The sequence below is a fragment of the Paenibacillus phoenicis genome, assembly GCF_034718895.1.
GTDB classification, from domain to species: Bacteria; Bacillota; Bacilli; order Paenibacillales; family Paenibacillaceae; genus Fontibacillus; species Fontibacillus phoenicis.
The window spans coordinates 3,855,001-3,910,000 of the sequence record NZ_JAYERP010000001.1; the positions used below are offsets into that span (position 1 = coordinate 3,855,001).

Here is a 55,000-nt window from a genome sequence, read left to right on the forward strand (position 1 = left end):
CGAGGTTAAGGTGAAAAGCCGGAGCCGCAGCGAAAGCGAGTCTGAATAGGGCGAAGTAGTTTGCAGGCGTAGACCCGAAACCGTGTGATCTACCCCTGTCCAGGGTGAAGGTGCGGTAACACGCACTGGAGGCCCGAACCCACGTACGTTGAAAAGTGCGGGGATGAGGTGGGGGTAGCGGAGAAATTCCAATCGAACTCGGAGATAGCTGGTTCTCCCCGAAATAGCTTTAGGGCTAGCCTCGGTGGGACAGTCGTGGAGGTAGAGCACTGATTGGGTGCGGGGCCCGCCAAGGGTTACCAAGCTCAGTCAAACTCCGAATGCCATAGACTGAATAACCGGGAGTCAGACAGTGAGTGCTAAGATCCATTGTCAAAAGGGAAACAGCCCAGACCATCAGCTAAGGTCCCCAAGTGTGTGTTAAGTGGGAAAGGATGTGGAGTTGCACAGACAACCAGGATGTTGGCTTAGAAGCAGCCACCATTTAAAGAGTGCGTAATAGCTCACTGGTCGAGTGACTCTGCGCCGAAAATGTAACGGGGCTAAACACACCACCGAAGCTATGGCTTGAATCGACTTCACTGCTTCTTTGAGGCGGTGTGAGACCGGAGACATTTTTGCCGAAAGCTACCGATGAAGAAATTCAAAGGTTTCGGCCAAATGGTTCTCGGGGCGAAACACCAGACTTCGAAGCTGGAGTGAAGTCGATTCAGGGGTAGGGGAGCGTTGTATGCGGGTTGAAGGTTGACCGGAAGGACAGCTGGACTTCATACAAGTGAGAATGCCGGTATGAGTAACGAAAAGATCAGTGAGAATCTGATCCGCCGAAAGCCTAAGGGTTCCTGAGGAAGGTTCGTCCGCTCAGGGTAAGTCGGGACCTAAGGCGAGGCCGAAAGGCGTAGTCGAAGGACAACAGGTAGAAATTCCTGTACCACCGTAATCCGCTATGAGCGATGGGGTGACGCAGTAGGGTAGTGACGCGAGCTGATGGATGCTCGTCCAAGCAGTGAGGCTGGTGTGTAGGCAAATCCGCACACCGATAAGGCTAGGCTGTGATGGGGAGGGAAAATTGACAGTACCGAAGGTCATGATCTCACACTGCCAAGAAAAGCCTCTAGCCAGGAGAAGGTGCCCGTACCGCAAACCGACACAGGTAGGCGAGAAGAGAATTCTAAGGCGCGCGGAAGAACTCTCGTTAAGGAACTCGGCAAAATGACCCCGTAACTTCGGGAGAAGGGGTGCCTCGGTAGGGTGAATAGCCCGAGGGGGCCGCAGTGAAAAGGCCCAAGCGACTGTTTAGCAAAAACACAGGTCTGTGCGAAGCCGCAAGGCGAAGTATACGGGCTGACGCCTGCCCGGTGCTGGAAGGTTAAGGGGAGCGGTTAGGGTTTAGCCCGAAGCTGTGAACCGAAGCCCCAGTAAACGGCGGCCGTAACTATAACGGTCCTAAGGTAGCGAAATTCCTTGTCAGGTAAATTCTGACCCGCACGAATGGCGTAACGACTTGGGCGCTGTCTCAACGAGAGATCCGGTGAAATTTTAATACCTGTGAAGATGCAGGTTACCCGCGACAAGACGGAAAGACCCCATGGAGCTTTACTGCAGCTTGATATTGGACTTGGATACGATTTGTACAGGATAGGTGGGAGCCTAGGAAGCCGGAGCGCCAGCTTCGGTGGAGGCGCCGTTGGGATACCACCCTGATCGTATCTAGGTTCTAACCTGGTGCCGTGATCCGGTACGGGGACAGTGTCAGGTGGGCAGTTTGACTGGGGCGGTCGCCTCCTAAAGAGTAACGGAGGCGCCCCAAGGTTCCCTCAGAATGGTTGGAAATCATTCGAAGAGTGCAAAGGCAGAAGGGAGCTTGACTGCGAGACTGACAAGTCGAGCAGGGACGAAAGTCGGGCTTAGTGATCCGGTGGTACCGCATGGAAGGGCCATCGCTCAACGGATAAAAGCTACCCTGGGGATAACAGGCTTATCTCCCCCAAGAGTCCACATCGACGGGGAGGTTTGGCACCTCGATGTCGGCTCATCGCATCCTGGGGCTGAAGTAGGTCCCAAGGGTTGGGCTGTTCGCCCATTAAAGCGGTACGCGAGCTGGGTTCAGAACGTCGTGAGACAGTTCGGTCCCTATCTGTCGTGGGCGTAGGAAATTTGAGAGGAGCTGTCCTTAGTACGAGAGGACCGGGATGGACGCACCGCTGGTGTACCAGTTGTTCCGCCAGGAGCACAGCTGGGTAGCTAAGTGCGGACGGGATAAGCGCTGAAAGCATCTAAGCGTGAAGCCCCCCTCAAGATGAGATTTCCCCGTATGTAAGACCCCTTGAAGACGACAAGGTTGATAGGCCTGAGGTGGAAGTGCCGTAAGGCATGGAGCTGACAGGTACTAATCGGTCGAGGGCTTATCCAAAATTCACCCCAAAAAGTGAAGCGGAGGCTTCGGAGAGTACACCGAGTACTTTTCGGGGACCCCGGGAACTGAACAGGGGCTAAAATGCAAATCTAGTTTCGTATCCAGTTTTCAAGGATTCAACCTTGAACCGATTTTTAGCTGCACGCCTTTTATAAGGTTTGATCTTTTGCTGAAGCGGAAAGCGCGGAAGTAAAAGCAGCGCAAAAATCATGTTTGGTGGCAATGGCGGAGGGGTTCCACTCGTTCCCATCCCGAACACGACCGTTAAGCCCTCCAGCGCCGATGGTACTTGGACCGAAGGGTCCTGGGAGAGTAGGACGCTGCCAAGCAAAGAAGAAAGAGCACTACCGATGATCCGGTGGTGCTCTTTTTGTGTTTGACTTGTGCTTGCCCGAGCTGGAAACCTGCAAAAGTACAGTTTTTTTCGGAGAAATCCCGATTTTTGAGCCGAAGCCTGCAAAAGTGCAGTTATTTTTTCGTGATTTGGGGCAATGGAGCAAATCGGCCCCAAAAGCCTGCACTTTTGCAGGGATTTTGGGCAAAATGGCAATTTCTCCTCACAAAAACTGCATTTTTGCAGGAATCGCGTGGAGGGGCAGACGGTACAATACTGCAGCTGAGATACCGCTCTTGAGATACCGCTCTTGAGATACTGCTCATGAGTTATACTATGCCATACTTAAACTTTACCCCAATCGAGCCAATCCGGGATCACTGTGGGGAGCTGCAAATGCGGCTAAAGCTGCTAGTGTGTAGTGTGAACGAAAGGTGTTATGATATAAAAAATTTGATGATCCCGCGTATCGTTCCTTCCGAAAAATACGTTTATACCGGTGAGTAAGTCTTCAGCTTACTCCTGGTTGGTCGAAGACTGGTGTGAGGGCATGACACAAGATGGATCATTGGAGATCGCGAGATCTTACACTACAGATGGAGGTGTGTTCCGGTGCCTATAGCAGCTAAGGAGCGTGATCTGCAGAGATCCGTGTCTGCACGGTCCCGTTCAGAAAGGGGCAACTTTCAAACATGGGTCCAATTGTACGGTACCGCACTGCGCAATTACTGCCGATCTATCACCGGATCCGTTTGGGAAGGCGACGATTTGGCGCAGGATACATGGCTTAAGATATGGTCGGCGACGCAAGGGAAAGGTGATGACGTTCAACTCACACGAGCCTATCTTTACCGTGCCGCCCAGCATGCTTGGATCGACCGTAATCGCAAACGGAAGCTTCCGGTTGAATCGCTCCCCCTGGACGAACATCTGCAAGCGCCGGAACCGACCGATCCTGCTGCAGTGTGGGCCGCAATGGAGACGCTGGTTGACGAGCTTTCGCCTCTACAACGCACCGCGCTGCTGCTGATTGATACTTTAAAATATACAGCTGGCGAAGCAGCGCAGTTGATTGGGTCGACGGAAGGGGCGGTGAAAGCCGCCTTGCACAGAGCTCGGGTCAGACTGCGGAATACAGTGAAGGGTTCCAGACGAGGAGTTGCAGCGCCACCGGAGGGTGAGGTTCAATCCATGAAGGAGGACACCTTACCCGAGGCTTTCACCGACGATGTACTCGTTCTTGCCTACATGGATGCGATTCGCCGAGAAGACGCGGCTGCGCTGGCGATGCTGTATAACGACGCCCGGCCTCAGGATGTGGTTCCGGTGGTAACTCTCCAGTCGTACCGTCGCAGCTCTTTACGAAGCAAGGTAGACACTCTTGTTGCCGATCCGGTGCAGAACCATCTGATGTTGATGTCCTACGGTCTTGCCGCCTGATTTGAAGGAGGGTAAGCCATGAGTTCAGTCATTCCTTACGTCATTGAGCAAACCGGCCGGGGAGAGCGGTCGTATGACATTTATTCACGTTTGCTGAAGGATCGGATCGTGTTTCTCGGTTCCGCGATTGATGATCAGGTTGCGAATAGCATTATGGCGCAAATGCTATTTTTGGCGGCGGAGGATCCGGAGAAGGATATTTACTTTTATATCAACAGTCCGGGCGGCTCGACGTCAGCTGGCTTTGCGATCTACGATACGATGCAGTATGTGAAACCCGACGTGCAGACGATCTGCTCTGGAATGGCGGCGTCTTTTGCCGCGATCCTGTTAATGGCCGGGGCAAAGGGCAAACGATTTGCTCTTCCCAACAGCGAGATCATGATTCACCAACCGCATGGAGGTGCCCAAGGGCAGGCCAGCGACATTGCGATCAGTGCTAACCGGATATTGCGAACCCGAGCCGTGCTGAACACCATTGCCGCGGAATGCACCGGTCAACCCCTAGAGCGGATTGAAAAAGACATGGACCGAGATTATTTCATGAGCGCAGACGAAGCGCGCGAGTATGGGATCATCGACCAGGTGATTACGCCCAATAAGCGTTAGCTGAGCGAAGTGTATACAAGGAAAATACAAGGACGGAAGAAGGCGCCCAAGGCTTCTCCGTCCTATTTCTTTTTGCAGAATCAAACGAAGGGGAATGGGGCAGGATTAGCATCAGAATACCTGCAAATTTTAGGTCAATGTACGCGACAAATAGACACTCGTATTCGCTGGGAGGCCGCCTGTTACTTTGCTTGCGCTTGTCCTTGACAGCCCAGAGGGGCTTTGCTAAGATGGGAACAATATATTTTCGTAAGCGGCTATACGGTCTTGATATATAAGGGTTGTGTCTTCATAGGGATTACACGGTAGTCGTTTTTTTTATACCCGAATTTCAGGAATAAAGCCCAGCAAATCATCAAAATTCGAAGGAGGATTCATCACGGTGTGGGAAAGTAAATTTGACAAGGAAGGCTTAACGTTTGACGATGTGCTTCTGATTCCCCGTAAATCGGAGGTATTGCCTAAAGAGGTGGACGTGTCCACTCGGCTTAGCGACAAGGTGAAGCTGAATATTCCGTTGATCAGTGCAGGCATGGACACGGTCACCGAAGCGGCGCTGGCAATCGCCATCGCACGGGAAGGCGGCATTGGGATCATCCATAAAAATATGCCGGTCGAACAACAAGCTGAAGAGGTCGATCGGGTGAAGCGCTCCGAGAGCGGCGTTATCACCAATCCTTTCTCGCTGACTCCAGATCATCTCGTATCCGATGCAGAGCAGGTTATGGCCAAGTTCCGCATTTCCGGCGTGCCGATTGTGAATGAAGAGCAGAAACTGGTGGGGATTTTGACCAACCGTGACCTGCGCTTTGTTCATGATTATAATATCAAAATCAGCGACGTCATGACGAGAGACAACCTGATTACCGCTCCGGTGGGAACATCGTTGCACGAAGCAGAAATTATTTTGCAAAAGCATAAAATCGAGAAGCTTCCGCTCGTTGACGAACAGAATATTCTGAAAGGCCTTATCACAATCAAAGATATTGAAAAAGCGATCCAATTCCCGAATGCGGCTAAGGATGCCCAAGGGCGCTTGCTTGTTGGCGCAGCGGTTGGCATCTCCAAGGATACTTTTGAACGGACGGAGGCCTTGGTGAAAGCCGGCGTTGACGTCATTACAGTCGATTCGGCGCATGGCCATCACATTAACATTATTGATGCTGTGGCCGAGCTTCGCAGACGGTATCCGGACTTGACGATCATCGCAGGGAACGTAGCGACAGGCGAGGGAACGAGAGCTTTGATCGAAGCCGGAGCTTCCGTTGTGAAGGTGGGGATCGGACCGGGTTCGATCTGTACCACCCGCGTCGTCGCTGGGATCGGCGTGCCGCAAATCACGGCAGTATACGATTGCGCGACAGTTGCCCGTGAATACGGAATTCCGATTATCGCGGACGGCGGCATCAAATACTCCGGCGAAATTACCAAAGCGATCGCGGCCGGTGCGCATGCGGTCATGCTGGGCAGCTTGTTTGCCGGGACCGAGGAAAGCCCTGGCGACTCGGAAATCTATCAAGGGCGTCGGTATAAGGTATACAGAGGCATGGGCTCGCTGGGTGCCATGAAGCAAGGCAGTAAGGACCGCTACTTCCAGGACGATGACAAGAAGCTCGTTCCGGAAGGGATTGAAGGACGCGTAGCGTATAAGGGACCGCTCTCGGATACGATCCACCAACTCATTGGCGGTCTGCGTTCCGGGATGGGGTATTGCGGCACGAAGACGCTCGAAGAGCTGCGGAACGATACGCAGTTTGTGCGCATCACGGGTGCCGGCCTGCGCGAAAGCCATCCGCATGACGTACAAATCACCAAAGAAGCGCCTAACTACTCGATTCAATAAACTCGTAAATTTCGATAGAAATGAGCTGACCATAATATTCCAACACTGGCAGGGCGTTTTCCGCCCTGCTTGTCTTTTTTTACAGGTACCCCTGTGATAGAATAGATAAAGCAAAATGAAAGAATATGAGGGGAGCTTTAAGGGCATTGAAACTCAAACAACCACAACGCAAATCGACAACTAAACGGCGTTTCCTGCGCAAAGGCGTTGCTTCTGTGCTGCTGCTGAATGCGCTAGTATTCTCTCTCGCGCCGGCGATGGCGCTGGCCGAAGGGGAACAGACAGAATCTACTACTGCCGAAACAACGACAACCGAAACGACGACAGTGCAAACGGCTACCTCAATTCCTTCCGTGGAGTCTTTAGGTTTGGAAGTCAGCGCTGCGATCTTGCTCGAGCCTGTCTCTGGACAAATCTTATTGAATGTTAATGGGGAACAACCGCTGCCTCCGGCCAGCATGACCAAGATGATGACCGAATATATCGTGGCGGAACTTGTGAAACAAGGAAAGTTCACCTGGGATGACGTAGTGACCGTAGGGAGAAATGCTGCCCAAACGATCGGTTCACGGATTTTTCTGGCCGAAGGGGATCAACATACTGTAGAAGAACTATATACGGCGATGGCGATTGCCTCCGCCAATGATGCGACGGTTGCTCTGGCAGAATATGTGGCCGGTTCCGAGCAGGCTTTTGTGAAAATGATGAACGATGAAGCCAAGCGGATGGGAATGAAGACCGCCCACTTTGCGAACTCGACCGGTTTGGATATCGCAGATATGCCGGCGGAATTCCGTCCGACCGATGGGAAAGAAACCGTAATGTCCGCGCTGGATGCTGCTATTTTGGCCAAATATATCGTAACGGACCATCCGGACTTTACCCGCTTTACAACGATTCAAAGCAAGAAGTTCCGCGACCGCGATACCGCGCCGATGGTGAACTTGAACTGGATGCTGGAAGCCAATAAGAACGTCACGAACTTTAAACAATTTGCTTACGAGGGTTTGGACGGTCTGAAGACGGGACACACCTCCAATGCCGGTAACTGCTTTACAGGTACAGCAGTGCGTAACGGAATGCGGCTAATTAGCGTGGTCATGGGTACCGCTTCGGACAAAGCCCGCTTTGTGGAAACGCGGAAAGTCCTGGACTACGGGTTCAATAACTTTGAAACGAAACAAATCGTGCCGCCGAAGACGACGGTGGCTGGAATTGAAACCGTTACGGTGAAGAAAGCCAAAAATACGGAAGTTCCGGTGGTAACCGATCAAGCGGTTAGCTTCGTTGTGCCGAAAGGCGCAGATACGAGTGCGGTTGAAGCCAAAGTAACGCTGGCCGACGAAAGCAACCTGACAGCTCCTTTGAAGCAAGGAACCAAGGTTGGGACGGTGACTTACACGTTTAAAGCGCCGGGCATGGACCAAACGCTTGAGAAGACGGTCAATCTGATCACGGCCGAGGATGCGGAGAAAGCCGGCTGGTTCACCCTGGTGATGCGGGCGATTGGTGATTTCTTCAGCGATCTGTTTAACGGGATCAAAAATCTTTTCTAACGGTCCATTCAAATCCGAGTAAACGGGTTGTGTATTTAAGGCGTATCTTGTAAAATATTTAGTTAGATTATTATCGGGAGGATTGGACATGGAAACAGGAACATCGCGTGTTAAAAGAGGTATGGCTGAGATGCAAAAAGGTGGCGTCATTATGGACGTCATGAATGCGGAACAAGCCAAAATTGCCGAAGCGGCCGGGGCTACCGCCGTTATGGCGCTGGAGCGTGTGCCTTCCGATATCCGGGCGGCTGGCGGCGTTGCCCGCATGGCGGATCCAACGATTATTGAGGAAGTCATGAAGGTTGTCTCCATCCCGGTTATGGCCAAAGCACGTATTGGTCATTACGTGGAAGCGAAAGTTCTGGAATCGCTTGGGGTAGACTATTTGGACGAGAGTGAAGTACTGACCCCGGCGGATGAAGTGTTCCATATCGATAAACGGGATTTCACGGTGCCGTTCGTGTGCGGCGCTAAGGACTTGGGTGAAGCGCTGCGCCGGATCAGCGAAGGCGCATCGATGATCCGGACGAAAGGCGAACCAGGAACGGGCAACATCGTTGAAGCGGTACGCCATATGCGTCTGATCAACAGTCAAATTCGCAAAGTACAAAACATGTCGAAGGACGAACTGTATGCGGAAGCGAAAAACCTCGGCGTTTCTTACGATCTGCTGCTCGAAGTTCATGAGAAAGGCAAGCTGCCAGTCGTTAACTTCGCTGCAGGCGGGGTAGCTACTCCGGCGGATGCGGCCTTGATGATGCACTTGGGTGCAGACGGGGTGTTCGTGGGATCCGGTATTTTCAAATCGGATAATCCAGAGAAATTTGCCCGGGCGATCGTTGAAGCGACGACGCATTACACGGATTACAAACTGATCGCTGAAGTATCCAAGAACTTGGGTACGCCGATGAAAGGCATTGAAATTTCCAAATTGGCCGCAGCAGAGCGGATGTCGGATCGCGGCTGGTAATCCTGAGAGCGGAAGTAACCGCTGGAATCAAAGGCAAGTCTTTCACCCCGGCTGTCCCTAGGGATGGTCGGGGTACATCTTAGTAAACTGCCGTTTTAATGAATGTTCAAAGAGGAATGGTAACGACGATTTGAACTACCTCTAGAGAAAGAAGGTTTATCATGAGAGTAGGGGTGTTGGCGCTGCAAGGCGCAGTTGCGGAGCATATCCGCAGCTTGGAGAAGACCGGAGTTGAAGGCGTAACCGTGAAGCAAGTCGAGCAGCTTGCTGACTTGGATGGATTGATTATTCCTGGCGGCGAAAGCACGACGATCGGCAAGCTGATGCGGAAATACGGCTTTATTGAAGCCATTCGGGATTTTTCTGGACAAGGGAAACCGATCTTTGGGACTTGTGCAGGATTGATCGTCATGGCGAAGGAGATCGAGGGCGGCGAGGAACCTCATCTCGGTCTGATGGATATTAAAGTATCGCGCAATGCGTTTGGACGTCAGCGTGAAAGCTTCGAGACCGACCTTGACGTGAAGGGACTTGAGGCGCCGCTGCGGGCCGTATTTATTCGTGCTCCGCTGATCACGGCGGTTGGAGACGGAGTCGAGGTGTTGTCGACCTATAAGGACGAGATCGTGACCGCACGACAAGGGCATTTGCTCGTATCGTCGTTTCACCCGGAACTGACCGACGACTTCTCGCTACATACGTATTTTGTGGAGATGATCAAGCAAGCCAAGCAGCCGTAAGCAGGCCTTGACTCCTTTGCGGGTTGAGGTTTTGTCTGTTTTACCGGCGTTTTGAACTTCCGTTAAGCAGCCTTTCCGTCCGCGGGTCTCCCCAGATGAAGGTCGGCAGGTCTGTGCGGGATCATTCTAGGAGGGACTACTCATGTTAGATGTGAAAATCTTACGAAATGAATATGCGCGCGTTGAGGAAGCGCTGAAAAATCGGGGGAAATCGTTGGAGCTGATCTCCGGTTTTGCCCCGCTGGATGAGAAACGCCGGGAGCTGCTTCAAGAGAGCGAAGCGCTCAAAAACCGTCGCAACACGGTATCTGCAGAAGTGGCCAAGCGTAAGAAAAACAAAGAGGACGCCGACGAGCTGATCGTGGAGATGCGCGAAGTCGGGGATCGCATCAAGGAGCTGGACGAAGAGGTACGAACGCTGGAGGCCCAAATTGATCAGCTGATGCTCTCGATTCCGAACATTCCTCATGAGAGTGTACCGGTGGGGGCTTCTGAAGAAGATAACGTTGAGGTGCGCCGTTGGAGCGAACCGCGGAAATTCGATTTTACTCCGAAGGCGCATTGGGATATTGCCGCTGACCTCGGCATCCTTGACTTTGAGGCTGCAGCTAAGGTAACCGGCTCGCGGTTTACGTTCTACAAAGGGCTGGGGGCCCGTCTTGAGCGTGCACTCATCAACTTTATGATGGATCTGCACAGCAACGAGCACGGGTATGAGGAAATGCTTCCGCCGTACATCGTGAATCAAGACAGCTTGTACGGGACAGGCCAGCTTCCGAAGTTCGAAGAGGACTTGTTCAAGCTCACCGGCAGCAACGACTACTATCTGATCCCAACGGCTGAGGTGCCGGTAACCAACTATCATCGTGACGAAATCTTGAATGCGGAAGACTTGCCGCGTTATTATGTGGCTTACAGCTCCTGTTTCCGTTCCGAGGCTGGCGCGGCGGGCCGCGATACGCGGGGTTTGATTCGTCAGCACCAGTTCAATAAGGTGGAAATGATCAAGATTGTCCATCCGGACACCTCCTATGACGAACTGGAGAAAATGACGGAGAACGCGGAACGCGTGCTGCAGCTATTGGGCCTGCCTTACCGTGTGCTTGCCTTGTGTACGGGCGATATGGGCTTTACGGCAGCTAAAACGTATGACCTAGAGGTATGGCTCCCGGAAAGCGGCGTCTACCGCGAAATCTCCTCTTGCTCTAACGTGGAGGACTTCCAAGCTCGCCGGGCGAACATCCGGTTCCGTCCGGAGCCGAAAGCGAAGCCGGAGTTTGTGCATACGCTGAATGGTTCAGGGCTGGCTGTCGGTCGTACCGTAGCGGCCATTCTTGAGAATTACCAACAAGAGGACGGCAGTGTTGTTATTCCTGAAGTTCTGCGTCCTTATATGGGGAATTTGCAGAAGATTACCAAGCGTAATTAACTTGCGCGCTTGCGGACGATATGGTAGAATCTGATTTGTTACGCGAATCGGATTTTTCCTTGGAGAGGTACCGAAGCGGTCATAACGGGGCGGTCTTGAAAACCGTTAGGGTGCAAGCCCACGTGGGTTCGAATCCCACCCTCTCCGCCATACATATCGTATACTCAGAGAGCAGAGATGCTCTTTTTTTCGTGTATAAGGGCTGCCGTTTCTTCGCAAATTAACCTTGTGGATTAAACCAAGGGAGGCTTTATTTGTTATGACGAAACCGCAGACCTATCAAACCTCAGGCTCCGACAACGTGCAAGACCAGGATCATCGGCGAGACAAGGGGAAAAGAGGCCCAGAACCGTTATCCGGGTCCAAAAAGGTAAAAATGCGTAAACAAGATGGCCATTACAATCCGGAAGGGTAAGCCCTCTTCATTGGAAACGATTCGCTGTCCCTCGGCCCCAGCTCTGCTGGGGCTTTTGTATTGAAACTGCCAGGGGACTTATGAATTAGAACAAGACAACAAGCCAAGAAAATGTCATAATAAAGATAGGGTGTGTCTTTACACGGGAGCATGAATACTTCAGAAAGAATGGTGAGAGGAAGAATTATGCAAATCAACTTGAAAGGATCGTGATGCCATTTGAACGCAGTTAATCCAACCCATCTGATTCCACCTAATGCAACCCAAGTACGCCAACATAAACAGCGGACGCTGAAAAGCACCTTGTTCAGATCGATGTTTATTGTCATTGGAGCGGTGATCGTCTCCGTTGCACTGGAACTGTTTTTGGTGCCTAACAAAATTACGGACGGCGGTATAACCGGTATTTCCGTAATGTCCTCTTATTTGTCGGGTCTCCCGCTTGGGGTATTCCTCTTCCTTTTCAACCTCCCTTTTCTTATTGTCGGTTATAAGCAAATTGGCAAAACTTTTGCGATATCCACCCTGTTGGGTATTTCCGTCATGTCGGCCGGCACAACACTGTTGCACCATGTTGAACCGTTTGTGACGGATACTTTGCTGGCCTTTGTGTTTGGCGGGATATTGCTGGGTATAGGTACCGGTTTAGTCATCCGCTTTGGTGGCTCCTTAGACGGTACCGAAATCGTTGCTATTCTGATTTCGCGCAGAACCCCATTTTCGGTTGGCGAAGTCATTATGTTTTTTAACTTTTTTATTTTGCTTAGCGCAGGCTTCGTGTTTGGCTGGGAGCGCGCATTATTTTCGCTGTTAGCTTATTATATTGCCTACAAATCGATTGATATCGTGGTGGAAGGTTTAAACGAGTCAAAATCGGTATGGATCATCAGCGATCAAATCGATGAGATCGGAGACGCCATTCTAAGCCGTTTGGGTCGTGGCGTTACGTACTTAACTGGGGAAGGCGGCTTTTCCGGGGATCCGAAGAAAGTGATCTTCTGTGTGATCACCCGCTTGGAAGAAGCCAAACTGAAGGAAATCGTCAATCATTACGATGAAAATGCATTTTTGGCCGTCGGAAATATTCATGACGTCAAGGGCGGACGTTTCAAGAAAAAGGCAATCCATTAATTTGGAGAAACGTGTTCCGTCATTTTGGCGAATGGTTTATGACATTTGAGATTTAAGAAAAAGTATTGCTTTATGATGAGGTTAGGGCAGGAGAGAGGAGACTGTAATGTCTAGGAACTGGTTCACGTCGTTTATGCTGGTGATACTGTCCGTCGTACTGGTATTGTCCGGCTGCAGCAGCAAGAAGGAACCGAAGGAAGCTTTGAGCAGCGCAGCGGTGAAGGCGCTGGAGATGGATTCCTACGTGGTGGAGAATCAAATTAAGATCTTGGATTTCTCCGTAGAAGGGACAGAGGACACCGAGTCGGCGCAAGTGGGCGCGGTGTTATCCATGCTCAAGAACGCTGAGATCAACATCAAGCAAATTTATCAGAAGGAACCGATGCAAACCGAAGCAACGCTGGAAGTCAAACTGACAGGGGATATGACGACGACAATTACAATCCCGTTGGTGATGACGTCCGAGAAGCTGTACGTCAAAATCCCAAGCATCCCATTCTTGCCAATGCCGGAGTCGGTGACTGGGAAATTCCTGGTACTGGACTTGAAAGAGTTGGCAGAGCAAGCTGGCGAGGAGTTCAATCCGGATCTATTCAACCCGGAGAAAACTCAGAAGCTGAGTACGGAATTGATGGGGGCTTTATTCGCCGAATATGAGTCGGGGGCTTACTTCAGCAACATCGATCCTAAGGAGGCTTCGCTGCCGGAAGGCTTCAAGGCCAAGCAAGTCGTGCAGTTTGCCATTACGAATGAGAAGGTAAAAGAAGCGGTGACGATTCTGGTTAATCAGGCGTTGCCGAAGATGCTGGATATCTTGGCGAAAGAAGAATACCGTTCGATGCTGCAGCTGACGCCGGAGGAAATTGAGCAAGCGAAGAAGGATCTGCAAGAAGGCAGCCAGGATGAACTGGGCAAGGCGTTGGACGAGATGAAGAACCATCTGCAAATCAACAAGTTCACCGTGGATACCGCAATCGACGAGAACAATTACCCAGCGTACTACAATGTTCAGGTGGACGTCGCCGTGAACGATCCGGATACGCAGACGAACGTTAAGGCAGCGGTGCAAATGACCAGCCACTTTACCCAAATCAACGAGAAGCCAGCCTTTGAAATTGGCATCCCGACAGACACGTTGACTTTGGAACAGCTGCAAGAGGAAATGAGCCAGTTTGGCTATTAGGCGTTAGGACTTATCCAACAGTTTATACTTACACTCGAAAAAAACCTCCAGTCCCATGTTTCTTAAGGGGCTGGAGGTTTTAATGTTTTATGAGAAGTTATTTCTTGCGAAGCCGGCGGAAGAACTCGGTTAACAGCGAGGCGCATTCCTCTTGAAGTATGCCAGAGGTAATATCGGTGCGGTGGTTAAACCGCGGTTCCTGCAGCAGGTTCATCAGGGTGCCGGCACACCCCGCCTTTGGATCCGGCGCCCCGTAGATCACATGGGGGACACGGCACTGCACGATCGCCCCGGCGCACATTGGGCAAGGCTCCAGAGTGACATAGAGACGACAGTGAAGGAGCCGCCAGGCGCCAAGCCGCTCGCTGGCTTCGCGGATGGCAATCATCTCGGCATGGGCGGTTCCATCGAGCGAGCTTTCCCGCAGGTTGTGGCCGCGTCCAACGATTTCGTCGCCTCGGACGATCACCGCACCGATGGGGACTTCGCCGATGGCTTCTGCTTTTCGAGCTTCCCGAATTGCCTCGGCCATCCAATATTCATGGGGATAAGTTGAGGCAGGAGGTTCGGGGATCAAAGGGGATGAAGAAGGCATAGATCAAATCAACTCCTTAATGAACGTAACCATTCGTTTTGTCCAACGAACAGGCATTCGTTGTTAACATGTTGTGAATAACATTGTGTATAACTGCAAGAATATCCCCATTTTTATACACATATTATCCAGAATATTGTGAGTATGTTGATAATTTGTGGATAACTCAACAGAACATCACGTCTCATAGATAAGACTCAAGAACTGGCTTTGTAGGCATTTCTACATATTGTAAGGATACGATCTGGGAAATTCAACGTCTTTGCAAAACATGTCGTAAAAGGTATGATGTATGTAGAAATTGTGAATCCCATAAATATCCATAAATTAGTTCCAGAGGTGGGATAAACACTTGACTATAAAAACCAAGCTCGCTTTGATTATATCTTGTTTTGCGCTGATTATCCTCTCTCTGAATATCGTTTTAAGTTATTTTACGGTACGGGACAATCTGCGCAGGGACAGCGAAGCGAACATGATGCTGACTGCGAATCAAATTGCTATTGCTGTCGAACAAAGTCGTTCGTTGTACACTTATGTCAAGCTTACGTTGGGCGGAAGAATGAGCAGCGACATGACCGATGCGATCCTGATCATGACCAGCCCGGATCGTATTTCGCAAAAATCGATGAGTACGAATCGCAGCTTGCTGGAGATTACAGGGATTGACCCGAATCATTTTGATGCCAACCATCGGCTGTTCGGGACCTATAACTATAAAAATGATGAAGGGCTGAGACGCTCCGTTGCGGAGGCCATTTCGCAAAATCGCAGCCTGCTGGTGGATACTCGGATTAACGGCGAACGCGTTCTGGAGTGCTATGTTCCCGTTACGAATAGCGGGGAGAAGCCTTACGTCATTCGTGTCGTGTCTAGTTATTCCCCGATTGCCGATGCGATCAACAAGCAGATGATCAGTCAGCTCATCGTTTCCCTCAGTCTGTTGGCATTGATGGTGGCGGGGAGCTATTGGATGGCTGGCGGGCTCATCCGACCAATTCGCCATATTTTAGACCAGGTGAATGTGCTGGCTTCAGGCCGGCTTGATACTCGCTTAAAAGTCAGCAGCTTTGACGAGCTTGGACTCCTCGCCCACAAAATCAACATCATGGCAGACAACTTGGGCCGTTATACGACCGAGCTGAGGCAAAAGAGCGAAGAGAACCGGTCCATGAAGGAGTATCTTGAATCGATTATAAGCCAGACGGCTGATGCGATTCATATCACGGATGTCAAAGGGCGGGTGCTGCAAGTCAATGCCGCCTTCGAAAGGCTGTACGGCTGGAGCAGCGAAGAAATTGTCGGGAAGTATCTCGATTTTCTCCCGGAGTCCGAGTTAGATGGGAGGACCATTTGGCGTCCGGAGAATGAAGTGATTGAAACCGCCGAATCGGTATTGGCGGAGACCGTCCGATTACGCAAGGACGGCAGCCAAGTCGAGGTGAGCATCAGCGTATCGCCTATCTTTGACCAAGCTGGCAAAATTACCGCATTGATCAGCATTTCCCGCGATATGACGGAGCACAATAAAATGGAAGACTTGCTGCGTCGGTCAGAGAAGCTGACCACCGTGGGTCAGCTCGCCGCCGGGGTTGCGCATGAAATTCGCAATCCGTTGACGACGCTCCGCGGGTTTCTGCAAATGCAGCAGCGCACCCGGGTGGTGAACGTGATGCATACCGATGTCATGCTGGCGGAGCTGGACCGGATTAATCTCATCGTCAGCGAATTTCTGATTTTAGCCAAGCCTCAGGCAGTGCAGTTTCAGATCAAGGACGTCCGCTTCACGATGGGGGACGTCGTCTCTTTGTTGGATAGCGAAGCCCATTTACATAATATTGAATTTGAAGTGCATTTCTCGCCGAGCCCGGTTCTGGTACACTGTGAAGAGAACCAACTGAAGCAGGTATTCATCAACTTATTGAAAAATGCAATGGAGGCCATGCCCAAAGGAGGGAAGATCCTGCTTCAAGTGGAGGAGGACGACAGTGGCTTTGCCGTGCTCCGCGTCATCGATGAAGGCGAGGGGATTTCCAAGGACCGGCTTCAGAAGCTGGGAGAGCCTTTTTACACGAACAAGGAGAAAGGGACCGGTCTCGGTCTGATGATCAGCCAGCGGATCATTGAAGGACACCGCGGGACGCTGAAGATCGAAAGCGAGCTTGGAAAAGGAACGGCTGTAACCATTACCCTCCCGCTTGTACAGGAGGAGGAAGAACATCACGAAGGGCAAGCGGATCTCGCGAATTAAAGCGAACTGCTAGGCCATGCGGAGGGACCAAAGACAGCATCATGAGGATTAATAAATTCATCAGTGAAACGGGATTCTGCTCCCGGCGGGAGGCGGACAAGCTGGTCGAGTCAGGCCAAGTGACCATTAACGGCGTCAAGGCGGTTCTAGGCAGCCAGGCGGAGCCTGGAGACGATGTCCGGGTCAATGGGAGACCGATTGCGGCGAAGCGCTCTAAGCATGTGTATATCGCTTTAAATAAGCCGGTGGGGATCACCTGTACAACGGAAACGCATGTGAAAGGCAATATTGTGGATTTCGTTGGGCATCCGGAGCGGATTTTTCCGATTGGACGACTGGATAAGGACTCGGAGGGATTAATCCTGCTCACCAGCGATGGTGATATCGTCAACAAAATTCTGCGGGCGGAAGGCAAGCATGAGAAGGAATATATCGTGACCGTGGATCGGCCGATTACACCTAGCTTTGTGAAGGCGATGAGCGAAGGCGTTAAAATTCTCGGGGAAATGACGTTGCCGTGCAAGGTGACGCGGGTTTCGGATCGGGTGTTCCGAATTATTCTGACCGAGGGGAAGAATCGGCAAATTCGCCGAATGTGCAGCGCTCTCGGGTATGAGGTGCGCAGGCTGCAGCGCATTCGGATTATGAACATCCATCTCGGCCAACAGAAAGTGGGCACCTGGCGCGACTTAACCGAACAAGAGAAGCGGGAGTTGGGCTTGGCCCTGAATTACGAGCTTTCCTAACGTGACACGGTCTACGAAAAATAAAGGACAGGCTTGCCTCGAAAGGCGCCTGTCCTTATTTCTTTATTCGTGGGCAGCCGTTACGCCAAGCTGCTCGGTGCTATCCACGTACTTGCGGATGATCGAGACTTCGACCCTGCGGTTCTGTGCGCGGCCCGCAGCCGTATCGTTGCTGGCAACAGGGTGATATTCCCCATATCCGATGGCACTAAACTTCTTCGGATCCAAGTTCGTGTTAAGCAGGAGTATCTTCATAAAATTCAACGCCCGCACCGAGCTTAAATCCCAGTTGGACGGGAATTCATAGGTTGAGATCGGTACGTTGTCGGTATGGCCGGATACGATAACCTCATAATCCGGAAATTGCTGAAGCATGTTGGAGATCGCCTTAGCTAACTGACGAGCTTCCGGTTTCACCACGGCTTCTCCTGAAGCGAAAAGCGCCTTGTCGCTAATCGTGATCATCAGCTGGGATTGATTGAGTTTCGTTTCCAGGTCATCCGTTAATCCATTTTCCTTGATATAGGTGTCTAGCTGCTTCTTCAAAGCTTCCAGGTTCTGCTGTTCTTGACGCTTCAGCTCGTTCTTCTTCGTCATTAAGCCATCCTGGGTGGATTTTGGCGTCTCGATTTCGCTGAGCGAAGTCTTGTTGTTGCTGATCATGGCGTTTTGATCGAGGACACTGGTGCCTCCGGTCAGCACGCTCTTAAATGCTTCGCTCATCTCTTGGAATTTCAGAGCATCAACCGTGCTCATCCCATAAAGGACGATAAACAACGCCAACATCAGCGTCATCAGGTCAGAATAAGGGAGCAGCCAGCTCTCGTCGGCATGTTCCTCGTGATCTTGGTGTTTTTTATTCTTTTTGCTCACCATCACCGGCCCCCTTTTCAAAGATTTCCGCACGTTCCGCAGGGGTTAAGAACACGGCAAGCTTCTGTTGAATAGCAATCGTAGACACACCCGATTGGATGGACAGCAGGCCTTCCACCATCATCAACCGGATCTCCATCTCTTTCTTCGAGAGACGCTTCAGTTTATTGGCGATTGGGTGCCAAAGAACATAACCGGTGAAAATACCGAATACCGTCGCGATAAATGCACCCGAAATCGCATGAGCCAGAATCTCCATATCGCTCATGTCGGACAATGCGGCGATCAAACCAACCACCGCACCGAGTACCCCGAGCGTTGGGGCGTACATCCCCGCCTGGGAGAACATCAAGGCGCCGGCTTTGTGCCGTTCTTCCGTAGCGGCGATATCCTCGGTCAGGACATCCTGAACGAATTCCTGATCGTTACCGTCGATGATCATCCGCATGCCGCCGCGCAGAAAATCGTCGTTGATCTCTTCGACCTTCGCTTCTAGCGCCAGCAAGCCTTCGCGGCGGGTAATGGTCGCCCATTCCGTAAACAGGGTGATCAACTCCGCTTTGCTGATCATTTTCGGTTTGACGATCGTCATTTTGATCAAGGTCGGAAACTTCTTCAACTCCGATAACGGGAAGCCCATAAACAGCGTTGCCGCCGTTCCGACAAAGATGATGACGAAGGCCGCAGGGTTCTGAACCAAGCTTTCTACGGGTGCGCCTTTCAGGAACATCCCTAAAATCAGGGCGATTAATCCGAGAATCAAACCAATAATTGTTGAAAATTCCATTGTACACCTCGTCCTTGAGAGAAATTGATACCAACTTGCCCTTCCGCGTCCTTGCGGAAGAGACTGACACACCAGTCTGAAACGATTAACTATTTTATCGACAGATTTCCCTTTTTTTTTAAGTGGTTTTTTCCGGTATAATAAGATTACGGTCAGAATGGAGAAGGCCGAAAGGGAGGATATCGCAGTGGGCGTAAAACACGGCAGGGATTATGAATTTATTTTGGCTGATTTGACGAACGCGGTTGGCCGGATTCAAGATAGCTATCTTTTCTTCGAAATGGAGCCCTCGGAATGGGAAGGGTTATCGGATACGGATCGAGGCGAGGTGCTTGAAGCTCTGGCGGAGGATTTATTCTTTGGGTTGGGCTCGGAGCCGATGATTGAGGTAGGCAGTGCGATCGTGATCTATGATCCCGAAGGACATCGCATCAATATCCTGATTGGGGATTCCGAATTGACCTCCGTATCCTTGATATGACCGGATACTGTTGCTGCCGCTGTACCGTCCAATGGCGATAAGCATGAAGGCAGGGGTTTGAGAATACAATAGTTGGAGACGAAGCTAGGACAAATCAAACTTCAGATCCTGGTGCGTGACGAGGAAACTTACATATACAGGAGTTCTTGAAGAGAACGGGAGGAAGAATAATGCCGTTTACACCGCAAGAAGTAGAAGCGCATTTGGAAAAACTGGAAGGATGGGAACTAGAGGAAGGACGATGGATTTTTCGTAAATATACGTTTTCCAACTTTATGAAGGGAATCGCATTTGTTGATGAGGTAGCAGCGATCTCGGAAGCATTTAACCACCATCCCTTTATCACGATCGACTATAAAACGGTAACGCTCCGTTTGACCTCTTGGGAGGAAGGCGGCATTACGGCCGTCGACATCAAGGAGGCGCAGCAATATAACGAGGCCTACGAAAAGATGCGGTCAGGGGATTAACCAAATCAGAGCATGATCGAAACTATAGGGGTAACAAAACGACCGCCGGGAACGTAAATTCCCGGCGGTCGTGCTTTTTCGTGCTTTTATTTTTTCTCCGCAAGCCACATGGCGACGTTCGCAATTTCCTCTTCCTTTAAGCGATCCTTAAAAGAAGGCATCATGCCGCCCTTCCCTTTAGTGATGATGGAATACAGTTGTTCTGCCGTCAATTCCGAGCCGATCTTCTGCAGATTTGGGCCCGCTCCGCCTTGCAATGTATCACCGTGGCAGGAGATGCAATTTGCTTTGACGATGGCTTCGGCTTGTTCTGCGTTCATGGTGATTTCAGGCATTTGCGGCTTGGCTTCTTGCTCAGCCTCTTCCCGGCTTGGCAAGGTGAACATCAATACTAGGGCTAAAGCGCCTGCGATGACGAACAAACCGCTCATGATCCACTTTTGCATTTCAATCGCCCCTCCTATGTATGCTACCTATCCATTATAACGGAACACGCGGGTTGATCATAGTCTTTGTGTCCAAATTAGGAACAAAAATGATCCGTTTTCATTAAATTGTGTGCCATAAGTCATAGTCTTAATCAAAACAGGACATAAAAAGGGGCGTGCCTTTATTCAGGCAGCCCCTTATGAACCATGCAATAAAACGGTTTGGACACCCCGCCAGGCGTCATCTTCTCGTACAGATCCGTGATGACAAACCCAGCCTTCTGGTAGGCCCGGATCGCCCGGGTGTTCCAGGTCAGCACTTCAAGGTCAATCTGGTTTTCCGGCTTACGGCGCCGGGCTTCCTCCACGATGGTCCTCACAAACTGCTTGCCCAGCCCATGGCCGCATAGCTCGGGCTTCATGCCGATGCCAAGCCGGGTGACTCCTTCCATCGGGAAGTACTGTGCGAAGCCGGCAAGCTCGCCCTTTGCATTCAACACGGAGACATACTGTTCGGCGCGGATCGCCGGGTTCCCAAACTCCACGTCGAGCGCTTTCATTTGCTCCCAAGGCAGCCAGCTGTAGATGTCGTAAGGAGAATCGTAACGCCAGGTGCAAATTTCCGCGCCATGGGCTTCTTCCATCGGCACGATACGAAACGGAGACATCGATTGGTCCATATTGCCCCTCCTTTGTTAAAGGAAAGTCCGTCGTAATTGTTCCATTATCCTCACAATAGCCGGAATTACGCAGCTTGTAAAGGTTTTTGCCCCCCCTTCGGGAAATTGTGAGATTTGCGCGGGATTTTTAGCTTTGTGGCAACCTTTTTCCGGGCTGTTTCGTTATATAGATAAGGGTGCAGATAAAAAAAGACCGCAAGGCGGTTCTAACAGGAACCCGGCCTGCGGCGAGTAAGTGATGATGAACAGGATGAAACCGATAGATCAATGGATTACGATTCCGCAGCGTAGACGGAATAACCGTATTTACTGAGAACTCGCTTCGCGCCAACGTAGCGGTTCTGGTAATAACTATTGCTTAACTTGTCGATCCGGATGCCCTTGGATGAGGACGCGTGAGCGAATTCACCGTTGCCGATGTAAACACCGACATGGGATACTTTGCCCGTCCCCGTCGTCTTGAAGAAGACGAGATCCCCAGCTTGAAGCTCGCTCTTGGGTACCGGTGTGCCTTGCTTATACTGGGCGGCGGACACACGCGCCAGCTTGATGCCCATCTTGCTGAAGACGTACCGGGTAAATCCGGAGCAATCAAATCCCGCTGTCGTGGTGCCTCCGAATTTATAAGGCGTCCCGTACACGGAATCGACGATACTGGATAGCGTCGTTGTCTCGGCTTTTGCGGAGTCGGCAAAGGCGCTACCTGCCCCCAAGGTAAATAGGAGGGCTAAACTCGTTACCGCTGCTGTCAAAGTCTTTCTCAAGATGTCTTACTCCTTCCAAGGCCTACGAGGTTAGCTTATGGATTCGGTTGAAGGTTCCCTATGATTTGCTATAGAGGTAAGTAACCTTGATTGAAATGGTAGTTATTAGTTTGGGAGCTGTTACCTTTATAGCGAAAATCAATTCACCCTATGGTGGGTCCCCCGCTTCCCGGGTGCGTGGGAATTCGGCAGTTTCATTGTAGATTGCACCCAAGATCTTGCACAGAAACAGTTACAACAATAATTACAAAGTTGTTACCATTTACGTTGTTCATTTTACCAAAGGCGTCCAGAGTTGACAAGTTTGTCGAAAAAAAACGCTTCTATTGGCCTGTTTTCGCGAGGCGATTCGTGGGTAATGGTTCCTAAGGGACTGGGGCTAGGGAGAAGGGAAGACAAGGAAAAAACCCGCAGAGACGTTGTTATCAACATCCCCACGGGCTTCGTAGCGAGTTCTTATTGAACATCATCGTGTTCAGCAATTTCACCGGTCACATCTTCATACTTGTCGTTGCTCATGATCCGTTTCGCTCCAACGTAACGCTCGACGTAATACTTCTCGCTTAATTTGCTGATGACTACACCTTTGGAGGAGGAGGCATGAGCAAATTTGCCGTCGCCGACGTAGATGCCGACATGAGAAACGCCTTTACCGGAAGTATTAAAGAAGACCAAATCGCCCTCGATCAATTCGCTCTTGTCAACCGCAGTTCCCATTTTGTATTGGGATGCGGATTGGTGAGGCAGCTTGATGCCGATCTTCGAGAAGACGTACATCGTAAATCCAGAACAGTCGAACCCGTCGGTTGTGGTTCCGCCCGCAACATAGCTGCTTCCGAGCGCGCCGCCGATGACGCTGTCCAGTTTGGAATCGGCGAAAACGCTGCCAGTTCCAATGGTGAAAAGCATGGCAAAACTTACTGCTGCTACCGTCAAACGCTTCTTCAAGAAGTTATGCTCCTTCCAATGCCTACGAGGTTAGCTTAAGGATTCGGTTGAAGGTTCCCTATGATCCCTCTAAAGCGAGATCAATTCACCCAAAGTGGTTCCCCCGTTTCCCTGGTGAAGGGAATTCGGCTTTGTTTTTCACACCTGACATTTCTTATTTGACATCCGGCACCAATCTCCTGCCAAAGATGACAAAAATAATTACAAAACTGTTACTGAAATTGCGTTGCTGTTATTGTAACAAAGTCAGGTATCTTTTGGCAATGCCTAATTCACAAGATTAAGAGGGGAAATAGGACTGAAGGCCTTCGCCAAACGGCGAAGGCCTTGTTGTTACGGGGTTTTTGAGGAGTTAAAAAATTTTAACTTTTTTGTGCCTTTGACTGCCAAAGATGAAATTGAGAGGCGATCTTCCAGACCTTAAACGTGCAGCGGAAGAGGGGATAAGCCTGCTGCAGGATCAGGGCCAGCATCCCCGTCCAAACCCAAGATGCGGTTCCGAACAGAAGGAAGAGGATCAGGCCAAAAGCCCCGAGAATCAACGAGATGGAGATGCCCTGCAAGAGGGTTCGGAAGCAAACCAGCAGGGAATTCCAAACCCCGGCCTTAAACAGGTAGCCGAACTGGACAAATAACAGGCACTGCCGGATGAACCAGCCGTAGATGAACCAGCCAAGAATCAGACCAAGCCCGGTGAGCCAGGTTGCCATCGGGATTTCCATCCCGGTGAGTCCCGGCCAGAGCGACAGCAGCCTCGGTACAATCCAGAAGGCGGGCAGCAAGGTAAGCACGAGCTCCATCGCGTAAAACAGAATCACCGGTTTGCCAAATTCCTTCATCCCTCGGAACAGGGGGAACCCCGGGCTGCGGTGATCGGCCGGTGTGAAGCCGTAGAAGATTCCGGCTTGGATCAACGGAGTCAAGATCATGCGCAGGACGACCATCCCTGCCAGCAGCCAGCAATACAGCCGAACCTCGGGATTGCTCCATAAATTCATTTGTCCCTCAAGCAAGAACAGTAGTTTCGACAGCGCAGTGGGCGGCGGGTCAGGATATCGTTGCAGCAGCGCCATTACCGCGGTATCGACCAACCGGTACAAGAACAATCCCCACAGCAGCTGGTACAGAAACAAGATGATGACCGAGGGAAATTGGCTTTTCAGGGCAGTCCACCCCAAACGAACGAAACTCATTTCTTTCCCTCCTTATAGAAGTATGGACCTAGGTTTACCACAGAAGTCCCCCAAGGATCGCTTCAAGCAGCTTGGTGACGCTCATATTGGAGCGGGACAGCGTGGTTTCAGGGACTTCCGCTTTCAGATAGTTGTTGATGTGAAGGTTCTCCACCGTTAAGGTGTAATCCGGATCGATCTGAACCCATGCCAGCGGTGCTTTATATTGCATCTTGATCTCGAGGCGAGTATCTTCCCCGTTCCATTGCTTGCGTACGGTGTGACCATCGGTGAAGGTAAACAGCAGCGGAACCTTCGGGTGGGTTGCCCCTTTGCGGGTAAAGACTACGTTCGACTCGTAAATCCGGCCGCCTTCTTGGCTGATCGGAGTGATCTGAATTTTTTCCACTGCAAAATCCGCCATTTTCCCGTCATAGACGTATTGCTGAAAATACTCTTTCCAGCTGCGGCTGGTCACTTGCTCAACCACCCGTTGGAAGTCGGCGGTCGTTGGGTGCTTAAACCGGTACTTCTGGCTGTACGTGCTCAGAATCCGCTTCATCGTCTTGCTGCCGACCTGCCGCTCGATGTCAAGCAGGATTAACTTGCCTCGGTAGTACGCATTCTTGGCATAACCGTCCCCGGAGCCGTATTTCCAGGCGTTCTGGGTCAAGGAAGCCGGCGAGGTAATCATGGCGGACTGGATCGGCAAATTCGGGGTGATTCCGAACTCCTGCTCCATGAGCTTATCCTCTGCATAAGAGGCAAAAGCTTCATCCAGCCAAGCTTCCTCGAATTCATTGTTGGCGATCATCCCGTAGAAGAACTGATGGGCGATTTCATGGATGACCGTGCGCTCCAGATCGTCGTATCCGGGGGAATCGCTGACGGCTCCAAACGCGGTGACCAAGGTTGGATATTCCATACCTCCCGCACCGTTTGCGTTCGCCGGTGGAACCACAACGGACAGCGTGGAATACGGGTATCGTCCATACCACTTACTGTAGTTCGCCAGAGCTACCTTGGCGGCATAGAAGTAACGTTCCTTCAGATCCTTATGTGCAGGATCGAGATACAGCTTGATCCGCACGCCGGGAACTTCGGCGGAGGAGAACGGCTCTTCTACATAGATGAAGTTCGGCGAAGCCGCCCAAGCGAAATCGTGGACGTCGTCGGCGTAGAATTGCAAGGTTTTCCGTCCGTCCTTCAAGACCGCCTTTTTGGTCTGAAAACCGGTGGCTGCCACGGTGTACGTTTCGGGCACGTTGATCCTTACGCTATAAATCCCAAAGTCGGAGTAAAATTCCGAGTTTCCGTGATACTGATGGAGGTTCCAGCCTTCGGACGTCCGCCCCCGGGTACCCACCGGCTCGTACACGCTAATCTTAGGAAACCATTGCCCTGCCATGACGAAATCGTCGGCCACGCCCATGCGGGCAAAAATCTTCGGCAGCTTGACGGTAAATTTCATCCGCAGCGTCAGGCTTTCGCCGCCCTGGACCGGCACGGGCAGCCGCACCTTGGCTAAAGTTTTATCCTTCGTATTGCCGTCGTCAGGCTGAACGTACTGAATCCGATGCAGCAAGGAGATGCCGTCGGTCGTTTTCAGCTCGGTGATCTCCATGGATCCCCAGCCGTCTTTGGGCATGACGTCGTTCCGCAGTTTTCCGCCCGATTCCTTCATAAAAGTCGTATCCTCGGAAGCAAACGCGTTAGGATATAAGTGCAAGTACACCTCGTTGATCGTTTTCTTGCCGGGATGGGTCCAAGTCAGCGTCTCCGAGCCGGTTAACGTACCTTCCTGCTCGTTCAGCGTGACGTCGATGTGGTATTCGGCGACCCGATTGCTGAGCACTTCGGCGGTCGGTTGCTGAATGGTTTCAGTTTGCGGCGGTGCAGGGGTTTGTCCGGTTTTTTGGACCGCTTTAGGCCCCGCCTTGGCCGGTACGAACGAAGCCAGCGAATCCCCACCTCCCCGCAGGGTCACCCAGGCGGCTCCGAGGGTGAGGCACAAGGCAAGGATGGAAATGCCGTAGACAATAGTACGTCGGGTCATACAATGGATACCTCCCGTTGACAAGCATCTACAGCATGTATATGTTTGCATTTGGAAGATTATTAGTTAAAATTGAGAGGTAGTTAAAAAGCCATTTTTTGAACTTGGATTGAAATGTAAGGATAACTATATAAGCCGCTTTTGTTTAATGGGAACGGAGGCGGCAGGCACGCAGGAATATGGAGGGAATTATGGATCAGACACCGAAATCGGGTAAAAAGATTTTTGCCCTCAACATTATCAGTAATGATGAGAAGAGCAAACATAAAGGCTTTGGCGCGGGTTCCATCGATTTGAACAGCATGTCCCCGGTCATCATCGACGGCGATGAGGTGTACATTGACATCGGAGCCATGCACGCCAAAAGCAAGGTGGAGAAAGGCATCAAATTTTCGACCAACCGTGAGGACGTTCCGAATGGCCGCCAGGTCTGGATCGTTTGGGTCGCGGTAGACCGCGGGCCGGAAGGCCAGTTCTACGGTGGAATGACGGCTTGCGAGATGTTGATTGATACTGAAGCGCGCCGCGGCTGGAAAATTCTTGCTGACCATGTCAACAAAATGGATTATGCGTTAAAACGCAGAGTGATTTTGGACGGGTTGAGCAAAGAGCAGAAGGCCGGGTTGAAGCAGCTGCTGATCGAGACCAACGCGGAATGGTGGGACCGCTCGCCGGAAGAGCTGAAGGCGGCATTGGACGCGTAAACTGAATAGACGAGGCAAAAGAGAAGCGCCCCTATCCGGTTGGATCCCGGAGGGGCGCTTTGATTTGCAAATGGATGCTAGCGATGGGGGATGACCTGAACCTTCGGCGAATCCGCTGTTTGCGGGTCCTTGCCCAGTAAAATCGTCAGTCCAAACAGCGTCACGAGGATGGTCGCCCCCATATCGGACATGACGGCCACCCACAGCGTGAGCCAGCCGGGGATCGTCAGCAGCAGGGCCATCAGCTTAAGCGCAAGGGAGAGGCCGATATTCCAGGCGACGATCCGGCCGGCCCGCCGGGCGATGCGGATGGCGCGGGGGAGATGGCCAAGATGATCCTGCATCAGCACGATGTCGGCGGTCTCTACGGCGCTGTCCGTGCCTTGGCCCATGGCGATCCCGAGGTCGGCTGCGGCCAAGGCCGGAGCGTCGTTGATCCCGTCGCCGACCATCGCCACCGTCCCGCGGCCGGCCAGCGCCTGGATGTGCGCGACCTTCTGCTCCGGCAGCAGGCCGGCATGCCATTCGCTGACACCGCTGCGGTCAGCGATCGCTTGGGCTGCCGCGGCGTGGTCGCCCGTCAGCATGACGGTGCGGGCGACTCCGGCGCGGTGCAAGGCGCGGACGACGTCCGGGGCTTCCGGACGGAGTTCATCAGCGAGGCCGAACAGGCCCAACACGCGCGTGGATTCCGCGGCGAGCACCACGGTGAGGCCCTCCGCCTTCAGGCGAGCGAGGTCTTCGGTAACGTGCGCCCGCTCCTCGCCGCCGAGGGAGAGCTGCGCGAGCAGCGCTTCGCTGCCGACGAAGCAGCGAACGCCATCGACCTCGGCGCTCACGCCAACGCCGGGCAAGGTCACGAGCCCGGCGGGCTGCGCCCAGCCGTTGCCGCGCTGGGCGCCATCGGCGCGAGCTCCGTGAGCGTTGCTGCATTGCCCGCTGCTCGATGTTTCGCAGCGGCAGGCCACGTCGCCGCGATCGTCACTGTTGCCGCCGGCGCGGGCGGCAACGTAGCGCACCACCGCAGCGGCCAGCGGGTGCAGGGAGCCGCGCTCCAGAGCGGCGGCTACCGAGTAAAACCGCTGCGGCACATACGCGATCTCGCGCTGCACCTCCGGTTGCCCCTTCGTCAGGGTGCCGGTCTTATCGAACGCGATCGCGTCCAACTTCCCGAGCTGCTCCAGATGCACGCCGCCCTTGACGAGCACGCCGAGCCGCGCACATCGGGTCATCCCGCTGACCAACGGGATCGGCGAGGATAGCACAAGGGCGCATGGGCAGCCAACGATCAGGATGGCTAAGCCTTCATAGATCCATTTCATCCACGGCTGCCCGAACAGCAGCGGCGGAGCCAGCACCACAAGCGCCGCCAGAATCATGATGGCCGGCGTATACCACTTGGCGAACCGATCAATAAACAGTTCGGTTGGCGTCTTCTTATCCTGCGCCTCCTGCACAAGATGCATGATTTTGGCCAGGGATGAGTCTTCGTATGGTTTATCGATCCGGACTTGAAGCAGACCTTCGGAATTGATGCTGCCGCCGAATACCGGCATTCCGGGCTGTTTCGTGACCGGAATCGATTCGCCGGTAATGGCTGCTTCGTTGACGGCGCTCGTCCCTTCCAGGACCGTACCGTCCGAAGGGATCTTTTCCCCGGCTCGGACGAGAACGATATCGTTTGCTTTCAGCCGCGCGATCGGGACGATCGATTCCCGTCCATCCTGAACCACGATCGCTTCCTTTGGAGCGGCATCCAGCAGCGCTGACAGCGAGCGGCGGGCGCGGCTCATGCCATAGCCCTCCAGCAGCTCGTTCAGACCAAACAATATCGCGACCAGCGTCGCCTCTTTCCATTCCCCGATGATCACCGCACCGGTTAAGGCTACGGTCATGAGCGTATCCATGTTGAATTTCAATCGGAGCAGGTTACGCAAACCGCGCAGGAACGTGGTGTACCCGCTGAGAACAATGGCAGCCAGGTAACATGCAGTCTGTACGGCATTTGGCATGTCGAGCACAAACGTCCCCCCGTAGATCACGGCGGAAATCACCAGCAGCCATAGTCCCAGGCGGCTTTCATGTTCTTGCGGTTCACTGTTGTTTCCAGGTTCTGTGGCCTTCTGGGAGACTGCTTCCGAGGCAGCCGCAGCCGCCGTTCCGTCAGCGGAGCTGGGACCCGGTAAGACTAAGGTTGCTCCGTCCCTTTTCAAAATCCGCTCCACCTGCTTCAAATCCACAGCGGGATCGATGAGCAGGCGCCCGCTATTATATAGAAGAGAGGCATCCTTCCCGTGATCCAGGCGCTGGATTTCCTCCTGCATCTCCCTGGCACAATTCGCGCAGGACAACCCTTGAACACGATACTCTATGCGACGGTTCTCACCGGGCGTTTGATTTTTTTCCACAGTCGGATTCATTCGTTCATCCGCTCCTTCTGATGCTCCAGCGTCATGGCCACCAGCGTCTGAATATGATGGTCGCTTAACGAATAGTAGACGTTCTTGCCTTCTTTGCGCGATTTGGCGATATGGAGTGCCTTCAGCTGGCGCAGGTGATGGGAAGCCGTCGCCACGGAGACGTCGAGTAAATCGGCGATATCGCAGACGCATAGCTCCTGGTGCTGCAAATAATAAGCGATCTTCACCCGGTTCGGATCGGATAATGCCTTAAAAATCTGGACCATTCCGTTCACGTCCCGCTCCTCCAGACTATCCCGGAGCCCGTTCATGCGGGTGGTTTCGGTGCAGGTCTGCTCGCACACATCTGCGGTCTCTACCGAATCGGCCATGGATCGTCGACCTCCTTTATTCAAATCAACGTTTGAATGATATAGTTTAAGTATAAGCGATCTTATAGAATATTCAAAGATTCTTTTGAATGTTACGGCAACGAATTCAGGGGCTTTTCTGCCCCTATATGGTTCTTTTCGCGCCTCTTTACGGGATTATCCCTTTTGTTCAGAAGGGGATCGGGGAAGGAGAGCTTAGAAGGTAACCTTCTGAGGAGACCTTCTAAAGAGACCTTGTAATTGAGCGGAGTGATCGGACTTTAAAATAGGAACGAGTGCGGACCTATATCAATCGATCCCAAAGTGAGGAGGGCTGCATCGTGAGTGAGGCGGACTATATTAAGGCGATCGCTGACTTCATCGAAGCGAACATCCGGGCATCGCAAACAAGCAGCCAAACAGCTTCGTCTCTTCCTGATGCAACGGGATAATGGTCAAAAAGGATCGGACGGACGACCTAGGTGTCGGTAGCGATAGCGTCTCCTGACCAAACCTCGGCCTGCTTGTCGATGACCGACACATAGGGGTTGCCGTGAAAATAAAACCGCCACGGCTTCGCCGCATACTCCTCCGCATACGCGATGCCGATGCGTGGCGCCTGGACGATCGCCTCACCGGCTCCCGATCCCTCCGACATCGACCCGCCTTCGAGCCAAAGCGGTCCGCCGGGCTGATCGAGCGGCAAGCCGTTCAGCGCTTTGCTGATGTCCAGCGCGCGGCACAGCTTGCCGGGACCGCCCGTTAGGTCCGCCGGCTTGCGGGCGGCCGTACCGCGATAGCGGCGCATCGCCGCTTCATCTGCCGGGGACAAGGGCTCGACGGCACGGATCAGCACGGCTTGCGGGTCACCCTCCGTGCCAGTTACGACGTTCAGGCAGTTATACATGCCGTAAATCAGATAGACGTAGGCCGTTCCGCCGGGGCCAAACATGATGTCCGTCCGCGCTGTACGTCGTCCTCCGTAGGCATGACTGCCTTTGTCATGAATGCCGCCGTAGCTTTCCGTCTCCACAATGCGGCAGCGAATGTCGCCTTCTTCCGTACGGCGGACAAGCGTCTGTCCGAGCAGACGGGGGGCGGCCTCAAGGGCCGTCAATCGATAAAAAGCCGGGGGCAACGGCGCCCCCGGTTTGATTAGTTTCAAGATAGGGTCCATCGATAAGGAAGTCTCCTTGAACATTTTTTAACTATGGATTGCTTCCTTATATCGTAAAAACTTTTTCATGCGTTGTCCAACTCCTGCCGCGCTAATCCATCCACCAGCGCTTCAGATCTTCCCACCAGGAGTGACTTTCTTTCTTCTGCTCCTCGGCTGGAGGCGGCACCGGCTCGGCTTCGCCTTCCCCGTGTGCAGTGCAGTACTCCGTTGGCTCCGTTCCCTCAATGAACACTTCCAGCTTCTTGTCCGGGCAATCCTTCGTGGCGAGCAGACCCGTTTCCGGATCGATGTATACGCTGACCACCCCGTCAGGGATTGGGAAGATCTTCGGAGGTACTTTTTCCAACGCTTTCTCCGTGTATTTGGCGAAGATCGGCGCGGCTTTGCGCGACTCCGTGGTGCCAAGCGTCTTGCCCTTGTCATAGCCGACCCAAACGGCCGTCGACAGCTCCGGCGTAAAGCCGACGAGCCAGGCGTCCGTGCTGGTCGTCCCGGTTTTGCCGGCGACCGGCCGTTTGATTTCGTTGGAGACGCGGTTGCCCGTACCTCCGGTTTCAAACACGCTCTCCATCAAATGCGTCAGCACGTAGGCGGCGGAAGCCTCCACGACCTGCTCGCTTTTGGCCGGTTTGGCCTCGTATAACACGCGCCCGCTGGCATCGGTAATCTTCAGCACCGCCACCGGTTTGACGCTGCGGCCCTGGTTGCTGATCACCGCAAACGCCGTGGCCATTTCGAACGGGCTGACCGGCGACGTGCCCAGTGCAAGAGAAGGAACGGCTTGCAGCGGGCTGGTGATGCCCATTTTCCGCCCCATTTCGATGACCTGCTCGGCCCCCACCGTCAAAATCGTATTGACCGCATAGATATTGTCTGAAGCTGCAATCGCTTGCCGCATATCGATTTCGCCCAGATATTTGTCGCCGAAATTTTTCGGACTGTACGTTTTGCGGTTGTCGTCATAATGGAACAGTGTCGGTTGACTGCTAAATTTACTGGCACTGGTCATTTTTCTCGAAGAGAGTGCTGTGAGATACATAATGGGCTTAAAGCTGGAGCCGGGCTGCCGCGTTGTGGCGAAGACATGGTTGTATTGACTTTTCTTGTAATTGACGCCGCCAACCATCGCTTTGATGTAGCCGTTGCGTGGATCGATGGAGATGAGAGCGGCCTCCAGATCCGGCGAGTTTGCCAGCTCCGAAGCCACCGCCGCTTCCGCTGCCTGCTGGGCATCCGGATCCAGCGTCGTGTAGATGTTCAGCCCGCCATGCTCAAGCAGCGTCTCGTCGAAGCCAAGCTCGCCGACCACCACATTGCGAATATAATCGCGGAAATAAGGAGCTTTATCGGTGGGACTTGGCTGCTTCGGCGATTGGAAGTTCAGGATGGCTTCATAAGCCTCATCGGCTTCCTGCTGTGTGATCCCACCCGTGGCGACCATCGCCGACAGCACGGTACGCTGGCGATCCTTGGCGTTCTTCATATGATTAAACGGCGAATAATAGGTGGGGCCTTTCGGGACCCCGGCTAACATCGCGCTTTCGGCCAGGCTCAGATCCTTAGCTGGTTTTCCGAAATACATCTGGGCCGCGGCTTCAATTCCATACGCGCCGTGTCCGTAATAAATTTCGTTGAGGTACATGCGCAAAATGTCGTCTTTGGAGTATTTCATCTCCAACTGAGCGGTGTACATCGCTTCCTTGATTTTCCGTGACCAGGTCCGTTCATGCGATAGATACAAATTCCGCGCCAGTTGCTGGGTTAAGGTGCTCGCTCCTTGGACAGTGCCCATTTCCTTGAGATTCACCAGGGCTGCCCGGGCCATCCCTTTCAAATCAAAGCCAAAATGGTTGTAAAACTGCCGGTCTTCGGTCGCTAGCGTCGCTTTGATCAGCCAAGGTGAGATGTCTTGCAGATCCACGCTTTCCCGGTTCTTCCCGCCATCGGAAAACACCGCGATCGTCTCTCCCCGGCTGTTGATTAGCTGCGAGTTCCGGTCCGATCCGGCGAGGGGCAGCTCGGCTTGGGACAAGTAGAGGAGCAGGATGCCGACAGCGCATAGGCCAAGTAAACCCGTGCCGACCATCAGCTTGAACAGCAGAAGCCACGGACAGCGAGGTTTACGTTTATGATGATGTCGATCACTGCGAACGAGTTTCTGCACGAGGGGACTCTCCTTTCCGATCCTATAGCAAATCCGTGCTGCGAACGTCTAAAGTTTAGTATGGGAAAGTTTGGGAGAGATCATTCACGCCAGAAGCCGTGCCTGCGCTGTTATTTCGGGAGATGTGTTATTATTTTTTCGTTTGGTACAATATAGGAAATGATGTTTGAGCTGACATGCGCGAATCATGATCATAGGAAAGAAGGTTGATAGCATGGAATTATGGTTTACGGAGAAGCAAACCCCGGTTTTTGGGATCACGGCAAAAATACGCGAAACGCTGGTTACGGAAAAAACGGAGTATCAGGACTTGGCGATGTTAGATACGGAGGAATTTGGCCGGATGCTCGTCTTGGACGGCATGGTTATGACAACCATCAAGGATGAATTCGTATATCACGAAATGATGGCGCATCCGGCGTTGTTCACCCATCCGAATCCGAAGCGGGTGCTCGTCGTTGGCGGCGGGGACGGCGGGGTCATTCGCGAGGTGATCAAGCATCCTGAAGTGGAGCAGGCCGTGTTGGTCGAGATTGACGGCAAGGTCATTGAATATTCCAAGAAATATTTGCCGGAAATTGCCGGGGGGCTGGACAATCCGCGGGTGGACGTACAGGTCGCTGACGGCTACATGCATATTATTGAAAGCAAAAATCAATACGACGTCATCATGGTCGATTCTACCGAACCGGTGGGGCCGGCGGCGCCTTTGTTCGAGCGTGGATTTTATCAAGGCATCTATGAAGCGTTAAAAGACGATGGCATCTTCGTAGCCCAGACCGATAACCCTTGGTTCAAAGCGGATTTGATCCAAAAGGTGAACAAAGACGTCAAAGAGATATTCCCGATCGTTCGCGTATACGGCGCCAACATTCCGACATACCCAAGCGGGCTGTGGACGTTCACGATGGGCAGCAAGGTTTATGATCCATTGCAGGTGGACGAGACGAAGATCCCCGAGCTGGACACCAAATATTATACGCCGCGCCTCCACAAGGCCGCATTTGTGCTTCCTAAATTCATTGAAGACCTTGTAAAGTAAAATACGTCGTTCGGACTATAAATGGCCTGTTTAAAGTGTGATAGTATGATTTATATCACTACTTTCACATGGGACAAGGCGGGATTCTTATCAGAAGGAATAACCCGGCCCGAAGCATGCTTGCGGGCCTGACGATGATTATTGTGGTTATGGTGGCGGGCTGGCTCTTTTACGGTCGCCCTGATGCACCTTCCGGCGGTTCAACGGAAACGCCGGTGCAAGCTCCGACGGCGGTTACAGGAGAAGCTTCAGACGTTGCGAACAACGACATTGCCGCTGATTCGCCGTATTTGTTGGACCATCTTCCCTTTAAGGAAGAGGAGGTCCTCGCGATTACTGCCGGGGGAAACGGCAAGAACGCCCGTATTCCTGCGGAACGGCAATTCGTCTTGTTGGAATCGCTGCGTTATACAGATATGAAGAGTGCGCTTGCGGGTCCGATGCCGGCGGCTTCCCGGAAGCCGATTGTTCTGCAGTTTAAGCTGGCGGACACGCACTATGAGCTGACCTATGATTTAACCAGCAATGCTTTTGAGTATCAAGGGAAATATTACTACGCTGACGACCGGGTGCTGCTGTTGATGCAAGGGCTGTTCCGCGAGCGGGAGGAGTTGGCTTCGTTGGACGCACTGCTGGAGCAAGCAAGGGTTGAGCAAGAGAAGGAAACCTCGGTTGATCCGGATGCGGCTCCTGCCGCTCCGCTGGACGGGGAGGCCGCGCAGGTCGATGGGCTCGACTTCGACGGCTGGGAGCAGCGATTGGCCGAGTCTCCGCCTGAGGAGATCGTTTGGGCCAAGCCTTTCTATGACGACGGCACTGGCCAGGTGAAAGAAGCCCGTTTATTTAAGGACGGGGTGTTGGAGTTGAATCGGATGATCGTTTTTACCCGGCCGGATCACCAGTGCGCGGCCGGCGTGAAGACGGGGATCAGCACGGATGACGTTACGAAGAAGCTAGGGACGAAGGCGCTGAAGCTGGAGAGCCGCTGGAGCTATAAAGTCGGGGATTATTTCCGGTTTCATGTATATTTTATGGATGGCAAAGTTAAATACCTCGCATTAAGTCAACCTTTGTAGGCCACATCAGGCCTTGACGGGAGAGAAGGAGCCGCTGCAGCAACGGCTCCTTTTTTTGCCTAAAGGGGGCGTTGTACCGCATATGTATTGAATTGCCGGGGCGAACTGGCTATAGTAGTACAGTAAGGATCGATGTCGGAAGGAGTTTTGACCTATGCCGGAGACCAAGCCGGTAAGCCTTGTGCTGACGAGCCGACAGGGAACGGAAGAAACGGTGCAGCACCTGCGGGGAGATATTATCCGCCGGAGCGACACCTTATACATCCGCTATGAAGAACCAGATCCGGGGCCGGATGGTGCCAAGACGCGCACGATGATTAAACTATCTGGCAACGAGCTGAAAATCATACGCCACGGAGGCGTAGAGGCCGAGCAAACCTTCCGCAGCGGCAGCCGGATACCAGGGTTTTACCGCTCGCCCTTTACCCGGTTTAACCTGTCTACCGACACCGTAAAGCTGGAATCCCGATGGGACGGGGCGGTTGGTCAGGTGATCTGGGAATACGATTTATACGTGTTTGAGGAACTATCAGGACGTTTTGAACTCAGTCTATATATACAGGAGGACGTTTAAATGCCACACAATCCGTTGGAACAAATGAACCAGGCACTGAAGGAAGCGATCCTGGATGCGATCGTATCCGCTGGTCTGGCGCAGCGGGAGGAAATTCCGGCGATCGTCTTAGAAGTGCCGAAGGATAAGGCGCACGGTGATTTCGCGACCAATGCGGCGATGCAGCTGTCGCGGATCGCGAAGAAGAATCCGCGCCAAATCGCGGAAGAGATTCTCGGGCAGCTGGACTATGGGAAGGCTGGGATTGAGAAGGCGGAGGTTGCTGGTCCCGGGTTTATCAATTTTACGTTAAGCAAGAGTTATTTGTATCCGATTCTGCTGCAGGTATACCGCGAGGGTGAGAACTACGGCCGCACGACATTAGGGAATGGAAAAAAAGTGCAGGTCGAATTCGTCAGCGCCAACCCGACTGGCAGTTTGCACCTCGGACATGCCCGCGGCGCGGCGGTAGGCGATGCGTTGTGCAACGTGCTGGATTTCGCCGGTTATGACGTAACGCGCGAATACTATATCAATGACGCTGGGAACCAGATCGTCAATCTGATCAAATCCATTGAGGCCCGCTACCGCCAGGAGCTTGGACAAGACGTAGAGATGCCGGAAGACGGATACCATGGCGAAGACATCAAAGGGTTCGCCAAAGAGCTCGTCGCCGAACAGGGGGACAAGCTGCTGGGGATGCCGGAAGAAGAACGGACGGCGTTCCTGCGCAAATTCGGACTGGAGAAGGAGCTGTCCAAAATTCAGCGCGACCTGGAACGCTTCCGGGTTCGCTTCGACGTTTGGTTTAGCGAAACGTCCCTGTATCAGGATGGCCAAGTAGAAGCATCGCTGTCCGAGCTGCGCGAAAAGGGGCAGACGTATGAGCAAGACGGAGCAACCTGGTTGAAGACGACGGCTTACGGAGATGACAAGGACCGCGTATTGGTGAAAAATGACGGGACCTATACTTATTTGACGCCGGACATCGCTTACCACCGCAATAAATATGACCGCGGCTTTGACCGGATCATCAATATCTGGGGAGCTGACCACCACGGCTATATTCCTCGGGTGAAGGCAGCAATGCAGGCGATCGGTAAAGATCCGGAGAAGCTGACCGTATTGATTGCACAAATGGTCAGCCTGTTCCAAGACGGCGAGAAGGTGAAAATGTCCAAACGGACCGGTAAAGCGGTCACTATGGTGGATTTGATGGATGAGGTTGGGGTAGACCCGATTCGTTACTTCTTCACGATGCGCAGCATGGATTCGCATCTGGATTTCGATATGGACCTGGCGATTTCCACCTCGAACGAAAACCCGGTTTACTACGTGCAATATGCACATGCCCGGATTTGCAGCATCTTCCGCCAGGCGGAGGAGCAAGGCATCCAGATTCCGGCGGCAGAGAATGTAAATCTCAGCAAGCTGACGGCTGAGCATGAATACGATCTGCTGCGGAAGCTCGGCGAGCTGCCGGAAGAAATTAACGTGGCCGCTGAGAACTATGCGCCGCACCGACTGGTCCGCTATGTCTATGAACTGGCGGCGCTGTTCCACAGCTATTACCGGGCGGAGCGCGTAATTACAGAAGACGCAGAACAAGCGGCGGCACGGCTGGTGCTGCTCGGCGGGGTGCGCACGGTACTTGCCAACGTGCTTCGTTTGATCGGCGTGTCCGCGCCAGAAAAGATGTAATTCGCGGAAGCTGTTACGCGAGTTATATCTAGTTGGGAGGCTCTTTGCATGATTATCCCGCTTAATCAGACGCTAATGCTCTTTGAATCCTCCATGATTCCGATGGATCAGATGAAGGCTTGATGCGGATATCAACCGTAGACGACTGACCAAAAGGGATAATCGTGCAAAAGGTGCTCCAAAGAGACCTATACCGCTTATAAAAAGATTCAGTGTGCCTGCTTCGTGTTGAACTGCTGTATCCCAGCACAGCACGGAGCAGGCACATTGCGATTAGATCAGTCCGCAAAGGGAAGCAGCAGGCGGCGGGCTTTAGCTTCTGCTACGCCCCAATTTGGTGCGCAGCAGGCGCACCGCGCTCAGCTCGCCAGCGCCTCCGCCTTTGGCTCTGGCCGCTGTGCTGGCTGGCGGCTTAGCGGTACGGCGCAGCCGGCGCTTGACCTCGCTTGGCTTCATGTCCGGCTTCATGGCCAGCAGCAAGGCCACGGCACCGCTCACATGGGAAGTTGCCATGGAGGTGCCGCTCATTTCGCGGTAACCGCCGCCCAGCCAGGCTGAGCTGATTTTTTCGCCGGGGGCGTAAATATCGATATTGGGACCGTAGTTGCTGAAGGAGGCGATTTTGCCATCCTTGCCGGTCGCGCCTACAGAGATCGTTTGCGGGTAGCGGGCCGGGTAATCGCAGCCGCGGCCCTTTTTGTCGTTCCCCGAGGACGCGACAACGACGATGCCTGCGTTATAGGCTTTGCGGATAATATTTTGCAGTGAGGCACTGTTGCTCTTCATGCCAAAGCTCATATTTACGATGTGCATCCGGTTGCGTACGCACCAGTCGATGCCCAAAATGATGTCAGAAACGAAGGCGGAGCCATTATGATCAAACGCCTTCACCGGAAAAATCAAAGAACGCGGGGCCACGCCCATCATCCCTTGAGATCCGCCGGAGGCCGCGATGGTTCCGGCGATATGCGTGCCGTGTCCGTTATCGTCGTATGGTAAGCTGATCCGATTCAAGAGATTAATCCCCCGGGCCAAAGAATGGCGAAGATCCGGATGGTTGAAATCGGCTCCCGTATCAATCACGCCGATACGGACCCTGTAGCCTGTGGACACGGACCAGGTTTCCGGGGCGCCGATTCGCCGTACCCCCCAAGGGATTGAAGGAGTTTGCCCCTTGTTGGCCGGGGCTGGGCTATGGACGCTGACGAGGCTGTCTTCTTCGACCCACAGGCCGAAGCGGGAGCGGGCCACTTCCCCGCGTAAACCGAGGGGACAGATCAGCGCCTGCAGCAGCGAGGATGTGCGGATGTGCCGCAACGCGGGATGCTGGCGCTTGTGCTTAAGCAATTGGCGGACGCATTCGGCGAATTCGGCCGGGTGCGCAAAGCGGATAATGATGCGACCGCTTTTTCCGGAGGCGTCGACATGATCGTTCAAAAACCTGAGGAATCCGGAGTAGTCCATGTATGAGTAGCCCCTCCTACGCATCGTGTTGCAGTATAGTATGACGTTCCTTTTTTCATTGAATGGGGAAGCGGCCCTGTTTTGATGGAAATGGGCCCGGATTGCTGCTTTTCGCGCGAATCCGGCGTGTCAAAGTGCAAATCTGGACATAGGATGAAGGGAAGGCCTTGCGGCTTTCGCCAACCCAAGAGAGGGCAAGGCCTTCTTTTGGGGAAGGATACAGTCAAGGAGCGGGGGACTAGGGGTTCTCCGCTCCTTCCCTTTTTCCGGCGGGGCTTTGGTGTGTTTTTAAAACTTGCAATTTGGTGCCAAATAGGTTTTACTATTGTGTGATATGGATATGTTAGTGAAAGAAACCGGCTCTAACGATAAGGTTTCATCATTGCTTTATAGTGAACTTTTGCGTGAGAGGAAGTGTCCGTAACGTGAGTACCCCGCTGAATTTGAAAATCGACCCGGAGAAAATCCAGGAAATTCCTATGGTCGACTTGGCCTTTATGATCTTGAAGGCGGCAAATACGCCGTATTACTACCGTGACTTGATGAATGAGGTCGCCAAGCTTCGCGGCATGACCGAGGAGCAAATTAACGAGGCGATTGCGCAGCTTTATACGGAGATCAACATTGATGGTCGGTTTGCCTGCGTTGGCACCAACCTGTGGGGCCTGAAACGCTGGTATCCGATCGAGCGGTCGGAGGATCCGGTTGGCAACTCCAAGCGTCCGCGCATCATTAACGATGATGACGACGATCTGGAAGACGACGATTTTGTGGAAGAGGACGATACATACGTATCCGAAGACGAAGAGGATTACGATGTGCTCGACGGGGATTCCGAAGACGAGTTGTTCCCGGATGATGACGATGACGACGTGGAAGATGTTGATGACGATGAGTTGCTTCCTGACGAAGAACTTGAAGACGAGGACGACCTTGTCGAAGAGGACGAAGATCTGGACACCGATGCGGATTTCGACGACAGCGACGAGGATTAATCGGCCTCGGGGCAGGGGCCTCGCGATTTCCTTATAAAGGACGGCAAAGGCCGTCCTTTTTCATGCCTTATTTTGTTCATAGATGCGCTCCGCCTTGACTTGACACGGACTAGGGTAACGGGTAAACTATTGCATGGGCTTATGATTCAAACCTATATAAAATGTGAATTTATTAAAAAGTGCCCCGACCAATTCGGGTGTCACTTTTTATTTTTTTATGCCTTTTTGGCTATGTTTTACCGGATAATAGGTTACGCTAATGATCTAAGTTACCTGAATTTCTGGGATCCGATTGGTTTGTGAACACGTACTACTTTAGGAGGTTTTTGGCTGTGGCAAAATACATTTTCGTGACAGGCGGGGTCGTATCCTCACTGGGGAAGGGCATTACGGCGGCTTCGCTGGGAAGGCTGTTGAAGAACAGGGGATTAAAGGTAACGATCCAGAAATTCGATCCTTATATTAACGTCGATCCGGGCACGATGAGCCCGTATCAGCACGGGGAAGTGTTCGTCACGGACGATGGCGCCGAGACCGACTTGGATCTGGGCCATTATGAACGTTTTATCGATATCAATCTTTCTAAGAACAGCAATGTGACGACAGGGAAAATCTATTCCTCCGTTATCGGCAAAGAACGCCGGGGCGAGTATCTGGGCGGTACGGTTCAGGTCATCCCGCACATTACGAACGAAATTAAAGAGCGTGTCTTCCGCGCCGGGCGGGAAGCGGGATCTGACGTTGTAATCACCGAGATCGGGGGAACCGTCGGTGACATCGAGAGCTTGCCGTTCCTGGAAGCGATTCGTCAAATCAAAAGCGACATCGGACGCGAGAACGTGATGTATATTCACGTGACGCTCATTCCATATATCAAAGCGGCTGGCGAAGTTAAAACCAAGCCAACGCAACACAGCGTCAAGGAGCTGCGCAGCATCGGGATTCAGCCGAACGTGATCGTCTGCCGTACGGAGCATGAGCTGTCGGACGATATCAAAGCGAAAATCGCACAGTTCTGCGATGTAGATCCAAGCGCGGTAGTGGAGTGCCGGGATGCCAACACGCTGTACGAAGTACCGCTGAACCTGCGCGATGAAGGGCTGGACGAAATCGTCGTTAACCATCTGAAGCTGACGACGCCGGCTCCGGATATGCGTGAGTGGGAAGGCCTCGTTGACCGGATCAACAAGCTGGAGAAGACGGTGGAAATCGCCATCGTCGGGAAATATGTAGCGCTGCATGACGCCTATCTCAGTGTGGTAGAATCGTTGTCTCACGCTGGTTTTGATGCGAATGCGGATGTGAAGATTCGCTGGGTAAATGCAGAAGAAGTAACGGACGAGAACGTGGATGAGCTGCTGCAAGGCGTCGGCGGGATTCTTGTCCCGGGCGGTTTCGGCGATCGCGGCATCGAAGGCAAAATTACGACGATCAAATATGCCCGTGAGAAACGGATTCCGTTCTTCGGTATCTGCTTGGGGATGCAGGTCGCAGTGATCGAATACGCTCGTTCGCTTGCCGGACTTCAAGGCGCGAACAGCTCGGAGATCAACCCTGCCACCGAGTATCCGGTGATCGACCTGCTGCCGGAGCAGAAGGATATCGAGGATCTGGGCGGTACGATGAGACTTGGGTTGTACCCTTGTAAGCTGGCACCAGGATCGCTTGCGATGCAATGTTATAACGACGAATTGATCTACGAGCGCCATCGCCACCGGTATGAGTTCAACAATGCGTACCGTGAGACGTTGGAGCGCGTTGGCCTGCGCATTTCCGGGACATCACCGGACGGACGCCTGGTGGAAATCGTCGAGCTTCCGGATCATCCTTGGTTCCTGGCGGTGCAGTTCCATCCGGAATTTACCTCCCGTCCGAACCGTCCGCAGCCGTTGTTCCGCGAGTTCGTGAAAGCTTCGATCGCACACTTGTCCTAAGCAAATTGACCGCAAATCCCAATTTCAAGCCACCTGTAATTTTGGGTTAACTGATTTTTTAAGGCTCTTTTTTCCAGTGGGGAAGGGTTTTGCAAATCGGGAGCGAAGTATTTACTTATGACCAGGATTACATGGTGGACTTGTGGGAGGGCTTTTCGGTGGAAGAGAAGAAAGTGTTAATCGTCGACGATCAGAACGGTATCCGCATTTTATTGATGGAAGTGTTTAGCAGCGAAGGGTATAAAACGTTTCAGGCAGCCAACGGTAAGATGGCATTGGAAATCGTCCGCAGCGACTCGCCGGATTTAGTGCTTCTCGACATGAAAATCCCGGGCATGGACGGTTTGGAAATCCTTAAGCATATCAAGGAGGTCAATCCAGAGATCAAGGTCATCATGATGACCGCTTACGGCGAGCTCGACATGATCAAGGAAGCGACGGACCTTGGGGCTCTGATGCATTTTACGAAACCCTTTGACATTGATGAAATGCGCGCAGCAGTTAACTTGCAGCTTAAAAGCGGAAATGTACTTTAAATCAAAAGATATTCTGAATAATAAACCTCCTGAGGATTACGGTGTGCTTTCCACGCGGATCTTGGGGGGTTCTTTTTTATTTTCAGGTACGGAAAGCACACAACTGTCATGGATGTAAAGCTAACGGGAGGGACTAAAGTGAACAAATATATTAAATTGGGGTCAACCATATTACTCGGGTTATTATTCTTAGGTGCAGCCGCTTTGTTCAGTAATAAAGATGGATCGGTGAGCGCCCAGAGCCAAGTAATTGAGGCGGCTGACAAATCAACTTCTGGAAAAGTCGAATATATTAAAGTTTCAACTTCAGCAGAAGATTATACGGTTCATGTTCGTGATAAAATTAAATTGGTGGAAGTAAGTGAAACATATCTTAATGGACAGCTTCAAAATAAAATTATTGTTTCTGAAGGTGGAAAAAGAGTTACTTCTATTGGGAGAGATCATGAAACAGGTAAACTCGTGGGAACCACATGGTTACTGCCCAAAAATATTGCTGCGGAAAATGAACGGATTCTAAAAATTTCATTGTTAGAAAAACAAAAGGAAGAACTGAAGTTGAAAAAATGGAATATGACACAAACTTTGAAGGAAGATGGGAGATCTTTGCAACAGGTAACATCGGAACAGACCGATCAAAAAGAGATTGTTTATATCGATGAGCTAACAGGATTGCCTGTAAAAAGAGAAATTTATCTTAAGGACGCTCAGGGGGAATGGAAGAAAGATACCGAGAAAATAGAGGAATATAAGTATTTTGAGTCATTACCGTTTCAGTTTTTAAGCATAGAAAATGTTGGAATATTTCTTAAAACGATAACGGAAATACTCTTTTGCGTTCATTTTTCTGACTATTCCTATAATTAGTATCAAATTTACAGTTGCGGGTTTTGCGGTGAAGGTATTTTCGTAAGTACAACACAAGGCGTTCACAAATGAAAGGAAAGCATGAATAGTATTTTTGCAAGGTTGTGGTATAATAAAAAAGTGTGTGAATGTCGGCTAAAAAGATAATATCCCACATCCTTAGGAGGATTGAAACCCATGCCATTAGTATCGATGACTGACATGTTGAACAAGGCCCTTGCCGGCAAATATGCCGTAGGCCAGTACAACATCAATAACCTGGAATGGACACAAGCCATTCTGGCTGCAGCAGAAGAAGAGAAATCCCCGGTGATTCTGGGTGTTTCCGAAGGCGCTGCCCGTCACATGGGCGGTTTCTACACCGTTGTTAAAATGGTGGAAGGCTTGCTGCATGACATGAAAATCACTGTACCTGTTGCGATTCACCTCGACCATGGTTCGAGCTTTGATAAATGTAAAGAAGCGATTGACGCTGGCTTTACTTCCGTTATGATCGACGGCTCCCATCATCCAATTGATGAGAACATTGCCATGACGAAGAAAGTTGTTGAATACGCACATGCCAAAGGCGTTTCCGTTGAAGCTGAAGTAGGTACTGTCGGCGGTCAAGAAGATGACGTTGTTGGCGGTATTCAATACGCTAAACTGGACGAGTGCGTCCGTATCGTTAACGAAACTGGCATCGATACGCTGGCTCCTGCGTTGGGTTCCGTTCATGGTCCTTACAAAGGTGAACCAAACCTTGGCTTTAAAGAAATGGAAGAAATCCGCGATGCTGTTAAAATTCCGCTCGTTCTTCACGGTGGGACAGGCATTCCGACGCATGATATTGCTAAAGCGATCTCGCTCGGTACTTCCAAAATTAACGTAAATACGGAGAACCAAATTGCGTTCACGAAGGCCGTTCGCGAAGTATTGGCTGCGAAACCGGATGTATACGATCCTCGTAAATACATCGTTCCTGGCCGTGACGCGATCAAAGCCACGGTTGTTGGAAAAATCCGTGAATTCGGCTCCAACAACAAAGCTTAAGGATCAACATCAAGCGTTTGCGCCGTACTCCCGTCTTAGGTGGGTTGCGGCGCAAGCTTTAGGACGGACAAGGGATTGGACCGTTCAGCTGAATAAGGTGACTTGGAGAGCACACCGCCTAGACGGTGTCTTTCCATTTCTGTCGCTAAAAATCATGGGCTTGTGTACCGACGCAAATACGTAGGGGGATCCTGGACTTATGGAGAAATTAATGATTCGTGGCGGACGTCCGCTGCGCGGAAGCGTTTCGATCAGCGGCGCCAAAAACAGCGCGATAGCGTTGATTCCAGCTGCGATCTTGGCAGAATCCGAGGTGGTTCTGGATAACTTGCCGATTTTAAGTGACGTGGCGGTATACTCGGAGATTTTGGAGGAGCTGGGTGCCCGCGTCTTGTGGGAAGGCAATCAAATGCGTATCGATCCCACCCATATTCGTTCCATTCCGATGCCCAACGGGCCGGTAAAGAAGCTGCGGGCTTCCTATTATATGATGGGGGCCTTGTTAGGACGTTTCAAAGAAGCGACCATCGGCTTGCCGGGGGGATGTAACTTTGAACCTCGTCCAATTGATCAGCATATCAAAGGGTTTGAAGCTTTAGGGGCGACCGTGACGAATGAACACGGCGCGATTCACTTGCATGCGAAGGAGCTGCGCGGGGCGAAGGTATACCTGGATGTCAGCAGCGTTGGAGCAACAATTAACATTATGCTGGCGGCCACGAGAGCCAAAGGCGCTACAATTATCGAAAATGCGGCGAAAGAGCCTGAAATTATAGATGTGGCCACTTTGTTAAACTCCATGGGAGCAGTAATTAAAGGGGCCGGTACGGAGACGATCCGAATTGAAGGCGTTACGGAACTGAAAGGCTGCCGCCATTCTATCATTCCCGATCGGATTCAAGCTGGAACTTACATGATTGCTGCTGCGGCAACCCGGGGCGATGTCTTGATCGACGGCGTGATTCCTAAACATTTAGAGGCGTTGACCGCCAAGCTGCTGGAAATGGGCGCTCATGTGGAAGAGATGGACGAAAGCATTCGGGTGATCGGACAACCAGAATACCATCATGTTGATGTCAAGGCATTAGTCTACCCTGGGTTTCCGACAGATATTCAGTCGCCGATGACCAGTTTGTTGACGCAGGCAAAAGGGGTCAGCGTGCTGAGCGATTTTGTCTACAGCAATCGGTTTAAGCACGTGCCGGAGCTGGTTCGGATGGGCGCGAAAATCCGCGTCGAAGGCCGTTCTGCCATTATCGAAGGCGGACCGCTGAATGCGGCGAAGGTGAAAGCGGCTGATTTGCGTGCCGGGGCAGCGCTAGTCGTAGCTGGACTCACGGTGCCGGAGGGCACTACAGAGGTCTTTGGCGTAGAATTGATTGACCGGGGGTATGACCATCTGGTGCCGAACTTACGCGCATTGGGTGCAGATGTTTGGCGGGAGATGGAAGAATAACTTTCCGTTTTTGCGCATAAGTTGCCAAGGATAGGGCATAATAGGCGAATAAGTCTATCATTACGCGATACTTCATAGTTTTCAATAAAATTGAATAGGTGGTTATTTTAATATGGATCTTCAAATCGCCGATCTGGAAGGGATGAAGCTTACCGAGCTGTACAAGCTGGCGAAGCAATATCAGATCCCTTATTACGGCCAATTAAAGAAGAAAGAATTGATTTTTGCTATTTTAAGGGCACAGGCTGAACAAAGCGGTCTGATGTTTATGGAAGGCGTGCTCGAGATTTTGCCGGAAGGGTACGGTTTCCTCAGACCGATCAATTATCTGCCCAGCACGGAGGATATTTACATTTCCGCATCGCAAATCCGCAAATTTGATCTGCGCACCGGGGATCTGGTCTCCGGGAAGTGCCGTACACCGAAGGAAAATGAGAGGTATTTCGGCCTCCTGCAAGTCAACGCCGTCAACGGCGAGAACCCGGCCATTGCGGCGGAACGTCTGCATTTTCCAGCGCTGACTCCACTCTATCCGCAGACCAAATTGGTGCTCGAAACTTCCCCAAATCATTTATCCACCCGCATTATGGATTTGCTTGCCCCGGTCGGACTCGGCCAACGTGGTTTGATCGTGGCGCCGCCTAAAGCAGGGAAGACTTTGCTGCTGAAGGAAATCGCCAACAGCATCTCCACCAACAATCCCGACATTGAGTTATTCGTATTGTTGATCGACGAACGTCCGGAAGAGGTTACCGATATGCAGCGTTCGGTCAAAGGCGAAGTGATCGCTTCTACGTTTGACGAGCTGCCGGAGAACCATATCAAGGTGGCGGAGCTTGTGCTGCAGCGCGCTTTACGGCTAGTGGAGCACAAGAAGGACGTTGTGATTTTGCTTGATAGCATTACGCGTCTTGCCCGTGCCTATAACTTGGTGGTTCCGCCGTCGGGACGTACGCTCAGCGGGGGGATCGATCCGGCTGCGTTCCATCGTCCGAAGCGGTTCTTCGGCTCGGCCCGGAATGTGGAAGAGGGCGGCAGCTTGACGATTTTGGCAACGGCATTGGTGGATACCGGTTCGCGGATGGACGATATTATTTATGAGGAATTTAAGGGTACGGGGAACATGGAGCTGCACCTGGATCGGAAATTGGCGGAACGCCGGATCTTCCCGGCTATCGACATTCGCCGCTCTGGCACGCGGCGTGAGGAAGTGCTCCTGAGCAAAGAAGAGCTGGATACGATCTGGTCGATCCGGAAGAATATGACCGACTCTTACGACTTTGTGGAAGGCTTCCTCAAAAAGCTGCGCGAGTGCAAGACCAACGCCGAATTCCTGGCTTCTTTTGATGTTTCCGGGAACAACCCTTCGGGTGGCGGCAACGGCGGGGCGCGTCGTCCGGTACGGTCGGGCTCTACCTCCTCACGGTCGAGTTCGGCTTCTACGGGCGCTGGCACCGCGCAAAATACTACGGTTTAAAGAGATCTCTCGGGGGTTTTGCTTGGCTTCCAACGATGAATACAAAGAGGAGAACAACATGTACTTAGTGTATGCAGATGAACAAGGACAGGTCTATGATCATCCGTCGCTGTACGGCTTAGCCCGCAGTGCGGACATGATCGTGGAGATTATGGAGGATGAGCTGATTCCGCTTCCTGAAGGGGCGACATTGGTGGGCTTGCCGTCCACCCGGCCGATCGGGATGGACCCGGAAACCGGCGAAATGAAGCCGCTCCCCGGGAATGTCCAGGCGGTCGGCGCTCTGCTTCCGCAAGGCTATACCCGCCTTTGTTTGCCGGGGTATGTGAAGACGGACAAGAATTATAAACTGCCTTTGTTCGGGTATTCTGCGGTGGTTTGGAAGGACGGTCAGTTTTACGTGACAGCGCGCCTGTCGGACGATCCCGAGAAGTGGAATCCGCTGAATTGTGATCCTCTTGAGCTCAAAAATCAAGTGAAAGCCTACACCTCCCGTTATCCGGAGAATCGGCTGTACGAACATTTATCGAATTGCGCGTTAGGTTATGAATGCCTAACCGCCTCCAATACGTTTTTGAACCGCTGGGAAGGGGCCGTCCCCGTCTCCTATTCCTGTAATGCGGGATGCTTCGGCTGTATTTCCGAGCAACCGGATGACAGCGGATTTGTTTCGCCGCAGACGCGGATGAACTTTCGCCCGCGTGTCGAAGAACTGGTGGAAGTGATGCTAGAGCATCTGAAGACTCCGGAGTCGATTATCAGCTTCGGCCAGGGCTGTGAAGGGGAACCGTCCACGCAGGCTAAGCTGATCATTGAGGCGATTCGCGAGGTGCGGCGCCAGACGGACATGGGGTATATCAATATCAATACCAACGCGGGGCTTACCGATCATATCCGCGGGATCGTGGATGCCGGCTTGGATCTAATGCGGGTCAGCACGATCAGCGCGTTGGACGATCACTACAACGCCTACTATAAACCGCGCGGCTATACGCTCGCGAATGTGGAGAAATCGTTGAAGTATGCAGCGGATCAAGGGGTCTATACCTCGATCAACTATTTGATTTTCCCTGGAGTTACGGACCGGGAGGAAGAAATCGAAGCGATGATTGATTTCGCCCGCCGCACCAATCTGAAACTGATTCAGCTGCGCAACCTGAACATCGACCCCGAAAGCTACCTGGAATTGATTCCGACGGCCAAAGGGGAGATTCTTGGGATGAAGCAGGCGATTGAGATTTTTCAGGAGGAGCTGCCGGACGTGGTCATCGGATCGTATACGCATGTGCCGCCGGCGGAATTGGCCCGTGTCAAAGTGGGCGGATAAAACAGGCAATTGCGTGAACGAGGGGCCCGTGCTATAATGCGATTATGTGTCATTATAACTCTGGGCACGACTGAGGCTCAGGGCGGAAAGAGGTGAAAGAAGATGAAAGAAGCAATTCAACCGAAATATTACGTGACTACTGTAACTTGCGCTTGCGGTAACACGTTTGAGACGGGTTCCGTGAAACAAGACCTGCGCGTTGAAATTTGCTCCAACTGCCATCCATTCTTCACCGGGAAGCAGAAATTCCTGGATGCTGGTGGACGTGTGGATAGATTCAAAAAGAAATACGGTATCTAAGATACCCTTGCACAAGCGAAATGACGAAGAACGTCTCTGCCAATCTGATGATTGGCGGGGGCGTTTTTTTCTTTTTCGGCGGTAATGATTGGGCCCATTAAGGGGAGGTGTACAGAACATATGGACTTCGATCAGGCGCATCGGTTGTGGTTGGACACGCATCGTAAACGCCGTTCGGGTGAACGGAAAGACCGATTGGAACGGGGACATGGGCATGGAGAGCAGCTGTTTTTGCGCAATGTATGGTGGCCTTTGCGGGGGAATTTGGACAACCTGCATCCGGAATACGAAATCGTCGATTGGCGGGGGCGGCCGTATTTTGCAGATTTTGCTTGGCTAACGGGGGCCGTGAAGCTCATTATTGAGGTGAAAGGCTTTGGACCGCATGTTCGCGATATGGATCGTACGATGTATAGCCGGGAGTTGAACCGGGAGGTTTTTCTGCAAGCGTTGGGGTATCGGGTTGTTTCCCTGTCCTATGACGATGTGGAACGGCAGCCGGAAGTTTGCATCATGCTACTTCGCATGCTATTAAGCAGATTTGAGTCGTCCCGGCAGACGGACAAGCTTCCCAGGCTGGCTTTGAAATCAGCGTTGCTGCAAGCAGTTCAGTTAGGCAGACCCATTCGCCCGAAGGATGTAGAGAGGCAGCTTGGCGTAAATCATCGGACCGCGGTGCGGTATTTACAGCATTGTGCCAGATGGGCTGGCTACAGGCGCGTTCCAGCGGTGAGTCGGGCCGGGTTCGGATGTATGAGGTGATACGACGGGATTGGGATGCGTTTGATTGGTGAGTGGATAATATGGGCTTGGTCGCCTAACGGCTAACACAAAATTAAGCTTATGCTGCCACCCCTCGATACCCCGTCGCTAAGTGTAAAAGTGCAGTTGATTTGAGCGAACATGGAGTGATTTGCTTGGTGGAATGTAAAAGCGCAGTTCGAAAGGGCGGAAAAGGCGGAATTCAGCCACAATAGGCGGAAATGGACTACACTTTTGCAGTTAAAACGGCAAAATGATACTAAATTGGCGAAATGAACTGCACTTTTGCATTTCAGAGGGTCGCTGTTGCGATCAGGGGTCGGGGGACGGGAGGCGGTGTACAAATCAGCCGGTTGGCTGTCGCGATCGGGGACGGGAGGCAGTGTACAAACTAAAAAACAGGTCGAAGACGATAGCCGACCGCGGTCCGCCCTCAAATCTCCAACCTGCCTGGGATGATATCTACTTCTTAAACTCCACAGTTTCCTTCAGACTATTCCATTCTTCACTCTTGATGAGGCCCAGCCGCCATAAAGCGATGCCCTTCAAATCATAGCGCTTGGCCAGCCCGGTTAGCGTTTTGACGCTGGTTTGATCCTCGCTGTCCATATTTAGCCCCAGGAGGAGCTTGCTGGCACTTGTCTCGTTAAGAGCAAGGCGGATCGCTTCGTCTACTTTGTCTGCGGGCTGCGGCCGGCCGCTATTGTTTCCTGGGAAGTAATCGTAAGCCATGATGACAATCTCGTCTGCCAGAGCCCCCAGTGTCTTATAATCATAGCCTTTATAGGACGAGTTCAACGGGTGCAGAGCCAGGGACAGCTTCAACCCAGCTGTTCGGGTTTGCTTAGACAATTCCTTCACGAAGCTGTTGAAAGCCTGGCGTGTCGCCGTCTTTTCTGTTGTTAAGCCCAGTCCTTCGAAATCAAGCATAATTCCTTGAAACGCCTTCGCTGTCGCAGCGTTCACCATATCGGTAATCGCCTGCTGCTGCAGGGCTGGATCCTCCAAGATCCGGGTCAGTTCGCCTTTCCCATCGCTGGCGAAGACCATCAGATACGGCAAGGTTCGTGCGGAGGCAGCGTCACTCACAAGGCTGTCCGCAGTCACGTTCCCTGCGGGTTGCGGGAGCCTAAACACGTCGCCCGTTTGCGTAAACTCCCCTTTCTCGTTGATCCGGCTCCAGCCGAAAGCGACAGCGTCCAGACTCGGAATCACCCCGACTTCCGAGAAGGAGGAGATGGCGTAGAACCCCAGCGTGTACATCCGTTCCTGCGGGGAGGCGATGGATACGGTCCGCGAAGCTTGGTCCCACCCGACCTGGGCTCCGAACTGCTGACTGAAGAAGCTGAGCGGAATCAGCGTATTGCCTCCAACGGACCGGGGCGCAACCGCCAATGGAACGGAGGTGTTGTTCACTTTCGCCGTTTTGCTGTTCAGCGTTAACTGCACATGAATGGCTTCAGCACCTGTGCCTTTGATCGCGGTGATCGTTTTGGAAGCTTGGTTCCAAGTGACGTTGATGCCGAGCGCTTCGGATATGGAGCGGAACGGAACCAGTGTCGTGCCGTTTACAATCATGGGTTCACCTGCAAAATTCAGCGGGTATCCGTCCAGCAGGATCCGTACCGGTGACGCCGCTTCAACCCGGGGCGACTGCATCCCGGCCAGGCCTCCGGCTAGCAGGGCGATGCTCAGCAAGAGCTTCCCAATTATTTTCATTTGTTTCCCCTCTCTCACTCACTTCAATTTTCCCATTTCCTTATTCTATTAATATAGCAAAATATAACTAGAGTTGCATGAGAGAGCGCGCACAACTCAGTGATAGTCGAGGCATAAGCAAGGCAAATCCGCCAACTTCTTCCCTCCGGTTGCATTTTAGACAGGCATGAGCTATACTTAGTTTCACCGTGCTAGATGGGGAGGTAGCGGTGCCCTGTAACTCGCAATCCGCTATAGCGAGGTTGAAGTCCTGTTAGAGGTCTTGCCGATGTGAGGCCGGTCTTTACGGCAGACGTTGACGGACGGGTCCTCCGCAAGGAGTACCTGTGAACCTGGTCAGGTCCGGAAGGAAGCAGCCATAAGCAGTCCTACTCCTGTGCCGGAGGGCAGCCTGTCCCGAGTCTTGCCGTAAAGGTGCCGCTCGGATCGCAATGATCGATAACAGGTGCACGGTACATATTGGATCAGAATACATCTTTGTCTGCGGACAGGGGTGTTTTTTTTGTACATAGACCAAAAGGCTATAGTATAATAAGGGGACGACAACCGTCGTTTAAGGAAAGAAAGAGGTGCCGCAGAATGGAGCATATTGCGCTGTACCGGGCTTGGCGGCCGCAGTCGTTTCAAGACATGGTGGGGCAGCAGCATATCATTCGCACATTGCAGAATGCGATCCGTGAACAGCGGCTGTCGCACGCTTATTTGTTCAGCGGTCCGCGTGGAACTGGGAAGACCAGTGCGGCCAAAATTTTGGCTAAGGCGGTCAACTGTGAAAAAGGACCCGCAGCAGAACCCTGCAACGAGTGTGATGCATGCCGGAGAATCACGGCCGGTGCTGTCATGGATGTACTTGAGATTGACGCCGCTTCCAACCGGGGGGTTGAAGAAATCCGCGATTTGCGAGAGAAAGTGAAATATGCCCCTACGGAAGTGCGGCAGAAAGTTTATATTATCGATGAAGTCCATATGTTAACGACGGAAGCGTTTAATGCGTTGCTGAAGACTTTGGAGGAGCCGCCTCCACACGTCATGTTTATTCTGGCAACCACTGAACCGCATCGTTTGCCGGCTACGGTGATATCGCGTTGTCAGCGTTTTGACTTCCGCCGGGTATCGTTGGAAGAGCAAAGCGAACGGCTGCAGATGATCTGTGAGCAAGAAGGCATCGAAGCGGAGAAGGAAGCGATCGAGTATATCGCCAGATTGTCCGACGGCGGGATGCGGGATGCGTTAAGCATTTTGGATCAAATCGCCTCCTTCTCGGGGCGCAAGGTCTCTTATCAGCAGGTGCTGGACATGACCGGCGGCATCGCCTCCCGGCAGTTTGCGGAGCTGGCCAAGACGCTGCTTGACGGCGATATTGGCGGGATGCTGCAGATGATCGACGGCTTTATGCAGGAAGGCAAAAGCGCAGACAAGTGCATGGAGAACCTGCTTTACTATTTCCGTGACTTGCTGATGGTCAAAATGGTGCCGCAAGCGGACAAGTTGACGGAACGTGTGCTGGATCCGCAGGATTTTGCGGAGATTGCCGAGGGCTTCACCCAATCGCAGCTGTTCCGAATCATCGATACGCTTAACCACTACCAGACTGAAATGAAATATGCCGTTCAACCCCAAACCTTGTTTGAGGTCGCTTTGCTGAAGATCTGTACGTTTGGAAAAGATGGCGCGGAAGAGCGTCCGACAGGGGGCCATAGTGCCGGAACGGGGGCCGGAGCATCCGCCGATGCTTCTGAGGTCCAACAGCTGCGCCGCCAGCTTGCAGACTTGGAGGCGAAGCTAGAGCGGGCGCTGCAGGGCGGGCTTGCCGCTGGTGGTTCTGCCTCGGGCGCGGGGGGCGGAGGTCATCGTCCATCGCGAAGCCCTGCGCCACGCGTCGCCTCGAAAGCCAAAATCCCCGCAGGGATGGATCAGTATCTGGCCAACCGCAATAGTCCGGAGTTTATGGAAATCCAGCAAAAATGGAATCAAGTGCTCCAGGCCGTCAAGGATGCCAAAATTACGGTCCATGCGTGGTTCGTGAACGGAGAGCCCGTTTCAATCCTGGAGGATAACGTGCTGGTCGCGTTTAAGAACGATATTCACCGCGAGACCACCGAGAAGCCGGCCAATAAGCAAGTCATTGAAACGGTTCTGGAGCGTCAACTGGGCAGACCGTACCATTTGGTCACCATGATGCTGAAGGATTGGAACGATGCGCTGCAAGGGGCGGGCGAACGGTCCGGCGGTGAACCGTTTGAGCTGGAGCATCCGCCGGAGGAAGGTGCGCCTGGATCCGGGAAGGAACCCTGGGTGGATGAAGCGTTAAATATGTTTGGGGATGATCTGGTCGTCATCAAGGAATAACCCAACGAATGGCTTGGACTAGGCGCCAGATCGTGGTTATATTTTTCCACTTATCGCATGATGTGCATGTAGACCAATTTAAGGAGATGTGAAGCAGATGAACAATATGAACCAAATGATGAAGCAAGTGAAAAAAATGCAGGAGCAAATGCTCAAAGCACAGGAAGAGCTTGCAAACAAAACCGTGGAAGGCAGTGCAGGCGGCGGGGTCGTTACCGTACAAGTCAACGGTCACAAAAAAGTGCTGAACCTGACGATCAAACCGGAAGCGGTAGATCCGGACGATGTGGAAATGCTGCAAGACTTGGTGCTGACTGCAGTGAACGATGCTTTGACGAAGGCCGAAGAATTGGCAAACCAAGACATGGGCAAATTTACAGGCGGAATCAAAATTCCTGGCCTGTTCTAATTCTACGAACTGAAGGAGAAGGCCCCATTGTATTATCCCGAACCGATCGCGAAGCTGATCGATGCTTTTACTCATTTGCCCGGTATTGGGCCGAAGACGGCAGCCAGATTGGCTTTTCACGTGCTGAACATGAAGGAAGACGACGTCATTGATTTCGCCAAAGCGCTGGTAAGCGTGAAGCGTAACCTTCATTACTGCTCCATCTGCTGTAACATCACGGATACGGATCCTTGCCGGATTTGTCAGGATAAGACCCGGGACGCTTCTGTTATTTGCGTTGTGCAGGAATCCAAGGACCTGGTCGCAATGGAGCGGACGAAGGAGTTTGATGGCTACTATCATGTGCTGCAAGGGGCAATCTCGCCGATGGAAGGCCTCGGTCCGGATGATATCCGGCTGAAGGAGCTGCTGAATCGCTTAAGTGATGAACGAGTGAAGGAGCTTATCTTGGCAACCAACCCAAACATTGAGGGGGAGGCGACGGCGATGTATATCTCCCGTCTCGTGAAGCCCTTTGATATCCGCGTCACCCGGATTGCCCACGGGTTGCCGGTCGGCGGCGACTTGGAGTATGCGGATGAAGTGACATTATCCAAGGCGTTGGAAGGACGCCGAGAAATTAATTAGTCTTTTTTCTATCGCTTGAAACTAAAGAACTTTAGGCCCTGTCTTTCGTTGGGGCTTAAGGTTCTTTTTGTTTTTCCGACGATGCTGAGGTTCTAAGTTTGTCCTTTCCCCGATACACATGAAATAAAAAAACGGATGGGGAGGCGATCCAACTTGAAGATCTTGAAGCGCTGGGGGGTAGGGCGCTCGAACCTGGCTCACAGGAAAGATGCGATGGAATATAAGCGCGAACTTTATGA

Annotated in this window: 48 protein-coding genes, 1 tRNA gene, 2 rRNA genes, 1 other RNA gene and 2 riboswitches (2 of these 54 running past the window's edge); of the genes, 37 read left to right on the top strand and 15 right to left on the bottom strand. The window is 52.3% G+C overall.

The features are described from left to right. From U9M73_RS18290 to U9M73_RS18350, 13 genes are all read left to right on the top strand, one after another. A 23S ribosomal RNA gene (locus tag U9M73_RS18290) occupies positions 1-2,413 on the top strand; it begins 646 nt to the left of the window's first position. A gap of 215 nt (positions 2,414-2,628) precedes the next feature. Then, positions 2,629-2,745, top strand: a 5S ribosomal RNA gene (gene rrf, locus U9M73_RS18295). A 656-nt stretch (positions 2,746-3,401) separates the two neighbouring features. After that, on the top strand, positions 3,402-4,190 hold the full coding sequence (locus U9M73_RS18300) for an RNA polymerase sigma factor (protein ID WP_323079162.1): 789 nt from the start codon (positions 3,402-3,404) through the stop codon (positions 4,188-4,190). Between the two features lie 18 nt (positions 4,191-4,208). Beyond that, positions 4,209-4,799, top strand: coding sequence for an ATP-dependent Clp endopeptidase proteolytic subunit ClpP (gene clpP / locus U9M73_RS18305; protein WP_009227142.1), 591 nt, complete (start codon positions 4,209-4,211; stop codon positions 4,797-4,799). Between the two features lie 382 nt (positions 4,800-5,181). Continuing rightward, positions 5,182-6,642: an IMP dehydrogenase gene (gene guaB, locus U9M73_RS18310; RefSeq protein ID WP_260071162.1), complete on the top strand. Its 1,461-nt coding sequence runs from the start codon at positions 5,182-5,184 to the stop codon at positions 6,640-6,642. Positions 6,643-6,767: 125 nt separating this feature from the next. Continuing rightward, a complete protein-coding gene (locus tag U9M73_RS18315) occupies positions 6,768-8,198 on the top strand; it encodes a D-alanyl-D-alanine carboxypeptidase family protein (protein ID WP_323078452.1) in 1,431 nt (476 codons plus the stop codon). 88 nt (positions 8,199-8,286) lie between these two features. Beyond that, on the top strand, positions 8,287-9,168 hold the full coding sequence (gene pdxS / locus U9M73_RS18320) for a pyridoxal 5'-phosphate synthase lyase subunit PdxS (protein ID WP_009226788.1): 882 nt from the start codon (positions 8,287-8,289) through the stop codon (positions 9,166-9,168). A gap of 161 nt (positions 9,169-9,329) precedes the next feature. Continuing rightward, positions 9,330-9,908 carry a pyridoxal 5'-phosphate synthase glutaminase subunit PdxT gene (gene pdxT / locus U9M73_RS18325; protein ID WP_323078454.1) on the top strand — a complete coding sequence of 193 codons (579 nt, stop codon included), beginning with the start codon at positions 9,330-9,332 and terminating at the stop codon, positions 9,906-9,908. Between the two features lie 142 nt (positions 9,909-10,050). Further along, positions 10,051-11,337, top strand: coding sequence for a serine--tRNA ligase (gene serS / locus U9M73_RS18330; RefSeq protein WP_009226790.1), 1,287 nt, complete (start codon positions 10,051-10,053; stop codon positions 11,335-11,337). A 61-nt stretch (positions 11,338-11,398) separates the two neighbouring features. Continuing rightward, positions 11,399-11,487 (top strand) — tRNA-Ser (locus tag U9M73_RS18335). 109 nt (positions 11,488-11,596) lie between these two features. Next, entirely contained in the window at positions 11,597-11,752 is a 156-nt protein-coding gene (locus U9M73_RS18340; protein ID WP_009226791.1) for a hypothetical protein, read from the top strand. 315 nt (positions 11,753-12,067) lie between these two features. Beyond that, on the top strand, positions 12,068-12,883 hold the full coding sequence (locus U9M73_RS18345) for a YitT family protein (protein WP_323079164.1): 816 nt from the start codon (positions 12,068-12,070) through the stop codon (positions 12,881-12,883). 106 nt (positions 12,884-12,989) lie between these two features. After that, positions 12,990-14,066 carry a hypothetical protein gene (locus tag U9M73_RS18350; RefSeq protein ID WP_323078455.1) on the top strand — a complete coding sequence of 359 codons (1,077 nt, stop codon included), beginning with the start codon at positions 12,990-12,992 and terminating at the stop codon, positions 14,064-14,066. A gap of 97 nt (positions 14,067-14,163) precedes the next feature. On the opposite strand, the gene tadA is transcribed toward U9M73_RS18350, so the two are convergent. Beyond that, positions 14,164-14,661: a tRNA adenosine(34) deaminase TadA gene (tadA, locus tag U9M73_RS18355; protein ID WP_009226794.1), complete on the bottom strand. Its 498-nt coding sequence runs from the start codon at positions 14,659-14,661 to the stop codon at positions 14,164-14,166. Positions 14,662-15,013: 352 nt separating this feature from the next. Between tadA and U9M73_RS18360 the strand changes: the two genes are divergently transcribed. Together U9M73_RS18360 and rluF are read left to right on the top strand one after the other, a co-directional pair. Beyond that, entirely contained in the window at positions 15,014-16,912 is a 1,899-nt protein-coding gene (locus tag U9M73_RS18360; protein ID WP_009226795.1) for an ATP-binding protein, read from the top strand. Between the two features lie 41 nt (positions 16,913-16,953). Then, positions 16,954-17,658 (top strand): 23S rRNA pseudouridine(2604) synthase RluF, encoded by a 705-nt coding sequence (gene rluF / locus U9M73_RS18365; RefSeq protein ID WP_009226796.1) that lies wholly within the window; start codon positions 16,954-16,956, stop codon positions 17,656-17,658. A 63-nt stretch (positions 17,659-17,721) separates the two neighbouring features. Here rluF and motB read toward each other — a convergent pair whose 3' ends face one another. Continuing rightward, positions 17,722-18,531 carry a flagellar motor protein MotB gene (motB, locus tag U9M73_RS18370; RefSeq protein WP_260071160.1) on the bottom strand — a complete coding sequence of 270 codons (810 nt, stop codon included), beginning with the start codon at positions 18,529-18,531 and terminating at the stop codon, positions 17,722-17,724. Beyond that, positions 18,515-19,318: a flagellar motor stator protein MotA gene (gene motA, locus U9M73_RS18375; protein ID WP_016314637.1), complete on the bottom strand. Its 804-nt coding sequence runs from the start codon at positions 19,316-19,318 to the stop codon at positions 18,515-18,517. Before motA ends, motB begins: the two co-directional genes overlap by 17 nt. A 187-nt stretch (positions 19,319-19,505) precedes the next feature. Here motA and U9M73_RS18380 point away from each other — a divergent pair, with 187 nt between their 5' ends. Both U9M73_RS18380 and U9M73_RS18385 read left to right on the top strand, forming a co-directional pair. After that, complete coding sequence (locus U9M73_RS18380; protein WP_028539084.1) at positions 19,506-19,799, top strand: hypothetical protein; 294 nt, start codon at positions 19,506-19,508, stop codon at positions 19,797-19,799. Between the two features lie 170 nt (positions 19,800-19,969). After that, a complete protein-coding gene (locus tag U9M73_RS18385; RefSeq protein ID WP_016314635.1) occupies positions 19,970-20,269 on the top strand; it encodes a 4a-hydroxytetrahydrobiopterin dehydratase in 300 nt (99 codons plus the stop codon). Between the two features lie 86 nt (positions 20,270-20,355). Here U9M73_RS18385 and U9M73_RS18390 read toward each other — a convergent pair whose 3' ends face one another. The 6 genes from U9M73_RS18390 to U9M73_RS18415 all read right to left on the bottom strand — a co-directional run bounded on the left by U9M73_RS18390 (position 20,356) and on the right by U9M73_RS18415 (position 26,317). Continuing rightward, complete coding sequence (locus U9M73_RS18390) at positions 20,356-20,715, bottom strand: c-type cytochrome (protein WP_009226801.1); 360 nt, start codon at positions 20,713-20,715, stop codon at positions 20,356-20,358. Positions 20,716-20,879: 164 nt separating this feature from the next. Next, a complete protein-coding gene (locus U9M73_RS18395; RefSeq protein WP_009226802.1) occupies positions 20,880-21,377 on the bottom strand; it encodes a GNAT family N-acetyltransferase in 498 nt (165 codons plus the stop codon). 272 nt (positions 21,378-21,649) lie between these two features. Beyond that, entirely contained in the window at positions 21,650-22,141 is a 492-nt protein-coding gene (locus U9M73_RS18400) for a C40 family peptidase (RefSeq protein ID WP_009226803.1), read from the bottom strand. A 4-nt stretch (positions 22,142-22,145) separates the two neighbouring features. Continuing rightward, a riboswitch (cyclic di-AMP (ydaO/yuaA leader) is annotated at positions 22,146-22,342 on the bottom strand. A 255-nt stretch (positions 22,343-22,597) separates the two neighbouring features. Further along, positions 22,598-23,089 (bottom strand): C40 family peptidase, encoded by a 492-nt coding sequence (locus U9M73_RS18405; RefSeq protein ID WP_009226804.1) that lies wholly within the window; start codon positions 23,087-23,089, stop codon positions 22,598-22,600. Positions 23,090-23,093: 4 nt separating this feature from the next. After that, a riboswitch (cyclic di-AMP (ydaO/yuaA leader) is annotated at positions 23,094-23,230 on the bottom strand. Between the two features lie 221 nt (positions 23,231-23,451). Beyond that, positions 23,452-24,282: a hypothetical protein gene (locus U9M73_RS18410; RefSeq protein WP_009226805.1), complete on the bottom strand. Its 831-nt coding sequence runs from the start codon at positions 24,280-24,282 to the stop codon at positions 23,452-23,454. A 34-nt stretch (positions 24,283-24,316) separates the two neighbouring features. Continuing rightward, positions 24,317-26,317 carry a M1 family metallopeptidase gene (locus tag U9M73_RS18415; RefSeq protein WP_323078464.1) on the bottom strand — a complete coding sequence of 667 codons (2,001 nt, stop codon included), beginning with the start codon at positions 26,315-26,317 and terminating at the stop codon, positions 24,317-24,319. Between the two features lie 191 nt (positions 26,318-26,508). Between U9M73_RS18415 and U9M73_RS18420 the strand changes: the two genes are divergently transcribed. Then, positions 26,509-27,021 carry a YwhD family protein gene (locus tag U9M73_RS18420; protein ID WP_009226807.1) on the top strand — a complete coding sequence of 171 codons (513 nt, stop codon included), beginning with the start codon at positions 26,509-26,511 and terminating at the stop codon, positions 27,019-27,021. Positions 27,022-27,098: 77 nt separating this feature from the next. Here U9M73_RS18420 and U9M73_RS18425 read toward each other — a convergent pair whose 3' ends face one another. From U9M73_RS18425 to U9M73_RS18440, 4 genes are all read right to left on the bottom strand, one after another. After that, complete coding sequence (locus tag U9M73_RS18425) at positions 27,099-29,441, bottom strand: heavy metal translocating P-type ATPase (protein ID WP_323078465.1); 2,343 nt, start codon at positions 29,439-29,441, stop codon at positions 27,099-27,101. Continuing rightward, positions 29,438-29,812: an ArsR/SmtB family transcription factor gene (locus U9M73_RS18430; RefSeq protein ID WP_009226810.1), complete on the bottom strand. Its 375-nt coding sequence runs from the start codon at positions 29,810-29,812 to the stop codon at positions 29,438-29,440. Before U9M73_RS18430 ends, U9M73_RS18425 begins: the two co-directional genes overlap by 4 nt. A 457-nt stretch (positions 29,813-30,269) precedes the next feature. Then, a complete protein-coding gene (locus tag U9M73_RS18435; RefSeq protein ID WP_323078467.1) occupies positions 30,270-30,968 on the bottom strand; it encodes a DNA-3-methyladenine glycosylase in 699 nt (232 codons plus the stop codon). Between the two features lie 91 nt (positions 30,969-31,059). Next, positions 31,060-33,135, bottom strand: a complete 2,076-nt coding sequence (locus U9M73_RS18440; protein ID WP_407673955.1) for a transglycosylase domain-containing protein — start codon at positions 33,133-33,135, stop codon at positions 31,060-31,062. A gap of 214 nt (positions 33,136-33,349) precedes the next feature. On the opposite strand from U9M73_RS18440, the gene speE reads away from it, so the two are divergent. From speE to argS, 4 genes are all read left to right on the top strand, one after another. Next, the gene (speE, locus tag U9M73_RS18445; RefSeq protein WP_323078469.1) at positions 33,350-34,177 is read left to right on the top strand and encodes a polyamine aminopropyltransferase; all 828 of its coding nucleotides are present in this window, start codon (positions 33,350-33,352) and stop codon (positions 34,175-34,177) included. Between the two features lie 134 nt (positions 34,178-34,311). Further along, complete coding sequence (locus U9M73_RS18450) at positions 34,312-35,253, top strand: hypothetical protein (protein ID WP_157273538.1); 942 nt, start codon at positions 34,312-34,314, stop codon at positions 35,251-35,253. A 154-nt stretch (positions 35,254-35,407) separates the two neighbouring features. Next, complete coding sequence (locus tag U9M73_RS18455; RefSeq protein ID WP_009226815.1) at positions 35,408-35,827, top strand: YwiB family protein; 420 nt, start codon at positions 35,408-35,410, stop codon at positions 35,825-35,827. Next, entirely contained in the window at positions 35,828-37,507 is a 1,680-nt protein-coding gene (gene argS / locus U9M73_RS18460) for an arginine--tRNA ligase (RefSeq protein ID WP_323078472.1), read from the top strand. 312 nt (positions 37,508-37,819) lie between these two features. Here the strand turns inward: argS and U9M73_RS18465 are convergent, their stop codons facing one another. Next, a complete protein-coding gene (locus U9M73_RS18465; protein WP_323078473.1) occupies positions 37,820-38,971 on the bottom strand; it encodes a S8 family peptidase in 1,152 nt (383 codons plus the stop codon). Positions 38,972-39,396: 425 nt separating this feature from the next. On the opposite strand from U9M73_RS18465, the gene rpoE reads away from it, so the two are divergent. From rpoE to U9M73_RS18515, 10 genes are all read left to right on the top strand, one after another. Continuing rightward, the gene (gene rpoE / locus U9M73_RS18470) at positions 39,397-39,966 is read left to right on the top strand and encodes a DNA-directed RNA polymerase subunit delta (RefSeq protein WP_323078475.1); all 570 of its coding nucleotides are present in this window, start codon (positions 39,397-39,399) and stop codon (positions 39,964-39,966) included. A 332-nt stretch (positions 39,967-40,298) separates the two neighbouring features. Then, positions 40,299-41,900: a CTP synthase gene (gene pyrG / locus U9M73_RS18475; protein ID WP_009226819.1), complete on the top strand. Its 1,602-nt coding sequence runs from the start codon at positions 40,299-40,301 to the stop codon at positions 41,898-41,900. A gap of 158 nt (positions 41,901-42,058) precedes the next feature. Further along, positions 42,059-42,436, top strand: a complete 378-nt coding sequence (locus tag U9M73_RS18480; protein ID WP_028539100.1) for a response regulator — start codon at positions 42,059-42,061, stop codon at positions 42,434-42,436. Between the two features lie 138 nt (positions 42,437-42,574). After that, positions 42,575-43,303, top strand: a complete 729-nt coding sequence (locus tag U9M73_RS18485) for a hypothetical protein (RefSeq protein ID WP_323078477.1) — start codon at positions 42,575-42,577, stop codon at positions 43,301-43,303. Positions 43,304-43,480: 177 nt separating this feature from the next. Continuing rightward, entirely contained in the window at positions 43,481-44,335 is an 855-nt protein-coding gene (gene fba, locus U9M73_RS18490; RefSeq protein ID WP_009226822.1) for a class II fructose-1,6-bisphosphate aldolase, read from the top strand. Positions 44,336-44,534: 199 nt separating this feature from the next. Continuing rightward, on the top strand, positions 44,535-45,791 hold the full coding sequence (gene murA, locus U9M73_RS18495) for a UDP-N-acetylglucosamine 1-carboxyvinyltransferase (protein ID WP_009226823.1): 1,257 nt from the start codon (positions 44,535-44,537) through the stop codon (positions 45,789-45,791). 112 nt (positions 45,792-45,903) lie between these two features. Then, positions 45,904-47,268: a transcription termination factor Rho gene (rho, locus tag U9M73_RS18500; RefSeq protein WP_009226824.1), complete on the top strand. Its 1,365-nt coding sequence runs from the start codon at positions 45,904-45,906 to the stop codon at positions 47,266-47,268. A gap of 58 nt (positions 47,269-47,326) precedes the next feature. Further along, the gene (locus U9M73_RS18505; RefSeq protein ID WP_036646527.1) at positions 47,327-48,595 is read left to right on the top strand and encodes a radical SAM family protein; all 1,269 of its coding nucleotides are present in this window, start codon (positions 47,327-47,329) and stop codon (positions 48,593-48,595) included. Positions 48,596-48,697: 102 nt separating this feature from the next. Beyond that, complete coding sequence (gene rpmE, locus U9M73_RS18510) at positions 48,698-48,895, top strand: 50S ribosomal protein L31 (protein WP_009226826.1); 198 nt, start codon at positions 48,698-48,700, stop codon at positions 48,893-48,895. Between the two features lie 120 nt (positions 48,896-49,015). After that, positions 49,016-49,657 (top strand): hypothetical protein, encoded by a 642-nt coding sequence (locus U9M73_RS18515; protein ID WP_323078479.1) that lies wholly within the window; start codon positions 49,016-49,018, stop codon positions 49,655-49,657. A gap of 462 nt (positions 49,658-50,119) precedes the next feature. On the opposite strand, the gene U9M73_RS18520 is transcribed toward U9M73_RS18515, so the two are convergent. Further along, entirely contained in the window at positions 50,120-51,376 is a 1,257-nt protein-coding gene (locus U9M73_RS18520) for a stalk domain-containing protein (RefSeq protein ID WP_323078480.1), read from the bottom strand. Positions 51,377-51,562: 186 nt separating this feature from the next. Here U9M73_RS18520 and ffs point away from each other — a divergent pair. The 5 genes from ffs to U9M73_RS18545 form a co-directional block, all read left to right on the top strand. Then, positions 51,563-51,829, top strand: an RNA gene (ffs, locus tag U9M73_RS18525) — signal recognition particle sRNA large type. A 126-nt stretch (positions 51,830-51,955) separates the two neighbouring features. Then, complete coding sequence (dnaX, locus tag U9M73_RS18530; RefSeq protein WP_323078482.1) at positions 51,956-53,725, top strand: DNA polymerase III subunit gamma/tau; 1,770 nt, start codon at positions 51,956-51,958, stop codon at positions 53,723-53,725. Between the two features lie 97 nt (positions 53,726-53,822). Next, positions 53,823-54,134, top strand: coding sequence for a YbaB/EbfC family nucleoid-associated protein (locus U9M73_RS18535; RefSeq protein WP_009226830.1), 312 nt, complete (start codon positions 53,823-53,825; stop codon positions 54,132-54,134). A gap of 27 nt (positions 54,135-54,161) precedes the next feature. Further along, positions 54,162-54,761 carry a recombination mediator RecR gene (gene recR / locus U9M73_RS18540; protein WP_016314604.1) on the top strand — a complete coding sequence of 200 codons (600 nt, stop codon included), beginning with the start codon at positions 54,162-54,164 and terminating at the stop codon, positions 54,759-54,761. A gap of 153 nt (positions 54,762-54,914) precedes the next feature. Then, positions 54,915-55,000: the 5' end (the start) of a DUF2508 domain-containing protein gene (locus U9M73_RS18545; protein ID WP_323078485.1), read on the top strand. Its footprint extends 193 nt past the window's final position; the window shows 86 of its 279 coding nt (coding positions 1-86); it begins with the start codon at positions 54,915-54,917; its stop codon lies off the right edge, out of view.

Coding starts and splice junctions, on each gene's coding strand:
- tadA (WP_009226794.1), bottom strand. CDS start 14,661: ATGCCTTCTTCATCCCCTTTGATCCCCGAACCTCCTGCCTCAACTTAT.
- U9M73_RS18505 (WP_036646527.1), top strand. CDS start 47,327: ATGTACTTAGTGTATGCAGATGAACAAGGACAGGTCTATGATCATCCG.
- rluF (WP_009226796.1), top strand. CDS start 16,954: ATGAGGATTAATAAATTCATCAGTGAAACGGGATTCTGCTCCCGGCGG.
- U9M73_RS18395 (WP_009226802.1), bottom strand. CDS start 21,377: ATGGACCAATCGATGTCTCCGTTTCGTATCGTGCCGATGGAAGAAGCC.
- clpP (WP_009227142.1), top strand. CDS start 4,209: ATGAGTTCAGTCATTCCTTACGTCATTGAGCAAACCGGCCGGGGAGAG.
- U9M73_RS18345 (WP_323079164.1), top strand. CDS start 12,068: ATGTTTATTGTCATTGGAGCGGTGATCGTCTCCGTTGCACTGGAACTG.
- rho (WP_009226824.1), top strand. CDS start 45,904: ATGGATCTTCAAATCGCCGATCTGGAAGGGATGAAGCTTACCGAGCTG.
- U9M73_RS18430 (WP_009226810.1), bottom strand. CDS start 29,812: ATGGCCGATTCGGTAGAGACCGCAGATGTGTGCGAGCAGACCTGCACC.
- U9M73_RS18385 (WP_016314635.1), top strand. CDS start 19,970: ATGCCGTTTACACCGCAAGAAGTAGAAGCGCATTTGGAAAAACTGGAA.
- U9M73_RS18425 (WP_323078465.1), bottom strand. CDS start 29,441: ATGAATCCGACTGTGGAAAAAAATCAAACGCCCGGTGAGAACCGTCGC.
- U9M73_RS18390 (WP_009226801.1), bottom strand. CDS start 20,715: ATGCAAAAGTGGATCATGAGCGGTTTGTTCGTCATCGCAGGCGCTTTA.
- U9M73_RS18450 (WP_157273538.1), top strand. CDS start 34,312: ATGATTATTGTGGTTATGGTGGCGGGCTGGCTCTTTTACGGTCGCCCT.
- dnaX (WP_323078482.1), top strand. CDS start 51,956: ATGGAGCATATTGCGCTGTACCGGGCTTGGCGGCCGCAGTCGTTTCAA.
- U9M73_RS18350 (WP_323078455.1), top strand. CDS start 12,990: ATGTCTAGGAACTGGTTCACGTCGTTTATGCTGGTGATACTGTCCGTC.
- speE (WP_323078469.1), top strand. CDS start 33,350: ATGGAATTATGGTTTACGGAGAAGCAAACCCCGGTTTTTGGGATCACG.
- argS (WP_323078472.1), top strand. CDS start 35,828: ATGCCACACAATCCGTTGGAACAAATGAACCAGGCACTGAAGGAAGCG.
- rpmE (WP_009226826.1), top strand. CDS start 48,698: ATGAAAGAAGCAATTCAACCGAAATATTACGTGACTACTGTAACTTGC.
- U9M73_RS18535 (WP_009226830.1), top strand. CDS start 53,823: ATGAACAATATGAACCAAATGATGAAGCAAGTGAAAAAAATGCAGGAG.
- pdxT (WP_323078454.1), top strand. CDS start 9,330: ATGAGAGTAGGGGTGTTGGCGCTGCAAGGCGCAGTTGCGGAGCATATC.
- U9M73_RS18410 (WP_009226805.1), bottom strand. CDS start 24,282: ATGAGTTTCGTTCGTTTGGGGTGGACTGCCCTGAAAAGCCAATTTCCC.
- U9M73_RS18520 (WP_323078480.1), bottom strand. CDS start 51,376: ATGAAAATAATTGGGAAGCTCTTGCTGAGCATCGCCCTGCTAGCCGGA.
- U9M73_RS18455 (WP_009226815.1), top strand. CDS start 35,408: ATGCCGGAGACCAAGCCGGTAAGCCTTGTGCTGACGAGCCGACAGGGA.
- U9M73_RS18315 (WP_323078452.1), top strand. CDS start 6,768: ATGAGGGGAGCTTTAAGGGCATTGAAACTCAAACAACCACAACGCAAA.
- U9M73_RS18340 (WP_009226791.1), top strand. CDS start 11,597: ATGACGAAACCGCAGACCTATCAAACCTCAGGCTCCGACAACGTGCAA.
- U9M73_RS18465 (WP_323078473.1), bottom strand. CDS start 38,971: ATGGACTACTCCGGATTCCTCAGGTTTTTGAACGATCATGTCGACGCC.
- U9M73_RS18415 (WP_323078464.1), bottom strand. CDS start 26,317: ATGACCCGACGTACTATTGTCTACGGCATTTCCATCCTTGCCTTGTGC.
- U9M73_RS18435 (WP_323078467.1), bottom strand. CDS start 30,968: ATGGACCCTATCTTGAAACTAATCAAACCGGGGGCGCCGTTGCCCCCG.
- motA (WP_016314637.1), bottom strand. CDS start 19,318: ATGGAATTTTCAACAATTATTGGTTTGATTCTCGGATTAATCGCCCTG.
- fba (WP_009226822.1), top strand. CDS start 43,481: ATGCCATTAGTATCGATGACTGACATGTTGAACAAGGCCCTTGCCGGC.
- U9M73_RS18515 (WP_323078479.1), top strand. CDS start 49,016: ATGGACTTCGATCAGGCGCATCGGTTGTGGTTGGACACGCATCGTAAA.
- U9M73_RS18420 (WP_009226807.1), top strand. CDS start 26,509: ATGGATCAGACACCGAAATCGGGTAAAAAGATTTTTGCCCTCAACATT.
- pdxS (WP_009226788.1), top strand. CDS start 8,287: ATGGAAACAGGAACATCGCGTGTTAAAAGAGGTATGGCTGAGATGCAA.
- murA (WP_009226823.1), top strand. CDS start 44,535: ATGGAGAAATTAATGATTCGTGGCGGACGTCCGCTGCGCGGAAGCGTT.
- serS (WP_009226790.1), top strand. CDS start 10,051: ATGTTAGATGTGAAAATCTTACGAAATGAATATGCGCGCGTTGAGGAA.